This is a genomic window from Streptomyces sp. ST2-7A, assembly GCF_021390475.1.
Classification (GTDB): domain Bacteria; phylum Actinomycetota; class Actinomycetes; order Streptomycetales; family Streptomycetaceae; genus Streptomyces.
In genome coordinates this window covers 115,344-163,368 of record NZ_JAJUWS010000008.1, presented here as the reverse complement: position 1 = coordinate 163,368, position 48,025 = coordinate 115,344, and the positions used below count along the sequence as shown (strand labels likewise).

35 protein-coding genes and 1 pseudogene (1 of these 36 running past the window's edge) are annotated in these 48,025 nt (G+C 73.2%); 10 read left to right on the top strand and 26 right to left on the bottom strand.

The genetic code is table 11. The annotated features are described in order from the left end of the window. Positions 1-49 precede the first annotated feature (49 nt). The 5 genes from LZF96_RS07565 to rpsO all read right to left on the bottom strand — a co-directional run bounded on the left by LZF96_RS07565 (position 50) and on the right by rpsO (position 5,781). Entirely contained in the window at positions 50-538 is a 489-nt protein-coding gene (locus tag LZF96_RS07565; RefSeq protein ID WP_233867550.1) for a hypothetical protein, read from the bottom strand. Between the two features lie 5 nt (positions 539-543). Continuing rightward, positions 544-1,299, bottom strand: a complete 756-nt coding sequence (gene dapB / locus LZF96_RS07560) for a 4-hydroxy-tetrahydrodipicolinate reductase (RefSeq protein WP_233867547.1) — start codon at positions 1,297-1,299, stop codon at positions 544-546. Positions 1,300-1,389: 90 nt separating this feature from the next. Beyond that, a complete protein-coding gene (locus LZF96_RS07555; protein WP_374203149.1) occupies positions 1,390-2,694 on the bottom strand; it encodes a M16 family metallopeptidase in 1,305 nt (434 codons plus the stop codon). Positions 2,695-2,837: 143 nt separating this feature from the next. After that, positions 2,838-5,051, bottom strand: a complete 2,214-nt coding sequence (locus tag LZF96_RS07550; RefSeq protein ID WP_233867541.1) for a polyribonucleotide nucleotidyltransferase — start codon at positions 5,049-5,051, stop codon at positions 2,838-2,840. Positions 5,052-5,469: 418 nt separating this feature from the next. Then, positions 5,470-5,781, bottom strand: a complete 312-nt coding sequence (gene rpsO / locus LZF96_RS07545; protein ID WP_233867538.1) for a 30S ribosomal protein S15 — start codon at positions 5,779-5,781, stop codon at positions 5,470-5,472. A gap of 206 nt (positions 5,782-5,987) precedes the next feature. On the opposite strand from rpsO, the gene LZF96_RS07540 reads away from it, so the two are divergent. From LZF96_RS07540 to LZF96_RS26920, 4 genes are all read left to right on the top strand, one after another. After that, positions 5,988-6,743: a hypothetical protein gene (locus LZF96_RS07540; protein ID WP_233867536.1), complete on the top strand. Its 756-nt coding sequence runs from the start codon at positions 5,988-5,990 to the stop codon at positions 6,741-6,743. A 184-nt stretch (positions 6,744-6,927) separates the two neighbouring features. Next, positions 6,928-7,185 carry a DUF397 domain-containing protein gene (locus LZF96_RS07535; RefSeq protein ID WP_233867534.1) on the top strand — a complete coding sequence of 86 codons (258 nt, stop codon included), beginning with the start codon at positions 6,928-6,930 and terminating at the stop codon, positions 7,183-7,185. 7 nt (positions 7,186-7,192) lie between these two features. Beyond that, positions 7,193-8,044 carry a hypothetical protein gene (locus LZF96_RS07530; RefSeq protein ID WP_233867532.1) on the top strand — a complete coding sequence of 284 codons (852 nt, stop codon included), beginning with the start codon at positions 7,193-7,195 and terminating at the stop codon, positions 8,042-8,044. Positions 8,045-10,010: 1,966 nt separating this feature from the next. Further along, positions 10,011-11,831, top strand: a complete 1,821-nt coding sequence (locus LZF96_RS26920) for an AAA family ATPase (protein WP_308294164.1) — start codon at positions 10,011-10,013, stop codon at positions 11,829-11,831. 16 nt (positions 11,832-11,847) lie between these two features. Here the strand turns inward: LZF96_RS26920 and LZF96_RS07520 are convergent, their stop codons facing one another. From LZF96_RS07520 to rimP, 8 genes are all read right to left on the bottom strand, one after another. Next, positions 11,848-12,792, bottom strand: coding sequence for a bifunctional riboflavin kinase/FAD synthetase (locus tag LZF96_RS07520; RefSeq protein ID WP_233867530.1), 945 nt, complete (start codon positions 12,790-12,792; stop codon positions 11,848-11,850). Positions 12,793-12,955: 163 nt separating this feature from the next. Next, entirely contained in the window at positions 12,956-13,960 is a 1,005-nt protein-coding gene (gene truB, locus LZF96_RS07515; protein ID WP_233867528.1) for a tRNA pseudouridine(55) synthase TruB, read from the bottom strand. Then, positions 13,957-14,457, bottom strand: a complete 501-nt coding sequence (gene rbfA, locus LZF96_RS07510) for a 30S ribosome-binding factor RbfA (protein ID WP_233867526.1) — start codon at positions 14,455-14,457, stop codon at positions 13,957-13,959. The genes truB and rbfA overlap by 4 nt, the downstream gene beginning before the upstream one ends. A gap of 52 nt (positions 14,458-14,509) precedes the next feature. Further along, on the bottom strand, positions 14,510-14,803 hold the full coding sequence (locus tag LZF96_RS07505; RefSeq protein WP_233867524.1) for a DUF503 domain-containing protein: 294 nt from the start codon (positions 14,801-14,803) through the stop codon (positions 14,510-14,512). A gap of 93 nt (positions 14,804-14,896) precedes the next feature. Continuing rightward, positions 14,897-18,013, bottom strand: a complete 3,117-nt coding sequence (gene infB / locus LZF96_RS07500; protein WP_233867522.1) for a translation initiation factor IF-2 — start codon at positions 18,011-18,013, stop codon at positions 14,897-14,899. 165 nt (positions 18,014-18,178) lie between these two features. After that, on the bottom strand, positions 18,179-18,481 hold the full coding sequence (locus LZF96_RS07495; RefSeq protein ID WP_233867519.1) for a YlxR family protein: 303 nt from the start codon (positions 18,479-18,481) through the stop codon (positions 18,179-18,181). 207 nt (positions 18,482-18,688) lie between these two features. After that, positions 18,689-19,903 carry a transcription termination factor NusA gene (gene nusA, locus LZF96_RS07490; protein ID WP_233867517.1) on the bottom strand — a complete coding sequence of 405 codons (1,215 nt, stop codon included), beginning with the start codon at positions 19,901-19,903 and terminating at the stop codon, positions 18,689-18,691. 2 nt (positions 19,904-19,905) lie between these two features. Continuing rightward, positions 19,906-20,403 carry a ribosome maturation factor RimP gene (gene rimP, locus LZF96_RS07485; protein WP_233867515.1) on the bottom strand — a complete coding sequence of 166 codons (498 nt, stop codon included), beginning with the start codon at positions 20,401-20,403 and terminating at the stop codon, positions 19,906-19,908. A 446-nt stretch (positions 20,404-20,849) separates the two neighbouring features. Between rimP and LZF96_RS07480 the strand changes: the two genes are divergently transcribed. From LZF96_RS07480 to LZF96_RS07470, 3 genes are all read left to right on the top strand, one after another. Next, the gene (locus tag LZF96_RS07480; protein ID WP_233867513.1) at positions 20,850-21,476 is read left to right on the top strand and encodes a hypothetical protein; all 627 of its coding nucleotides are present in this window, start codon (positions 20,850-20,852) and stop codon (positions 21,474-21,476) included. Positions 21,477-21,657: 181 nt separating this feature from the next. Then, on the top strand, positions 21,658-22,197 hold the full coding sequence (locus LZF96_RS07475) for a ferritin-like domain-containing protein (protein WP_233867511.1): 540 nt from the start codon (positions 21,658-21,660) through the stop codon (positions 22,195-22,197). Between the two features lie 4 nt (positions 22,198-22,201). Further along, entirely contained in the window at positions 22,202-23,245 is a 1,044-nt protein-coding gene (locus LZF96_RS07470; protein ID WP_233867509.1) for an aminoglycoside phosphotransferase family protein, read from the top strand. A gap of 225 nt (positions 23,246-23,470) precedes the next feature. On the opposite strand, the gene LZF96_RS07465 is transcribed toward LZF96_RS07470, so the two are convergent. The 6 genes from LZF96_RS07465 to dxr all read right to left on the bottom strand — a co-directional run bounded on the left by LZF96_RS07465 (position 23,471) and on the right by dxr (position 31,258). Beyond that, positions 23,471-25,219, bottom strand: coding sequence for a proline--tRNA ligase (locus tag LZF96_RS07465; protein ID WP_233867507.1), 1,749 nt, complete (start codon positions 25,217-25,219; stop codon positions 23,471-23,473). Positions 25,220-25,387: 168 nt separating this feature from the next. Then, on the bottom strand, positions 25,388-25,921 hold the full coding sequence (locus LZF96_RS07460) for a GNAT family N-acetyltransferase (protein WP_233867504.1): 534 nt from the start codon (positions 25,919-25,921) through the stop codon (positions 25,388-25,390). 272 nt (positions 25,922-26,193) lie between these two features. Further along, positions 26,194-27,042 (bottom strand): GNAT family N-acetyltransferase, encoded by an 849-nt coding sequence (locus LZF96_RS07455; protein WP_233867501.1) that lies wholly within the window; start codon positions 27,040-27,042, stop codon positions 26,194-26,196. Positions 27,043-27,299: 257 nt separating this feature from the next. After that, positions 27,300-28,457 (bottom strand): flavodoxin-dependent (E)-4-hydroxy-3-methylbut-2-enyl-diphosphate synthase, encoded by a 1,158-nt coding sequence (ispG, locus tag LZF96_RS07450; protein ID WP_233867498.1) that lies wholly within the window; start codon positions 28,455-28,457, stop codon positions 27,300-27,302. Between the two features lie 189 nt (positions 28,458-28,646). Continuing rightward, positions 28,647-29,951: an RIP metalloprotease gene (locus LZF96_RS07445; RefSeq protein WP_233867495.1), complete on the bottom strand. Its 1,305-nt coding sequence runs from the start codon at positions 29,949-29,951 to the stop codon at positions 28,647-28,649. Then, on the bottom strand, positions 29,948-31,258 hold the full coding sequence (gene dxr, locus LZF96_RS07440; protein ID WP_233867493.1) for a 1-deoxy-D-xylulose-5-phosphate reductoisomerase: 1,311 nt from the start codon (positions 31,256-31,258) through the stop codon (positions 29,948-29,950). Before dxr ends, LZF96_RS07445 begins: the two co-directional genes overlap by 4 nt. 738 nt (positions 31,259-31,996) lie before the next feature. On the opposite strand from dxr, the gene LZF96_RS07435 reads away from it, so the two are divergent. Together LZF96_RS07435 and LZF96_RS07430 are read left to right on the top strand one after the other, a co-directional pair. Further along, positions 31,997-33,040 (top strand): LacI family DNA-binding transcriptional regulator, encoded by a 1,044-nt coding sequence (locus tag LZF96_RS07435; protein ID WP_233867491.1) that lies wholly within the window; start codon positions 31,997-31,999, stop codon positions 33,038-33,040. Positions 33,041-33,313: 273 nt separating this feature from the next. Then, a complete protein-coding gene (locus tag LZF96_RS07430; protein ID WP_233867489.1) occupies positions 33,314-35,350 on the top strand; it encodes a TIM-barrel domain-containing protein in 2,037 nt (678 codons plus the stop codon). A gap of 218 nt (positions 35,351-35,568) precedes the next feature. Here the strand turns inward: LZF96_RS07430 and LZF96_RS07425 are convergent. The 5 genes and pseudogenes from LZF96_RS07425 to LZF96_RS07405 form a co-directional block, all read right to left on the bottom strand. Further along, positions 35,569-36,425 (bottom strand): annotated as a pseudogene (locus LZF96_RS07425) (class I SAM-dependent methyltransferase). A gap of 107 nt (positions 36,426-36,532) precedes the next feature. Further along, on the bottom strand, positions 36,533-38,608 hold the full coding sequence (locus tag LZF96_RS07420; protein ID WP_233867487.1) for a beta-galactosidase: 2,076 nt from the start codon (positions 38,606-38,608) through the stop codon (positions 36,533-36,535). A gap of 136 nt (positions 38,609-38,744) precedes the next feature. Further along, positions 38,745-39,668, bottom strand: coding sequence for a carbohydrate ABC transporter permease (locus LZF96_RS07415; RefSeq protein WP_233867485.1), 924 nt, complete (start codon positions 39,666-39,668; stop codon positions 38,745-38,747). Continuing rightward, positions 39,665-40,762 (bottom strand): sugar ABC transporter permease, encoded by a 1,098-nt coding sequence (locus LZF96_RS07410; RefSeq protein ID WP_233867483.1) that lies wholly within the window; start codon positions 40,760-40,762, stop codon positions 39,665-39,667. The genes LZF96_RS07415 and LZF96_RS07410 overlap by 4 nt, the downstream gene beginning before the upstream one ends. 163 nt (positions 40,763-40,925) lie before the next feature. Beyond that, complete coding sequence (locus tag LZF96_RS07405; protein WP_233867482.1) at positions 40,926-42,602, bottom strand: extracellular solute-binding protein; 1,677 nt, start codon at positions 42,600-42,602, stop codon at positions 40,926-40,928. 343 nt (positions 42,603-42,945) lie between these two features. On the opposite strand from LZF96_RS07405, the gene LZF96_RS07400 reads away from it, so the two are divergent. Next, a complete protein-coding gene (locus LZF96_RS07400; protein ID WP_233867480.1) occupies positions 42,946-46,026 on the top strand; it encodes a glycoside hydrolase family 3 C-terminal domain-containing protein in 3,081 nt (1,026 codons plus the stop codon). Positions 46,027-46,311: 285 nt separating this feature from the next. Here the strand turns inward: LZF96_RS07400 and rpmF are convergent, their stop codons facing one another. Beyond that, a complete protein-coding gene (gene rpmF, locus LZF96_RS07395) occupies positions 46,312-46,482 on the bottom strand; it encodes a 50S ribosomal protein L32 (protein ID WP_233867478.1) in 171 nt (56 codons plus the stop codon). Between the two features lie 115 nt (positions 46,483-46,597). Then, positions 46,598-48,025 carry the 3' portion of an aldehyde dehydrogenase family protein gene (locus tag LZF96_RS07390; protein ID WP_233867475.1) on the bottom strand. It continues 27 nt past the right edge of the window, so 1,428 of the gene's 1,455 nt are visible here — the last part of the coding sequence; the start codon falls outside the window, past its right edge — the gene reads right to left on this strand; it ends in the stop codon at positions 46,598-46,600.

The following is a 48,025-nucleotide window of genomic DNA, read 5'->3' as shown; positions in this document are numbered from 1 at the left end:
CCCCACCCCGCGCCCCGGTCCTCGTCCCCCGCCGGCCGGACGCCACCCGTCATCCGTCGGCCGACGCCGCCCCGGCGGGTCCGGAGGCCGTTCCGGCCCTCTCCCCGGCGTGCAGGGCGATCGCGTGCTGCATCGCCCGTCGGGCCCGGGGGGTGTCGCGGGCGTCGTGGTAGGCCACCGCCAGACGGAACCAGGTCCGCCACTCCCCCGGGTTCGCCTCCGTCTCCGCGCGGTACCGCTCGAAGGACGCGTCGGCCGCCGCCTTCTCGATCCGACCCGACGGGGTGCGCGGCAGATCGTCCACCGGCAGACCGCCCTCCGCCTCCAACTGTCGGGCCAGCAGCCCGGCCCGCCGCGCGAAGCGGGTGCTGTGCCACAGGAACCACAGCGCCAGCCCCGGCAGGACCAGCACCGCGGCCCCCAGGCCGACGGTGACCGGCGTGCCCTGTTGGAGGAGGAAGATCCCCCGGTGGCCGAGGAAGGCCGTGTAGACGACCAGCAGGATCGCCATCACCGCGTAGCCCAGGCGCGCGCCCATCCCGATCAGCCGTCCAGGTCCATGAAGTGCTCCAACCCCTGCGTCAGACCCGGCCGCTCCGCGATCCGCCGGATGCCCAGCAACACGCCGGGCATGAAGGAGGCCCGGTTCATCGCGTCGTGCCGGATGGTGAAGATCTCCCCCTCCTCGCCGAAGAGGATCTCCTGGTGGGCGACCAGGCCGCGCAGCCGCACGGCGTGCACCGGGATCCCGTCCACGGTCGCGCCCCGGGCGCCCTCCAGCGCGGTGGTGGTGGCGTCGGGCTGGGGCGGGCAACCGGCGGCCCGGCGGGCCCCGGCGATCACCTCGGCGGTCCGCACGGCGGTGCCACTGGGGGCGTCGGCCTTGTTCGGATGGTGCAGTTCGACGATCTCCACCGACTCGAAGAACCGGGCCGCCTGCCGGGCGAAGTGCATCGACAGGATGGCGCCGATGCCGAAGTTCGGGGCGAGGAGGACGCCGGTGCCGGGCGAGTCGGCCAGCCGGGTCCGGAGCTCCGCCAGCCGCTCCTCGGTCCAGCCGGTGGTGCCGACCACGACGTGGATGCCCCGCTCGACGCAGAACGCCAGGTTCCCCATCACCGCGTCGGGGTGCGTCAACTCGACCGCGACCCGGGCCCCCGCCTCCGTCAGGACGTCGAGGGAGTCGCCGCGGCCCACCGCCGCGACCAGTTCCATGTCATCGGCGGCCTCCACGGCCCGGACCGCCTCCGAGCCCATTCGGCCCCGGGCCCCGATGACGGCCACACGCAGCTTGCTCATGCCCACTCTCGTTCCGTTCTCCGCGGCACCGCCGCGTCCCGCTCCCGCGCGGGTCCTGTCGGGGATGGTCTCACGGTCCGGGTCGCCGGTTCAGCAGACGGCCTCGTCCAACCTGCCCGCCAGACGGTCCCCGAGGGGGCCGATCACCGCCAGCGAGGGCCGTTGGTCGAGCACCTCGGCCGCCACCCGGGCGACCTCCTCCCGGTCGACCGCCGCGATGCGCGCCAGCATGTCGTCGACCGACAGTTGCTCGCCCCAGCAGATCTCGCTCTTGCCGAGACGGTGCATGAGCGAGCCGGTGTCCTCCAGGGCCAGCACTGTGGCACCGGACAACTGCCCGATGGCCCGCCGCAGTTCCTCCTCGCCCAGACCGTTTTCGGCGATGTCCGCGAGCTGCGCGCGACAGATCTTCAACACCTCCGGCAACCGGTCCGGACGACAGCCCGCGTAGACGCCGAACAGGCCGCAGTCGGCGTAGGCCGAGGTGTAGGAGTACACCGAATAGGCCAGGCCGCGCTTCTCGCGGACCTCCTGGAAGAGCCGGGAGCTCATTCCGCCGCCCAGCGCGGCGTTGAGCACGCCCAGGGCCCAGCGCCGCTCGTCGGTGCGGGAGAGACCCGGCAGGCCGAGCACCGCGTGCGCCTGCTCGGTGGGACGGTCCAGCACCTCCACCCGGCCCCCGCCCCGCAGGGTCCGCCGACCGGTGCGCGGTCCCATCGGGACGGCGTCCTCGCGGCCGAGCGCGCCGGACCGTTCGAACGCCGCGCGGACACGGCGAACCACGGCGGTGTGGTCGAGGTTGCCCGCCGCGGTGACCACCAGACGGTCCGGCGTGTAGTGCCGGCGGTAGAAGCGCGCCACGCGGTCCCGGTCCAGGGCGGTGACGGTCTCCACGGTGCCCAGCACCGGGCGACCCAGCGGGCTGTCACCCAGCCGGGTGTGCGCGAAGAGGTCGTGCACGCAATCGTCCGGGTCGTCCTCCGTCATCGCGATCTCCTCGAGGATGACGCCGCGCTCGGCGTCCACCTCCTCGGGGGTGATGACCGAGTCGGTCAGCATGTCGCACAGCACGTCCACGGCGAGAGGCAGGTCCCGGTCGAGCACCCGGGCGTAGTAGCAGGTGTACTCCTTGGCCGTGAAGGCGTTCATCTCACCGCCCACCGCGTCCAGGGCCGCGGAGATGTCCAGCGCCGTACGGGTACGGGTGCCCTTGAAGAGCAGGTGCTCGAGGTAGTGGGTGGCGCCGTTCAGGGAGGGGGTCTCGTCCCGCGAGCCCACCCGGGCCCAGATGCCGAAGGAGACCGAGCGCACCCCCGGCACGGTCTCGGTGATCACCCGCAGGCCGCCCGGCAGGACGGTGCGTCGTACCGTGCCCGCTCCGTTCGTGCCGGGCACCTCGGTGGTGGTGACCGTCCGGCGGGCCGCGGATCGACCGGCGGCCCCGAAGCGGTCGGGGGAGACACCGCCGCCGCGCGGCGGACGGGGGACGGCCCGCCCCGCCGGGAAGGCGGAGCGGGCCGTCACGGGAAGCCGTCGTGTCACTGCTCGGTGTCGCCCTTGGCCTCGTCGCCCTCGTCCTCCATGACGGGGATCAGCGAGAGCTTGCCGCGCTGGTCGATCTCGGCGATCTCCACCTGGACCTTCTGGCCGATGCCGAGGACGTCCTCGACGTTCTCCACGCGCTTGCCACCGGCGAGCTTGCGGATCTGGGAGATGTGCAGCAGACCGTCCTTCCCCGGCAGCAGGGAGACGAAGGCACCGAAGGTGGTCGTCTTGACGACCGTGCCCAGGTAGCGCTCGCCGACCTCCGGCATCGTCGGGTTGGCGATGCCGTTGATCGTGGTGCGGGCGGCCTCGGCCGAGACACCGTCGGAGGCACCGATGTAGATGGTGCCGTCGTCCTCGATGGTGATGTCGGCGCCGGTGTCCTCCTGGATCTGGTTGATCATCTTGCCCTTCGGGCCGATGACCTCACCGATCTTGTCCACCGGGATCTTGACGGTGATGATCCGCGGGGCGTGCGGGGACATCTCGTCGGGCTGGTCGATGGCCTCCATCATCACGTCGAGGATGTGCAGGCGGGCGTCGCGGGCCTGCTTGAGGGCCGCGGCCAGCACGGAGGCGGGGATGCCGTCCAGCTTGGTGTCCAGCTGCAGGGCGGTGACGAACTCCCGGGTGCCGGCGACCTTGAAGTCCATGTCGCCGAACGCGTCCTCGGCACCCAGGATGTCGGTCAGCGTGACGTAGTGGGTCTTCCCCTCGATCTCCTGGGAGATCAACCCCATCGCGATGCCGGCGACCGGGGCCTTGAGCGGCACACCGGCGTTGAGCAGCGACATGGTGGAGGCGCAGACCGACCCCATGGAGGTGGAGCCGTTGGAGCCCAGCGCCTCGGAGACCTGCCGGATGGCGTAGGGGAACTCCTCGCGGGAGGGCAGCACCGGCACCATGGCGCGCTCGGCGAGGGCGCCGTGGCCGATCTCGCGACGCTTGGGCGATCCCACCCGACCGGTCTCACCGGTGGAGAACGGCGGGAAGATGTAGTTGTGCATGTAGCGCTTGCGGGACACCGGGGAGAGGGTGTCCAGCATCTGCTCCATGCGCAGCATGTTCAGCGTGGTGACACCCAGGATCTGGGTCTCGCCGCGCTCGAACAGCGCCGAGCCGTGGACCCGCGGGATGGCCTCGACCTCGGCGGCCAGGGTGCGGATGTCCGTGACCCCGCGGCCGTCGATGCGGATCTTGTCCGTGATGACCCGCTCGCGGATGAGCTGCTTGGTGAGCGTCCGGTAGGCGGCGGAGATCTCCTTCTCGCGCCCTTCGAACTGCGGCAGCAGCTTCTCGGCGGCGAGCCCCTTGATCCGGTCCAGCTCGGTCTCGCGCTCCTGCTTGCCGGTGATGGTCAGGGCACGGGCCAGCTCGTCGCGGACCGCGGTCTCCAGCGCCTCCAGGACGTCGTCCTGGTGGTCGAGGAAGAGCGGGAACTCGGCGATCGGCTTGGCCGCCTTGGCCGCGAGGTCCGACTGGGCCCGGCACAGCACCTTGATGAAGGGCTTGGCCGCCTCCAGACCGGCGGCGACGACCTCCTCGGTGGGGGCCTGGGCGCCACCCGCGACCAGTTCGACGGTCTTGTTGGTCGCCTCGGCCTCGACCATCATGATCGCGACGTCACCGTCGGGCAGGACCCGGCCGGCCACGACCATGTCGAAGACGGCCCGCTCCAGCTCGCTGTGGGTCGGGAAGGCGACCCAGGTGCCCTCGATCAGGGCGACCCGGGTGCCGCCGATCGGCCCGGAGAAGGGCAGGCCGGAGAGCTGGGTGGAGCAGGAGGCGGCGTTGATGGCGACCACGTCGTACAGGTGGTCGGGGTTGAGCGCCATGACCGTCTCGACGATCTGGATCTCGTTGCGCAGACCCTTCTTCAGGGAGGGGCGCAACGGACGGTCGATCAGGCGGCAGGTGAGGATGGCGTCCTCGGAGGGCCGGCCCTCCCGGCGGAAGAAGGAGCCGGGGATCTTGCCCGCGGCGTACATCCGCTCCTCGACGTCCACGGTCAACGGGAGGAAGTCCAGCTGATCCTTGGGGCGCTTGGAGACCGTGGTGGCCGACAGGATCATCGTGTCGTCGTCCAGGTAGGCGACGGCGGAGCCGGCGGCCAGCCGGGCGAGTCGGCCGGTCTCGAAGCGGATGGTGCGGGTGCCGAAGGAACCGTTGTCGATGACGGCCTCGGCGTAGTGGGTTTCGTTCTCCACCTTCGGTGTTCTCCTCGTCCGCGCCCGTCCCGGGGGACGGGCGGTGTGTGCGGCGGTGGAGCGTCCCGCTGCGGGCCGGCCATCGATCGAAGCACCCGGGGTGAGCCCCGGGGGCCACTACCGAGGACCGGCGGCGGTGGAGACGCCCCGCCTCGTTTCGGTTGTTCCCGTGCGATGGGATCACACGGCGGTGTGCGCTGTCACGCGATGTTCGCGCGGCACCCGGGGTTTCCCGGGCCGGTAACGACACCAGCGTACAAAGGCATCGACGCTTCGGCGCGTCTTCCGTGGACGGGCCGGGGCGTCGGGGCGGTTCGGTCCTCCCCGGGCGACGGTTCGTCGGACCCGGCGGGGAACCGGGATGCGTCGAGGGGAGCGATCCGACACCCTCGTGTCCGATCGCTCCCCTCGCGGCGTGTCACCTGGCGCCGGCGGCACCACGGCGGATGCCGAGGCGGTCCACCAGCGTACGGAAGCGCTGGATGTCCTTCTTGGCCAGGTACTGCAGCAGGCGACGGCGCTGACCGACGAGCAGCAGCAGACCGCGGCGCGAGTGGTGGTCGTGCTTGTGGGTCTTCAGGTGCTCGGTCAGGTCACTGATCCGTCGGGTGAGCATCGCGACCTGGACCTCGGGGGAGCCGGTGTCGCCCTCTTTGGTGGCGAACTCGGCCATGATCTTCTGCTTCGTGGCGGCGTCGAGAGAGGACACGTATGACTCCTTGGGGTTCATGCGCCCGCGAGCTCCCCCGGTCTTCGTCACGGGGGAGGTGGAACGGCCACTCGGCGGGCACGAATAGTCACCACCACCCTAGCAGTCCACCGAGAGGTCTCCGACCGGGCGGGTTCGAGGGGCTCGGGGGCCACCCGGCGGGGCGGTCCCGACGGCTTTCCCCGGCAGCCGGTGCCGCCCGGGGCACACCCCCTATGCTGCTTGCCGTGACGACGACCGGAGAGACCGTCGGGAAGACGGTCGGGGGGACCGCGGGGGACGCCGCCGACGGGACCTCCGCAAAGGGCGCGAAGCCCGTCGGCGAGGGGCCGGAGCGCCCCCCCGGGGCGGGGAGCGACGGCGGGATACCGACCGGGACGGGAGCGGGGGCGGCCGAGGACGGACCCGTTTCCGATTCCGGTTCCGACGGGGCGACCGGGCAGGGCGCCGCTACCGATTCCGACGGGGCGACCGGGACCGCGGGGAACGCGGCGGGAACCGGACCGGCGACCCGCCGACCGGCTGACGGGCCGGCCGGACGACCGGCCGCGAACGATCCCCCCGGGAACGGCGGGGCCGCGGCGCGGGCCGGGAACCACACGATCGACGCGGTCGACACCCCGGCCGCCGACGGCACCCCCGGTGTCATCGACGCCCCCGATTCCCCCGGCTTCCCCGGGGACCGGGCCCCGGACACGAAGACGACCGCGGACGAGTCCCGCCGAGGGTTGACGCCCCGCCAGGCCCGCCGGGTGCGCATGGCCATGGGCGCGGTGGCGATGGTGGCGATGGCCGTCATCCTCGTCGTGCGGCTGGGCAACGGGTCCTCGCTGCTGTCGGTGGGCCTGTACGGTGCCGCCTTCATCCTGAGCGGTGCCGTCATCGAGATGAGCCGCCGCGGGCGCACCCGCCTGGGTATGGCCGTCCTCGTCACCGGTTTCGTCGGCGTGCTCGGCGCCGACTGGTGGCTGCGCGGCATCTGACCGATCCCGACCGTCGCACCGATCCGGGGTGATCCATACCCGCCGATGGGGTGTGGGGGCGGCCTTCGCCCCGGTACCCTGCCGGCGACGGAGTGCGACGATCTTCGGATGCCGGGGCCGTCCACCGCACGAGGCGGTGCGATGTTCCCCGATCGAACGCGAGCGCGGAAAAGGTGACGAGGCGATGACGGAGACCGAGGCCGAGATCGCGGCCCGCAAAGAGCGGGAGAAGGACGAGCTCTACGCGATGGACATCTCCGGCGCGGAGTGGGTGGGCTCGCCGGAGGGCCCGCAGGACGAGCGGGTGGAGATCGCCCATCTGGAGGGCGGAGCGATCGCCATGCGCAATTCCGCCGACCCGGAGACGGTGTTGCGGTTCACGCCGGCCGAGTGGGAGGCCTTCGTACTGGGCGCCCGTGACGGTGAGTTCGACATCGAATGAGAAGCGCATGAGAGTTGTGGGACGTGCCCCCCGCCCGATCGCCGCGACCCGCCGGCCCGGCGCGGCGGGGGATCCGTCGCCCCGATGGCCGGCAGGCCCGCGCGGCGTCGGCCTGCCGGCCATCGGCCTGCTGGCCCTCGCCGTGCTGACCGTCTCCTGCGGTGGTCCGGACGAGGAGGGTCGAGCCGTCGAGGAGGACGTGTCCGACGGGTGGCCGCTCGTCACCGCGCCCGAGCCGCCCCCCGTTCCCGGACCGGCGGACGCCCTGGTGTCCGCCGCCAACGAGGCGATGGCCGCGGCCGGGTTCCGGGCTCGCGGTGCGGCTGTCGGTTTCGAGGGCGGCGAGCAGGAGATGCGGGTGGCGGCCGAGGGCACGGTGCACATCACCGTCACCGCACCCGAACTGCCCGAACCCGGCGAGATGTTCTGTCGGGACGGGGTGATGTACACCTCCGTCCCCCTGCACACCGCCCGGCTGCGGCAGGCGGGGGACGCCGTGACGGTGCCGGGCGACCTGGCGAACCACTTCGTCAGCTCACCGGTGGGCGGCGACTGCCGTGTGCTGTGGGAGATCCCGGCGCGGGCGGTTCCCGCCCCCGAGCGGGATCTGGCGGACGCGTCCCCGCCCACCAGGGCGTTCGTCGTGCCCGACGAGACGGGTGAGCCCCTGGAGATCCACCACATGGCGGCGGAGGGTGAACCACTGCTGCTCCGGGTGGAACGGCCGGCGGACACGGACTCCGGCGTCGCCGGTGACACCGAGTTCCTCGACCACGGGAAAGGCGGTTCACCACGCGTGCCGGACGACTCCACCGTGGTATCGGCGGAGGAGTTCCGCAACCTCCTCGAAGCCGGCTGAGCCACCAGCGCACACCGCATACCGCATACCGCGCGCCCCCGCCACATCCCGCCGGTGGGGGCGCGCGGGCCGTCTCCGAGAGGGGTGTGTCGGCCTCCCACCGTGCGCACGGTGGGAGGCCGCCTCCTCTAGGGTGAAGGGGGCGGGTGGCACGGCTGCCGCCGGCGGACACCGCAGCGGTCCGGGGCGATCCCGGGGAGGCGCGGAAACCACCGGCCGGACGTGTCCCGTCGGGGCGATCCGCCGACACGCGGGGATCGGGTGGCACACAGCAGTGGGAGGCGTCGTGAACAGCGATCGGGACGGCATGCGCACCGAGGACGGGGTCTCCGGTGACGCCCGGCCCGACGCCGCCCCGGAGTCCGGGGCGGCGGACGCGGGCGGGGGGCCGGCCCCCGGGCCGGCCTGGTACGTCGGTGCCTCCCCCACCCCGCCGGTCCCCGCCCCCCGGCAGGACGGGGGGACCGCGGACGACCGGGAGGAGCGGACCCCCGGGCAGCGGACGAACGCGCCCCGGCCGGAACCGGCTTCCGACGACTCCGGGAACTCCGGAGCGGGGACGGGACCGGGCACAGCAGCCGGCACATCGGCCGACGACGCCGCTCCCCCCACCATCGACGGCGACAGTGACGACGGGGAGGACCGGAACGGCGCGGACGACGACGCCCCCCGCACGGTCCCGCCGGCGGCACCGGTGGGCGGGGAGACCATGCAGTTCTCCCCCGCCGCGCTGCGCCGTTCCCCCGAGGAGACCTCCCGGGAGAGTGCTCCGGCTCCCCGACGGAGCTCCCTCCCGCCCCCGTCCGGTGGCGGAGCCCTGCCACCGCTGCCCCCCGACTTCCAGTTGCGTCCCCCGGGGTTTCCGTCGGTGCCCGGTCCGCCCCGCGGCGGCTTCAACCCCGCCGTGCCGCCGACTCCGCCCGGTTTCCTCACCGTCCCCACCGGGCCGTCGGGCGACGAGCCGACGGCGGACGAATCCGTCGACGCGGAGCGGCCGGCCTCCCCGGCGTCCGATCGGGAACGCCCCGACACCCCCGTGACGGAGAAGGGCCCAGCCGCGCGGTCGGAGCGGGCTCCGGATCCCTCCGGGGACCGACCCGCCGTCACCGGCGAGGAGGACGGGGAAGACGTTTCCGCCGGCGATCGGAAGCCGGAGAAGATGTCTCCCCCCGCCCTCGGGCCCGGGGTCGGGATGTCCCCCACGGATTCCGGGGAGGAGGGGCGAGCCCTCCCGTCGACCGGCGCTCCGGCGCCGGCGAGCAGCGCGGGGAACCCCTCCGCCGCCCCGACGTTCCCCCCGCCCATCGCGCCCCCGATGGAGGCGAGGCCGAGCCCGGCCCCGCCCCTCGGTTCCCCTCCCGCGCTTCCCGGACCGGGCACCGGCGCGGAGGACTCCCCGGAGGACCAGCCCCTGGCTCCGCCCGCCGGGGTACCCATGGCGCCCTCCGCCGAAGCGGCCCACCCGGCTCGCCCCGCGCCGGACACCGGTGACGGATACCCGGCCGGACCCATCCCCACGGGCCCCGGCACCGGGGCCCGCCCGCACGCACCGACGCCGAGCGGTCCGCGGACTCCCGACCACACCACCGCCGATGTGCCGGACGGGCCCGGGGTGGGCGAGGACCCGACCACGGACGGTCCGGGCCCGGGGACGTCCGGGGGCCCGGGTGGCCGCGGACTGCCCGCCCCGACACCTCCCGCCCCGCCGATGACGCCCGGGACGGGACCCACGCCGCCGGGGAGTCCCGGGGCCCGGGGTCGGTCCGCGCCCGGTGCCCCGGGGCCCACGGCCGGACCCGGCGGGCCCGGCGGACCCGGGGCACCCCCGCCCCCGCACGCCTCCTCCCCCACCGGACAGCCGTACGTCCAGGGGCGGCCGGAGATCGCCCCGACGCCGGGGTTCCCGGGCACGCCCGGACCGGGTGTTCCCGGCGGTCACGGCCATCCCGTACCCCCCGGCGCCCACGTGCCGCCGCCCGGGACACCCGGCGGCTACGGCTACGGCTACGGCTACGGCTACCCGGTGGCACCCACCGGCCCCACCGCACAAACCCCGGACGGACCCCCACCCACCGGCTACGGCTACCCCGGCACACAGGCCCCGACGCCCGCCGCACCGGGAGTCGCCCCACCCGGGACACCCGGCGGCTACGGCTACGGCTACCCGGTGGCACCCACCGGCCCCACCGCACAAACCCCGGACGGACCCCCACCCACCGGCTACGGCTACCCCGGCACACAGGCCCCGACGCCCGCCGCCCACGTGCCGCCGCCCGAGGGGTGGCCACCGCATCCCACCGTTGATCCGCGGTTGGGCGGGTCCCCCGACGGATCCACCGGGCACGAGGCAGCACCCCCCGCCCCCGGGGCCCCGCCTCGAGACCCGCGGACCGGAGCCGCGTGGCCGGAGCCGCAGCAGTACGCCCCCCGTCCCCAGCCGGGAGCTCTGGGCTACACCGCCTCGGTGGAACTCTCCTCCGACCGGCTGCTGAACGAGAAGCGGCGCAACCGTCCGCGCTCGCAGGCGCCGAGCCGCGCCCCCTCCCGCTTCCGGTTGGGGAGCAAGTCGGCGGAGGCGGAGCGGCAGCGGAAGCTGGGAGTGATCCGCACCCCGGTGCTCTCCTGCTACCGGATCGCCGTGATCAGTCTCAAGGGCGGTGTGGGGAAGACGACGACCACCACGGCGCTGGGCGCCACCCTGGCCTCGGAACGCCAGGACAAGGTGATCGCGATCGACGCCAACCCCGACGCGGGCACCCTGGGACGCCGGGTACGGCGCGAGACGGGGGCGACGATCCGGGACCTGGTGGGGGCCATTCCCCACCTGAACAGCTACATGGACATCCGGCGCTTCACCTCGCAGGCACCCTCCGGCCTGGAGATCCTCGCCAATGACGTGGATCCGGCGATCTCCACCACCTTCGACGACGAGGATTACCGCCGCGTCATCGATGTACTGGGCAAGCAGTACCCGATCATCCTCACCGACTCGGGAACGGGCCTGCTCTACAGCGCGATGCGCGGAGTGCTGGATTTGGCGGACCAGCTGATCATCGTCTCGACTCCCTCGGTGGACGGGGCCAGCAGCGCCAGCACCACCCTCGACTGGCTCTCCGCCAACGGCTACGACGAGTTGGTGCGACGCAGCGTCACGGTGATCTCGGGAGTGCGGGAGACCGGTCGGATGGTGAAGGTGGACGACATCGTCGCCCACTTCCGCACCCGTTGCCGCGGCGTGGTGGTCGCCCCCTTCGACGAGCACCTGGCGGCGGGCGCCGAACTCGATCTGGACCTGATGCGGCCCCGGACCCGACAGGCGTACTTCGACCTCGCGGCACTGATCGCGGAGGACTTCGCCCGCGCCCAGCAGGAACAGGGTCTGTGGACGCAGGACGGGGGCATGCCACCGCACATGGCTCCCCCGCTGCCGGGACACCAGCAGCCCGGACACCCCCGGCAGGGACATCGGGAACAGGGGTATCAACAGCCGGGGTATCCGCAGCAACCGGGGTATCCACAGTCATATCCCACCGCACCGCCGCCCGGCCGGCCCGGGCCCGACCCACAGGGGCGGCCCGGTCCGCCCCCCGGTCAGTGGCAGCAGGGATGGCAGGGGGCGCCGGCCCCGCACCCCGGCCCGCCGCCGGCTCCGTACCCCGGTTCGCCCGGTGACCCCGGTTCCGCCCCGCCGGGTCCCGGGTACCCCGGTACGCCGAACCCCGGGGAGGATCCCCATCCGGAACAGCCCCCCGTACAGGGATGGCCGCAGCACCCCCCGCAGGGCTGAGACACGCGAACGGCGCTCAGTCGCCCCCGGACACCAGTTCGCGGGTCCGGTCCACGTCGCGGTGCATCTGGGCGATGAACGCCTCCAGGCCGTCGAAGGTCTCCTGACCCCGCAGCCGGACGTGGAACTCCACGGCGACGTGATCGCCGTACAGGTCGAGGTCGGTACGGTCCAGGGCGTACGCCTCGACCGTGCGCTCGGTCCCGTTGAACTGGGGGTTGGTGCCGACCGAGATCGCGGCGGGCATGGCCTCCCCGGCGATGAGACGCCCCGCGTAGACACCATCCGCCGGGATCGCCGAGTGGGGCACGGTGTCCAGGTTCGCGGTGGGGAAGCCCAACTCCCGTCCGCGCCGGGCACCGGACACCACGGTGCCCTCGACCCGGTGGGGACGTCCCAGGATCTCGGCGGCCCCGTCGACGTCACCCTCGGCGATCAGCCGACGGACGAGGGTTGAGGAGAAGGGTTCGCCGTCGCCCGCCGCGCCGCGCACGAAGAGATCCACCACCAGGACATCGAAGCCGCGCTCCCGACCCATCTCGATCAGCGTGTCCACGGTGCCGGCGGCCCGGTGACCGAAGCGGAAGTTGGGTCCCTCCACGACGGTGCGGGCTCGCAGCTTCTCCACCAGGACCTTGACCACGAACTCCTCGGGGGAGAGCCGCGAGAACTCCCGGGTGAAGGGCAGAACCAGGACCGCGTCCACCCCCAGTTCGGCCATGAGTTCGGCGCGGTAGGGGTGTGGGGCCAGCAGCGGCGGGTGGCTGCCGGGGCGGATGACCTCCATCGGATGGGGGGCGAAGGTGACCACCACGGCGGGCAGACCCAGCTCCCGGGCCCGCTCCACCGCCTTCCCGATGATCAACTGGTGTCCGCGGTGCACCCCGTCGAAGGAGCCGATGGTGACGACGGCGTCCTCCCGGTCGACCGGGACGTCAGCCAGTCCGTTCCAGCGCTCCACCGTTGTCTCTCCTCGCCGTGGAAGGGGCCTTCCGGTCCAACATACCGGCCGGTCACCGGGGTCCGGCAGCGGGCCGCCCCGGTGCGGCCGGTCCCTCTGCCGGCCCGGTCTCCCGGCCCCACCCGTTCGGGTGGGGCCGGGAGACCGGGGTGTCGTCGTCGGGTCAGGAGAACCCGACGTGAATCCGAATGTGTCGCTTCTCCGCCTCGACCAGCGCCACCAGTCGTCCGTCGGTGCCGAAGGCCGCCACCGGTCCGGCGGAGCGCAGCGGCTCGGGCAGCTCCTCCGCGTCCAGCCGCACGCCGTTGGCGATCAGGCGGGTGCGGCGGGTGTCCAGATCCCAGCGGGGAAAGGCCGTGGCGGCGGCTTCCCCCAGCGGAATGGGGGCGAAGGCCGCGGGGCCGTCGTCCTTCTTGCCGGTGTCACCGGCACCATCACCCGTGTCATCGGGGACGGGGTTCGCGGCGCCGGCGCGGGCCCGCCCGGCGAGCCGTTCCAGATCGGCGGCGTCCTCGATCCGGTAGGGACCCACCCGGGTGCGGCGCAGCGCGGTGAGGTGTCCGCCGGTGCCCAGGGCCGCCCCCAGGTCGCGAGCGAGCGCCCGGATGTAGGTGCCGGAGGAGCAGACGACCGTCACCGTCACGTCGAGCACCGGCGTGCCGTCCGGGGCGGCTCCCGGAACGACGTCGTGGACGGTGAACCCGGAGACGGTCACCGGACGGGCCGGCAGTTCCACGTCCTCGCCCTCCCGCACCCGGTGATAGGCCCGCTTGCCGTCGACCTTCACCGCGCTCACCCGGGCGGGGACCTGCATGATGTCCCCGGTCAGCGGGATCACGGCGACCTCGACCGCCGCGCGGTCGACCGTCCCGGCGCCCCGGGCGGCGGTGACCTCGCCCTCCGCGTCGTCGGTGACGGTGTCCTGGCCGAGCCGGATGGTGCCCAGGTACTCCTTCTCGGTCAACGCGAGGTGACCGAGCAACCGGGTGGCCCGGCCCAGGCCGATGACCAGGACGCCGGTCGCCATCGGGTCCAGCGTGCCGGCGTGGCCGACCCGGCGGGTGCGGGCGATGCCGCGCAGCCGGGCGACCACGTCGTGGGAGGTGTGTCCGGCGGGCTTGTCGACGACGACGAGTCCGTCGGGACCCTTGGCTGAACGGCGGCTCATGCGCGGGAGTCGCCCCCGGTACCGGGGGTGTCGCCCGACCCGTCGGAGCCATCGGACCCGTCGGTCTCCTCCTCGGTCGGCCGGCGGTAGGGATCCGGGTCACCCGCGTAGCCGGCGCCCTCCGCCTCGCGGCGCACTCGGTCGTCCCGCTCCCGGGCGGCGGAGAACAGTTCCTCCATCGCGCGGGCGTTCTCCGGCAGGGCGTCGGGGATGAAGGTCAGGCTGGGAGTGTGCTTGATGCCGGCGGCCTTCCCGACCTCCGTGCGGAGCATCCCCTTCGCGCTCTCCAATCCGGCGGCGACCGCCGCGCGGTCCGCCTCGTCGCCGTAGACGGTGTAGAAGACGGTCCCCTCCCGCAGGTCACCGGTGACCCGGGTGTCCGTGACGGTCACCTGGTTGTTCTGGATGCGGGGGTCCTTGATGCCCCGTTGCAACTTTCCGGCGACCACCTCGCGGATGAGTTTCGCCAGGTTGTCGGCGCGCGCGTTGTTGGCCACTGCTCCGTCTCCTCTGTGTTGGTGCCTGGTCGTGGGCGGGAACGGCCGCTGCTCAGTCGTCCTCGCCGTGGATGCGCCGCCGCACGGACAGCAACTCCACTTCCGGGCGGGCGGCGACCAACCGCTCGCACCGGTCGAGGATGTCGGTCAGGTGACCGGCCTCCCCGGAGACCACCGCGACCCCGATCCGGGCGCGGCGGTGCAGGTCCTGATCGCCGACCTCCGCGGCGCAGACCGCGAGGGATCGGCGCAGTTCCGCCACGATCGGACGGACCAGCGAACGCTTCTGCTTGAGCGAGTGAACATCGCCGAGCAACAGGTCGAACGAGAGGGTCCCGGTGTACATGCCCATGATCGTAGGCGGAACGGCCGGGGCCGGGCGACGGAGTTGTGCTCCGCCGCCCGGCCCCGGTGTGTTCCGCCGAGCGTTCCGGCGGGATCAGCCGCGGGGCTTCTCCCGCAGTTCGTACGTGGCGATGACGTCGTCCACCTTGATGTCGTTGAAGTTGCCGAGGTTGATACCGCCCTCGTAACCCTCGCGGATCTCGGTGACATCGTCCTTGAAGCGGCGCAGACCCTCGATGTTGAGGCTCTCCGCGATGACCTTGCCGTCGCGCAGCAGGCGGGCCTTGGTGTTCCGCTTGACCTCGCCCGACCGGATGAGGACACCGGCGATGTTGCCGAGCTTGGAGGACCGGAAGACCTCGCGGATCTCCGCGGTGCCGAGCTCGACCTCCTCGTACTCCGGCTTCAGCATGCCCTTCAGGGCCGCCTCGATCTCCTCGATCGCCTGGTAGATGACCGAGTAGTACCGGACGTCCACGCCCTCGCGGTCGGCCATCTGGGTGGCACGGCCGGCCGCGCGCACGTTGAAGCCGATGACGATGGCGTCGGAGCCGGTGGCCAGGTCGATGTCGGTCTCGGTGACCGCGCCGACGCCCCGGTGGAGCACCCGCAGCTCGACATCCTCGCCGACGTCCAGCTGCAGCAGCGAGGACTCCAGCGCCTCGACCGAACCGGAGGCGTCACCCTTGATGATGAGGTTGAGCTGCTCCATCTCGCCGGCCTTGAGCGCCTTGTCCAGGTCCTCCAGGGAGACCCGGCGGACACGCTTGGCGAAGGCGGCGTTCCGCTCGCGGGCGGCACGCTTCTCGGCGATCTGACGGGCGGTGCGGTCCTCGCCGACGACGAGGAAGTTGTCGCCCGCGCCCGGCACGTTGGTCAGACCCTGCACCAACACCGGGGTGGACGGACCGGCCTCCTCGATGTTGCGACCGGAGTCGTCGAGCATGGCCCGCACACGGCCGTGGGCGTCGCCCGCGACCATGACGTCGCCGACCCGCAGGGTGCCTCGCTGCACCAGGACGGTGGCCACGGCGCCGCGGCCCTTGTCCAGGTGCGCCTCGATCGCGATGCCCTGCGCGTCCTGCTTCGGGTTGGCCCGCAGGTCCAGCGCGGCGTCGGCGGTGAGGACCACGGCCTCCAGGACACCCTGGATGTTGATGCCCTGCTTGGCGGAGATGTCGACGAACATGGTCTCGCCGCCGTACTCCTCGGCCACCAGGCCGTACTCGGTCAGCTGACCGCGCACCTTGGTCGGGTCCGCGCCCTCGACGTCGATCTTGTTGACCGCGACGACGATCGGCACCTCGGCCGCCTTGGCGTGGTTGAGCGCCTCGATCGTCTGCGGCATCACGCCGTCGTTGGCCGCGACGACCAGGACGGCGATGTCCGTCGACTTCGCACCACGGGCACGCATGGCGGTGAACGCCTCGTGACCCGGGGTGTCGATGAAGGTGATCGCCCGCTCCTCGCCGTTGACCTCCGTGGAGACCTGGTACGCGCCGATGTGCTGGGTGATGCCGCCGGCCTCACCCTCGATGACGTTGGTCTTCCGGATGGCGTCCAGCAGGCGCGTCTTTCCGTGGTCGACGTGACCCATCACGGTGACCACCGGCGGACGGGCCACCAGGAGGTCCTCGCCGCCCTCGTCCTCACCGAAGTCGATGTCGAAGGACTCGAGCAGCTCGCGGTCCTCCTCCTCCGGGCTGACGATGCGAACGGTGTAGTTCATCTCGTCGCCGAGCAACTGCAGCGTCTCGTCGGAGACCGACTGGGTCGCGGTGACCATCTCACCGAGGTTGAACATCACCTGCACCAGCGAGGCCGGGTTGGCGTTGATCTTCTCGGCGAAGTCGGTGAGGGAGGCACCGCGGGACAGGCGAACGGGCTCGCCGTTGCCGCGAGGCAGCATCACGCCACCGATCGACGGCGCCTGCATGGCCTCGTACTCCTGGCGGCGCTGCCGCTTGGACTTGCGTCCACGACGGGCGGGCCCACCCGGACGACCGAAGGCACCCTGCGTGCCGCCACGACCACCCGGGCCACCGGGACGACCGCCGAAGCCGGGACGACCGCCGAAACCGCCGCCCGGACCGCCGGGACGACCCGCGCCGCCGCCACCGGGGCCGGCGGGACGACCGGCGAAACCACCGCCCGGACGACCCGCGCCGCCGCCACCGGGGCCGGCGGGACGACCGGCGAAACCACCGCCCGGACGACCCGCGCCGCCGCCCTGACCGCGACCGCCGGGACCACCGGGGCCGCCCGGACCGGGACGACCGCCCGCGGCGGGCCGCTGCGGCATCATGCCCGGGTTGGGACGGTTGCCGCCGCCCGGACGCGGGCCACCGGGCCCGGCCTGCGGACGCGGCATGTTGCCCGGCGTGGCACGACCGCCACCCGGCGCCTGGGGACGGGGGCCGCCGCCCTGGCCGGGGGCCTGGGGACGGGCACCGGCCGGACCGGCACCGGGGCGGCCGCCGCCGGGACGGGCCTGCGGGCGGGCCATGCCGGTGGAACCACCGGAGGTGAAGGGATTGTTACCCGGACGCGGGCCGGAGGGACGGGCCCCCGGCTTCGCGCCACCGGGACGGGGCGCGCCGCCACCCGGACGGGGACCGCCCGGCTTGGCCGCGCCCTGACCGCCGGCGGCGGGACGCTCGTTCGGCTTCGCACCACCGGGACGGGGCGCGCCCCCACCCGGACGCGGGCCGGAACGGCCGGTCTCGGGCGCGGAGGGCGGCGCGGTGAACTCGGGGCCGGTCGGAGCCGCCGGGGCGGCCGGACGCTGCTGGGCCGGCGCGGGCGCCGGGGCCGGTGCCGGGGCCGGTGCAGGCGGCTTCGGGCCGGGCTTGGGGGCGGAACCACCCGGGCGGGGGGTCGCCGGACCGCCGGGGCGCTCGGCCGCCGGCTTCGGGGCGCCGGGACGCGGCGCGGCGGCACCCGGACGGGGGCCGGGGCCGGGGACGCCCGGCTTCGGGGCACCCGGACGCGGCGCCGCGGCGCCGGGCTTGCGGGGTGCGGACGGTTTGGCGGACTTGCGGGCGCCGGAGGCGCCGCCGTCGAATGCGTTCGTCAACTTGCGAACCACGGGCGCCTCGATTGTCGAGGACGCCGAACGGACGAACTCACCCAATTCCTGGAGTTTGGCCATGACGACCTTGCTCTCGACTCCAAGCTCCTTGGCGAGCTCGTATACCCGGACCTTAGCCACTTCGCTCCTTAGTCGGTCCGGGGTGGGTCGTCCGCCGGACCTTCGCTACTGCATGGGCGTACTCATCGCGTACTCATCGAGTGCTCATCGCAATCTCGACCTACTTCCAACTCGCGAGGTACCTCGGCCACGCGGGGAACCGCGTGCCGAGTCGTGCATGGGGCTCTACCACTGTTGGTGCGGTGTTTCCCGTCCCGCCGGAGGGCGGACCGCCCGCTCCAGGGGCGCCGTGTCCAGGAGCCCCCCGCGGCGGAATGCCCTGGGGAACGCCCTGCGGCGCAACGCTGCCTCCAGACAGGCGGGCGCGGGATGCAGGTAGGCACCCCGCCCGGGCAGCGTACCGCGCGGATCGGGAACACAGGTGTTCCCTTCCAGCGCCACACGCAGCAGCCGGTCCCTGGAGGAGCGTTCCCGACAGCCCACACAGGTGCGCTCCGGGCAGGCTCGGACGTGCGTCCGGCCGGACATCGTCGATTCTACCTCCCCGCGCGCCCCTTTTCGTGATCGGGGGCACGCCGTTGATCCGTCCGGGCGGCGATCACCCGGATCCGCCCCGTCCTGCCAACACCCTCACCGGCGCGGGTATTCCACGCCGGGACGGGTTCGGGGGGGCATAACGGCCGGTGGGGGCCCGTCCCCGGGCCCCCACCGGCCGTTCGTGTGCGACGCCGGGCCTCAGCGGCGGCTGTCGGGGCCGGTGGCCGCGTTCCGGTCGCCGCGCCCCGGCCCGTCGTGGTCCCGTCGGTCGTGCCGGTCGTGCCGGTCGTCCGAGCGCCCCCGGGGGCGCTCCTCCCCGATCCCGGCGTCCCCGCCCCCCTCGACTCCCTCGGTGTCGGGACGGATGTCGATGCGCCAACCGGTGAGTCGGGCGGCGAGCCGGGCGTTCTGTCCCTCCTTGCCGATGGCCAGGGAGAGCTGGTAGTCGGGCACGATCACCCGGGCGGACCGGGCCCGGGCGTCCACCACGTCCACGCGGTTGACCCGGGCCGGGGAGAGCGCGTTGGCCACCATCTCGGCCGGGTCCTCGGCCCAGTCCACGATGTCGATCTTCTCGCCGTTGAGCTCGGCCATGACGTTGCGCACCCGGCCCCCCATGGGTCCGATGCAGGCCCCCTTGGCGTTGAGCCCCGAGCGCAGCGAGCGGACCGCGATCTTGGTGCGGTGCCCGGCCTCCCGGGCGATCGCCGCGATCTCCACCGAGCCGTCGGCGATCTCCGGGACCTCCAGCTCGAAGAGCTTCCTGACCAGATTGGGGTGGGTCCGCGAGAGGGTCACCGAGGGGCCGCGCATGCCCTTGGCCACCCGGACCACGTAACTGCGCAGACGGGTGCCGTGCGGGTAACGCTCGCCGGGCACCTGCTCCTGCGGGGGCAGGATCGCCTCCAGCCGACCGATGTCCACCAACACGCTGCGCGGGTCCCGGCCCTGCTGGACCACACCGGTGACGATGTCACCCTCGCGCCCGGCGTACTCGCCGAAGGTGGCGTCCTCCTCGGCGTCCCGCAGGCGCTGCAGAATGACCTGCTTGGCGGTGGTCGCGGCGATCCGGCCGAAACCGTCCGGGGTGTCGTCGAACTCACGGGGTTCGGGGCGCGGGGCCCCGAAGTCGGACCCGGTGTTCCCGGCGACCGCCCCGTCGGCCTCGTCCCGCCCGGCGAGACCCTCGGCGTCGGCGTCGGCGTCGGCGTCGGGCAGGTCGGCGGGCTCCTCACGGGCCCAGACGGTGACATGTCCGGTGGTCCGGTCCAGCTCGACCCGGGCCCGCCGCCGGCTGCCCTCGGTGCGGTGGTAGGCGATGAGCAGCGCCGACTCGATCGCCTCCACCAGGACGTCGAAGGAGATCTCCTTCTCCCTGACCAGTCCCCGCAGTGCGCTCATGTCGATATCCACGACTACGCCTCCTCTTCCGGCATGTCCTTGCGGCTGAAGTCGACCTCGCCGCGCACCTGCTCGACCTCGGCGAAGACGATCCGCCGGGGCTTGGGCCTGCGGCCCTTCTCCCCCGGGATCTCCAGATCAAGCCCTTCGTCGTCCAGCCCCAGCAGGCGGGCGGTGAAGTCCTCTCCCGAGGTCGGCCGGATCCGCACCATTCGGCCCACCGCGCGGCGGAAATGGCGCGGCTGGGTCAGGGGACGGTCCACACCGGGGGAGGTGACCTCCAGGACATACGGATCGGCACCCATCGCGTCCTCCGCGTCCAACAACTCGGACGCGGCACGGCTCAGCTCCGCGCACTCGTCCAGCTGAATGCCCTCGTCGGTGTCGACGACCAACTGCAGGACCTGACGGCGACCGGCGCGGGTCAGGGTGAGGTCCTCCAGCTCCATGCCCTGCCGGGCGGCAAGCGGTTCCAACAACTCCCGCAGCCTGTCGATCTGGGTGGTGCTCATCCGGGTGACTCCTCGGCCGCGTCTGCTGTTGTCCGGGTGCTCGTGGGATCCCGTGTCGTCCCGGTGCCGGTGGGACATTTCGGGCCCGACGGCGGGGTCGTGCCACACCGCCGGAAAACACCCTATCGCCTGCGGGACGCCCGGCCGACCGCTTCGGGAAGGGTGTCCGCGCGGGTGATGGGGGCCGAGGGGCCGGTCGAGTGGCTCCGTACCCGGGTACCGGGGTGGCGCGGGGGAACAGGGGTGCGCAGGGGTACCCTCACGGAACCGCGGATCACCCGCCGGGCCGCGCACGCCGTCCCGGTGGCCCGGGGCGCCCGCCGACACCCGGCGCCACCCCGGCGCGGTGCGGCCCGCGGCCCGGACCCTACGGATCCTCCGATCCGTGCGGCCCACCGGGACGCACACGACTGACGCGAATCGGACCACGGGGAGTACGGCGCATCGTGCCCATCGAGTTGCCCAGACGCGCGCTGCTCGGCAGCGCCGGGGCGATTGTCCTGGGGATCACCCTGCCCGGCTGTTCGGCCGGCGAATCACCCGTACCGCCGCCGGCGGCGTCCGGACGGGCCGAAAACGGCCTTCCGGCCGCCGTCACCCGGCAGAGCGCCGGATTGGTGGAACGGTACAACGCAACCCTGCTGGCGCACCCCTCGCTGGCCGGTCTGCTGGGCCCGCTGCGCACCGCCGCCGCGGCCGACCTGGAGGGCCCGGGCGTTCCCGCCGAGCCCGACCCGGCGATCGACCGCACACGGCGGGAGACGCTCCCCGGGGAAACGGAGGACACCGGCTCCCCGGAGGGCGTCGGCGCCGGCATGGGGACCGGCAAGGACTCCGGGAGGACCGACGGGCGGGCCGACCCGCGCCCGTCCCCCGGGGAGGACGTGCCGGAGCACCGGGTGCCCGGGGATCCGGACGCCGCGCTGGCGGCCCTGGCGACCGAGGAACGGCGGGTCTCCGAGGAGCGACTCCACGCGCTCGGGAACGCACCGGCCGAGTCGGCACGACTGCTCGCCTCGCTCTCCGCCGCCGGTGCCGCCCGGACGTATCTGCTCACCGGAGCCCGCGGATGACCCCCAGCGGGCCTCGGGACGGAGAGCCGACCACCGGCACGGACCGGGCGGGGACGGGTGACACGACGGAGGGCACCCCGCACGGCGCCCGACCGACAGGGGGAGGCACCGGATGGCACGGCTGACGGGGACACACGGCGTGAAGGCGAACACGGAACCGCACGCGGAGCCGGATCCGGACATGGATCCGGACACGGAACTGGGCGCGACCCGGGCGGCGCTCGCCGCCGAGCACGCCGCCGTCTACGGATACGGCGTGGCCGGGGCGGCGGCCGGGAGTGATCTGGATCCCGACCTGCGACAGGCGTGGAGCGGCCACCGCTCGCGCCGGGACGCGCTGACCCGGCGCATCCGTGATCTGGGCGGCGAGCCACCGGCGGCCGCCGCCGGGTACGCCCTGCCCTTCGAGGTCACCGACGGTCCCTCCGCGCTGGCGCTCGCCGCCGAACTGGAGACCCGGCTGGCGGCCGTCTACGCGGACCTGGTCCGGTTCTCCGCGGGCGACGCGCGGAGGGAGGCCGCGATCGCCCTGCGCGAGGCCGCCGTGCTGGCCGCGCGCTGGCACGGGCGGGCCGTCGCCTTCCCGGGCGTCTCCGAGTACGCCACGCCGACCGATCCCTCCGAGCAGCCCGACGACGACCGGGGTACCGGGAAAATGACCGGGGCCCATCCACCGGCGGGCCCCGGGACGGTACCGGGAGCCGGTTTCGGGCAGGACTGATCCCATGCCCGCCCCCGTCTTCCCACCCGACCGCCCCGCCACGCGGATGGAGCCGCCCGCCCATCTGGCGCGCTCTCCCCGGGCCGCGATCCGACATCGCGCCACCGGTTTCCCCGCGCTGGTGGACGCCCTGTCCGATCGATGGGGGCTGACCCCGGAGCGGGTGGTGGTCCCCGGCGGCCGGGCCTCCATGGTGATCCTGGTGCGCACCGCCGACGGCACGCCGGGGGCGCTGAAGCTCCACGGTCGGCCGGAACGGGCCGGCCCCGAGCACGCCGCGCTGCGGGCCTGGGACGGGCGGGGCGCGGTGCGTTCGTGGCGCTGCGACCCGCGAGCGGGGGCACTGCTGTTGGAACGGTTGCGGCCGGCCGTGAGCCTGCGTTCGCTGCCCGAGGCGAAGGCGGTCCTGGAGACCGTGTCGGTGGGGCGCCGGCTGTGGGTGGAGCCCGAACCGGGGCACCCCTTCCCCGATGTGACGGCCCGCTCCGCGGCGGGCGCCCGGTTCCTGCGCTGGATGGTGTCGTCGGACGCCGAGGGCGCCGGGGAGGCCGACCCGTTCGGCGACGGGCCGGGGAACGGACGGTTCCCCGCGCCGGGCCCACCGGGAGCGGACCCGATCGCGTGCCTCCCCGACCCGGCCGCCCTGCGGCCGATGATCCGGGAGGCCCTGGAGACGCGCGCCGAACTCCTCGCCACCGCCCCCGCCGAACGGCTGCTGCTGCACGGTCGGCTGTGCCAGGGAACGGTGCTGGCCTCCGGCACGGACCGGGCCCCGTGGTTGGCCGTGGGGCCCGAACCGGTGGTCGGGGAGCGCGCCTGGGAGGTGGCCCGGGTGGCGCGGGACCGACCGGAGGATCTGATGGCGACCTCCGCCGGCCCGGTACGGATCCGGCGGGCCCTCGCCCGGCTGGCCGAGACGGTGGAGGTGGACCGCGAACGGCTGCGGGGCTGGACGGTGTTCCGCGCCGTGGAGTCAGGGGTGCTCAGGCTGACGACGGGGGATCGGATCGGCGGGGAGACACTGCTGGAGTTCGCCGCCCGATTGTGAGCGCCCCGTACCGGGCCGGGTCGTCGGGACGGCTCCCCCGGCCGCCCGCTCCCCCGGCCGCCCGCTCCCCCGGTGCCACGAACGACGGTGCCACGAACGACGGTGCCACGAACGACGGTGCCACGAACGACGGTGCCACGAACGACGGTGCCACGAACGACGGTGCCACGAACGACGGTGCCGGCCGACCCCGTTCGGGGTCGGCCGGCACCGTCGGGAACCGCGTCAGCGGTCGCTGTCGTCCGCGTCCCCGCCGCGCACGGAGGCGACGAGCAGGGACAGCGCCTCCTGCACCGGGTGCTCCACGCGCTCCCCGGTACGGCGGTCCTTCAACTCGACCCGCCCGTCGGCCGCGCCGCGTCCCACCACCAGGATGGTCGGCACCCCGATCAGTTCGGCGTCGGTGAACTTCACACCCGGCGAGACACCGGCCCGGTCGTCCACCAGGACCCGCACGCCGGCGGCGCCGAGACGGTCGGCGAGCCGCAGCGCCAGCTCGGTCTGCACCGCCTTGCCGGCGGCGACCACGTGCACGTCGGCCGGGGCGATCTCGCGCGGCCAGCACAGGCCCTGCTCATCGGCGGTCTGCTCGGCGAGCGCGGCGACGGCCCGGGAGACCCCGATGCCGTAGGAGCCCATGGTCACCCGGGCGGGCTTGCCGTCGGGACCCAGCACGTCCAGCTTCAGCGCGTCCGCGTACTTGCGGCCCAGCTGGAAGATGTGACCGATCTCGATGGCCCGGTCCAGGGTCAGTTCCCCGCCGCACCTCGGGCAGGGGTCCCCGGCCCGGACCACGACCACGTCCAGGTACTCGTCCACCGTGAAGTCCCGGCCGCAGACCACGTTGCGGGCGTGGGCACCGTCCTTGTTCGCCCCGGTGATCCAGGAGGTGCCGGGGGCCACCCGGGGGTCGGCGAGGTAGCGGAAGGACTTGCCCGCCATCCCCTGCGGCCCCACATAGCCGCGCACCAGTTCGGGGTGCGCGGCGAAGTCCTCGACGGTGACCAGTTCGACCCGGGCGGGGGCCAGGTGTTCGGTGAGTTTGCCGAGGTCCACCTCGCGGTCGCCGGGGACACCGACCGCGGTGATCTCGCCGTCCACCGTGATCAGCAGGTTCTTCAGGGTGGCGGAGGCCGGGACGCCCAGGTGCTCGGCGAGCGTCTCGATGGTGGGGGTGTCGGGGGTGTCCAGCTCCTCGACGGGGGGAATCGCCGCGACCGTCTCCGGGTCCACCGGCGGAACGGTGGTGGTGACCGCCTCGGTGTTGGCGGCCCAACCGCAGGCGGCGCACTGGGCGAAGGTGTCCTCACCGGCCGCGGCGGGAGCCAGGAACTCCTCGGAGGCGGAGCCGCCCATGGCCCCGGAGGTCGCCGAGACCACCCGGAAGTCCATCCCCAATCGCTCGAAGATCCGCAGGTAGGCGGCACGGTGCAGGTCGTAGGAGGCGGCCAGTCCCTCGTCGGTCACGTCGAAGGAGTAGGAGTCCTTCATCAGGAACTCGCGGCCGCGCAGGATGCCCGAACGGGGGCGGGCCTCGTCCCGGTACTTGGTCTGGATCTGGTAGAGGAGCACGGGGAGGTCCTTGTAGCTGGTGCACTGGTCGCGCACCAGGAGGGTGAAGATCTCCTCGTGGGTGGGGCCGAGCAGGAAGTCGGCGCCCTTGCGGTCGGTCAGCCGGAAGAGCTCGTCGCCGTACTCATCCCAGCGCCCGGTGGCCTCGTAGGGCTCCTTGGGCAGCAGGGCGGGCAGCAGGACCTCCTGGGCGCCGATGGCGTCCATCTCCTCGCGGACCACGCGGGTGACGTTCTCCAGGACCCGGTGGCCCAGCGGCAGCCAGCTCCACACTCCGGCGGCGGTGCGGCGGACGTAGCCGGCGCGGACCAACAGGCTGTGGCTGATGGTCTCGGCGTCGGCCGGCGCGTCCCGCAGGGTCTTGAGCATCAGACGGGACATGCGCTGGACGGGGGCGGGCATGGGGGCACTCCTGCGATGGGCGGCGAGGGCGGCGGCCCGTGGATCGGGCCGGGCACAGGAGCCTATCCGGCCGGGACGCCGGACGCGTCCGCCGTCTCCTTTCCGGGGCCGCCCCGCGGGCCCCGTGCGGTCGGTGAACCGACGACGGGCCGTCCGTTTCCGCCGTCCTCAACGGACCAGCGGCAGGTACGCCCCCATCACGGCGTAGGGGCGCGGCGCGGAGGGGAAGGCCACCCGGCGGGCCAGGTCCCGGTAGCCGAGCTTGCGGTACAGGGCGCGGGCGGGGGTGTCCGCGTCGATGGCGGAGAGCAGCGACCGGGGCCTGCCGCAGTGGTCGGTCAGGGCCGTGATCAGCGCACGTCCGATGCCCAGGCCCTGATGGGTGGGGAGCACGTGCAGCTCGGTGATGGTGAAGGAGTCGTCGAGCCAGTCGTCGGCGCCGTTGGCGCGCAGGTGCGGTTCCACCACCGAGGCCCACCACTGGGTGCGGTCGCAGGGCAGGCCGTAGACGAAGCCGACGAGGGTGCCATCGGGCAGGGTGGCGCCCAACGCCCGCGAACCGGGGGTGGCCACGTGGCGCAGCACGATGTGGTGTCGAACACGGGTTTCGTCCTCGGAGAGCCCGAAAGCCCGCGCCTGTACGGCGAGCGCCTCCTCCACCCGGACGGTCAGGTCGAGCGGACCGATGACGGCTTCGTCCATGCCGCGAGGTTAACCCCCGGTGGGACGGAAGTCCCGGCCGGGTGGGGCCTCCCGGGGCCGCTCCCGGAAAGCCGTGCCGACGGCGCCCTCCGGGGCGCGGAGGGGGCGAAGGGACCGGAAACGGGCACCGACGTGCGGCTTCGGAATTGAGTGGGCGATCGGTGAAGGAGCACGGCGGGCCTCCCCACCGGTCGGAAGGCGGACCGGGACGCGGCGGGGCACGGCGCATTCCGGCCGGCCGGGATCGCGTGGTTCGTCCCCGCAGACCCGGCTCAGAACAGCACGCTCATGAGAGCCCCGACCTCACGGAAGCCGAGCCGCCGGTAGACCCTCAGGGCAGGGGTGTTGAAGTCGTTGACGTAGAGGCTGACCACCGGGGCGGTGTGGACCAGGGCATGCCGGATGACGGCCGCCAGACCCGCCGTGGCCAGCCCTCGGCCGCGGCGATCGGGAGCGGTCCACACGCCCTGGAGTTGACACACCCCGGGGGTGACGGCCCCGATCTCGGCCTTGAAGACCACCCGACCGTCCTCGACCCGGACGAAGCAGTGGCCGCGCCCGATGGTGTCGGCCAGCCGGGCCTGGTAGGCGAGACCGCCGTCGGCCGCGGCGAGGGGGGAGACACCGACCTCCTCGGTGAACATGGCGACGGCGGCCGGCAGCACCAGTTCCATCTCGTTGCGCAGTACCGGGCGGACGAGGGGGTCGGGGACGACAACGGCGGAGGGTTCCCCGGTGGCCATGAGGGGCTGACGGGGGCGCAGCTCCCTGGCGGGGCCCCAGCAGGGACGGAGTTGGGACCAGAGCGCGGCGGTGGCCTCGGCGGGGCCGACGATGGAGGAGCAGCGCCGACCGCGCAGCAGGGCCCGCTCGGCGAAGGCCCGCACGGCGATCGGGCCGGCGCACACCGGGACCAGGTTGGCACCGGCGTAGCACAGGGCCCCGAGGCGACCGCGTCGGTACCAGCCCCACATCTCGCCGCCGAGCCGGGCGGGGTCGAGCCCGGCGTCCAGGACCCGGGCGGTGACGAAGGCGTTGGCCACGGGTTCGCGGCCGAGCACCTCGAGTGCGGCGTCCAGGTCCGTGGGTTCCAGGACCCGGGTGGTGGGTGAGGTCAGCACGTGTGGCCTTGCCGAGGGGAAACGACGGGGCGGGGTGGTGGGGCCGGCGGCTCGGGTCGGGCCGGTCCGGGCGGACGCGCCCCTGTTCCCGCACTGTACTCCTCGGCCGCCCCGACGGCCCCTCGTCCACCGGGCCCGGCACCCGTTCTCCCTCGGGCTCCGGAGCCCGATCCGGAGCCGCCCGCGTACCGGTGCCCCGGGAGACCCGGGCGGGAGGGCCGGGGTCGACCGCCCGGACCGGCCCCACCCGATCCGACTCAGCCGGCGATGCTCACCGACGGTTCGCCGGAGCCGACGCCGTCCCGCTCCATCTGCTCGGCGATCTTCATCGCCTCCTCGATCAGGGTCTCCACGATCTTGGACTCCGGCACGGTCTTGATGACCTCGCCCTTGACGAAGATCTGTCCCTTGCCGTTGCCCGAGGCCACGCCGAGGTCGGCCTCCCGGGCCTCGCCCGGGCCGTTGACGACACAGCCCATGACCGCGACCCGCAGCGGCACCTCCATGCCCTCCAGGCCGGCCGTGACCTCCTCGGCCAGCTTGTAGACATCAACCTGCGCCCGTCCGCAGGAGGGACAGGAGACGATCTCCAGACCGCGCTCGCGCAACCCCAGGGACTCGAGGATCTGGGTGCCGACCTTGACCTCCTCCACCGGCGGGGCGGAGAGCGAGACCCGGATGGTGTCGCCGATGCCCTCGCTCAGCAGCGCGCCGAAGGCCACGGCCGACTTGATGGTGCCCTGGAAGGCCGGTCCCGCCTCGGTGACGCCCAGGTGCAGGGGGTAGTCACAGCGCTCGGCCAGCAGCCGGTAGGCGTTGACCATCACGACGGGGTCGTTGTGCTTGACCGAGATCTTGATGTCGCGGAAGTCGTGCTCCTCGAACAGCGAGCACTCCCACAGCGCCGACTCCACCAGCGCCTCGGGCGTGGCCTTGCCGTACTTGGCGAGCAGGCGCCGGTCCAGGGAGCCGGCGTTGACGCCGATGCGGATCGGGGTGCCGTTCGCGGAGGCGGCCCTGGCGATCTCACCCACCTTGTCGTCGAACTGCTTGATGTTGCCGGGGTTGACCCGCACCGCCGCACAGCCCGCGTCGATCGCCGCGAAGACGTACTGGGGCTGGAAGTGGATGTCCGCGATGACCGGGATCTGGGACTTGCGGGCGATCACCGGCAGCGCGTCGGCGTCGTCCCGGGTCGGGCAGGCGACCCGCACGATCTGGCAGCCGGAGGCCGTCAGCTCGGCGATCTGCTGGAGCGTCGCCCCGATGTCGGAGGTACGGGTCGTGGTCATCGACTGCACGGAGACGGGCGCGTCGCCGCCCACCTCGACCGAGCCGACCCGGAGTTTCCGGCTCCTGCGGCGTTCGGCCAGCTTCAGCGGTATGGAAGGCATTCCCAGCGAGATGGCTGTCATCGGTCTGTGCAACCCCACGGTGTGGTTCGAGGTCCCGGCGGAAACGGGCGGGCTCCGGTCATCGAGCCTAGCGGCAGCGGCGGGCCCGGGCCGCCGGCCCGGCGGCTCCGGCGATGTGGTCGGCGGTCCGGGGCCGAACCACCGACGCGTCGGCGTCGGCTCCCCCGGGGCCCCGGTCCGGGGCCGATGTCATCCGGCCAGCCGCACCGGGCTGACGATATCAGCGACGAGAACGAGCAGCGTGAAGCAGATGAACAGCCCCGCCACCACGTACGCCATCGGCATGAGCTTGGCCACGTCGAACGGTCCGGGGTCCGGTCGGCGCAGCACCTTCGCGGAGTTGCGGCGGGCCGACTCCCAGGCCGCCCCGGCGATGTGCCCGCCGTCCAGCGGGAGCAGCGGCAGCATGTTGAACAGGAACAGCGACAGGTTGAAGCCCGCGAGCAGGAAGAGGAAGATCGCCACCTGCTGGCCCGCCGGGATGTCCAGGGTGAACACCTCGCCGCCCACCCGGGCCGCCCCGACCACGCCCATCGGGCCGTCCTGGTCGCGCTCGGCGGTGCCCCACGCGGCGTCCCAGAGGTTCGGCACCTTGGAGGGCAGGGCGATCAGGGCGTTGACGCCGGTCACCATGATGTCACCCATATAGGTGACAGCTTCCGGGAAGTCCTGCTTGACGATGCCGGGGGCGGGGGTGAAGCCCATGAAGCCGGCGGTGACGTACTCGCCCTCCACCGCGCCGCCGTTGCCGTCCAGCGCGGCCACCTGGTTGGGGATGAGGGTGGCCCGCAGGTCCAACACCTCGCCGTCCCGCTCCACGGTGATCGTGGCGGGCCCGACGGTGTCCCGGATGCGGGCCTGGAGGGCGCTCCAGCCCTCCACCGGTTCCCCGTCGAAGGCGGTGATGGTGTCGCCGGGCAACAGGCCCGCCTCGTTGGCCGGGGCGGGGCGGTCGCCGGCGCGGCACTCGTCGCGTTGTTCGTCCTGCGCCACCACGCATTCGGAGACCGTCGCCACGGTCGTGGTGGGCATGTTGATGCCGAAGGACATCAACACCCCGAGGAAGATCACCACGGCCAGGATCAGGTTCATCGCCGGCCCGGCGAACATGACGATGATCCGCTTCCACGGCTTGCGGGTGTAGAACAGCCGCTTCTCGTCGCCGGGCTGCAACTCCTCGTAGGCGGCGGCCCGGGCGTCCTCGATCATCCCGCGGAACGGCGAGGTGGAGCGTTGCCGCACCCGGCCGTCGTCGCCCGGCGGGAACATCCCGATCATCCGGATGTAGCCACCCAGCGGGATGGCCTTGATGCCGTACTCCGTCTCGCCCCGGCGCCGGGACCACAGGGTCGGGCCGAAGCCCACCATGTACTGCGGGACCCGGATGCCGAACATCTTGGCGGTGCTCAGGTGCCCCAACTCGTGCCAGGCGATCGAGAAGAGCAGACCGAAGACGAAGACGGCTATACCGAGGACGAACATCAGGGTGGTCATGCCGACGGCTCCTCGTCGCTCGTGTCCCGACCGGCGGCCGGTCCCCCGGCGGTCGCGCCGGTCAGTTCCCGGGCCCGCCGGCGGGCCCGGGTCTCCGCATCAAGGACGTCCGAGAGGGTCAGGGAGGTTCCGGACTCGGCGGCGGTCCGGTCACCGGCCAACTCCTCGACCACCTTGGCGACGGTGTCCACGATGCCGGTGAACGGCAGCGCGCCCGCCAGGAAGGCGTCCACGCACTCCTCGTTCGCCGCGTTGAACACCGCCGGGGCGATCCCACCGAGCTCCCCGACCCGGCAGGCCAGTGGTACCGCCGGGAAGGCCTCGGTGTCCAGGGGCAGGAACTCCCAGGTGTGCGCCCGGGTCCAGTCGCAGGTCGGGCCGGCGCCCGGCACCCGGTGCGGCCAGCCGATGCCCAGCGCGATGGGCACCCGCATGTCCGGCGGGCCGAGCTGGGCGAGGGTGGAGCCGTCGGTGAACTCCACCATCGAGTGGATGTAGGACTGCGGGTGCACCACGACCTCGATCCGTTCGAAGGGGATGTCGTAGAGGAGGTGCGCCTCGATCACCTCCAGCCCCTTGTTGACCAGGGTGGCGGAGTTGATCGTGATGACCGGGCCCATCGACCAGGTGGGGTGGTTCAGGGCGTCGGCCGGGGTCACCCGGTCCAGCTCGGCCCGGGTGCGCCCGCGGAACGGGCCGCCGCTGGCGGTGACCACCAGCCGGGAGACCTCCCGGCGCTCGCCGCCGAGCAGGGCCTGGAAGAGCGCGGAGTGCTCGGAGTCCACCGGCACGATCGAGCCGGGTCGGGCCCGCTCGGTGACCAGCGGGCCTCCGACGATCAACGACTCCTTGTTCGCCAGGGCCAGCACGCGACCCGCGTCGAGGGCGGCCAGGGTGGGTGCCAGGCCGATCGAGCCGGTGATGCCGTTCAGCACGGTGTGGCACTCCGCGGCGGCCAGTTCGGTCGCCGCGTCCGGGCCGACCAGGATCTCCGGCAGCGGTTCACCGGAGCCGTAGCGGGCGCGCAATTCCTCCCGCAGTTCCTCCCGCTTCTCCTCACGCGCCACGGCCACCGTCCGTACCCGCAGACGGTGCGCCTGCTCGGCGAGCAGGTCCGGTCGTCCACCGGCGGCGGAGAGGCCGACCACCCGGAAGCGGTCGGGGTTGCGCAGCACCACGTCCACGGCCTGGGTGCCGATCGAGCCGGTGGAGCCGAGGACGACGATCTCGCGGATCTCCCCCGGGCCGTCATCGGCCGGGGCGGGGCGCACTCGCGGATCCGCGAGACACGAAGAGCTGTCGGTCATTCCCCCATTCTGGCCCGTCCCGACGCCCCGTCGTGCCGGCCTCGGCCGACCGGCCTCCCGGCGGGCACCGGAGGACCACCTCACCCGCGGATCCCGGGCGGACGCCACCCCCGCACCGTGTCGGGAAGGGCGACGGGTCCCCTCCCGTGGTGATCGGCACCTCACCGGGCCAGGCGCTCCCACGCATCGGAGGTCCCCCGGTGGCGGAGGCCACCTCGGGGCGGTCCTCGGTGCCCGCGGTGCCGGAGAGGGTCGACTTCCGTCACTTCGGTCCGCTCACGGCGCCTCCGGGTCCCGGGCCCCCGGGTCGGGACCCGGAGGGGATTCCGTGTCCCCCGCCGTGTCGGAGTCGGTTCCGTCCCTTCGACCGGTACCCCCACGGTGACGGTCCCACCGGGTCCCGCGTCGGGCCCGGCGACCGTCGGCGGCGCGTCGACGGTCGCCGTGTCCGGCCGGGAAACCGACCCCGCCGGGTACGGCGCGGACCGCGGGACCGACTCCCGAGCTCCGGCCCGGAACCGGAATTGAAGCGCTTCGACAGATGTATGGACAGGTTTGCCGTCCCGGTTTAGTGTCTCCCGGAAGGACGGCGGGCCGTGGGTCGGAACGGACGCGCGGAGCCGTCGAAGCGCTTCACCGGCGTCTCTTCCCACCCGGCCCGCACGACCCGCACGGTTCACGGACGGGCGTCCGGAGCGCGAGCCGTCACCCGCACCCGGCCCCACACTGGAGAGCACCATGGTCACTCTCGCCGAGGTCGCCCGGCACGCCGGCGTATCGGCCAGCACGGTGAGCTACGTCCTCAGCGGCAAGCGGACCATCTCCCAGCCCACCCGGGAGCGCGTGGAGCGCAGCATCCACGAACTGGGGTACCTCCCCAACGCCGGGGCCCGTGCGCTGGCCAGCAGCCGTTCGAACATCATCGCCCTGATGATGCCCCTGCGCACCGACATGTACGTCCCCGTGATGATGGAGATCGCCCTCGCGGTGGCCACCACGGCCCGCGAACACGAGCGCGACGTACTGCTGCTGACCGGGCAGGAGGGGCCGGCGGCGGTGCGGCGGGTGGTGGGCAGCGGGCTGGCCGACGCCATGATCCTCATGGACGTGGAGTTGCACGACGCGCGGCTGCCGCTGCTGCACGAGTCGCCCCGCCCCTCCGTGTTGATCGGTCTACCGGCCGATACCGCCGGGCTGACCTGTGTCGATCTGGACTTCTCGGCCACGGGGCGGTTGTGCGTGGAGCACCTGGCCGAGCTGGGGCACCGCGAGGTGGTGCTGATCGGCGAGGCCGCCGCGGTCTACGAGCGCCACACCGGCTTCGCCGAGCGGACCATCGCCGGGGTCCGGGAACGCGCCGCCGAGTTGGGGATCCGGGTCCTGCACCGCCCCTGTGAGGGCTCCTACGAGGCGATGGCCGGCGCCCTGGCGCGAATCTTCCAGGAGCGTCCCGGCATCAGCGGGTTCATCGTGCAGAACGAGTCGGCGCTCGGCCCCATGCTGAGTCTGTTGCGGCAGCAGGGCCGGGCGGTGCCCGAGGACGTGTCGATCGTGGCGATCTGTCCGGACGAGGTGGCCACCCAGGGCTCGGTCGCCCTGACCTCGGTGGCGATCCCGGCCCGGGAGATGGGGCGGCGCGCCGTCGAACTGGTGATGCCGAAGGTGGAGGCCGCCGGACGCAACGGGCACGGCCGACCGGTCCCGGACCGGATCGAGCTGCTGCCGCCCCGCCTGACCGTGCGGGCCAGCACCGGCCCGGCACCGGTCGTCGGCCGGGTCTGACGACGGCGGGGAACCCGCGATCACGGGGCGCGGGGCGCGCTCGGTGATCGCGGGTTCCGGGGCCACCGGGTGATTCGGGGGCCCGGCCCCCTCGGCCTCCGGACGCGGGACGGCGTCCGGGTACCGACCCCTCTCCCGTTCCGGGTCCCCGCCCCTTCCGGGAGGGCTCCCGCAGGTCCCCACCCGTCCCCCGCGCCCGACCCGTGGTCGGGTGCTCCGCTGGTACACCGCCGCCACCTCGCCGTGGCGGCCCCTTCCCGACGGGAGTTTTCGTTGAACGACTCATCACCCGCCGTAACCCTGGCCCAGTCCTCCCCCACCGTGGGCGTGTTCCGCGAGCGTGACGGCGCCCTGGAGTGGAGCGGTCGGCAGGAGACCCTGCGGATCGAGCCGTGGGGTCCGGACGCGGTGCGGGTCCGCGCCCGACTCGGCGGCCCCGTGCTCGACGGCCTGCCGGGCGCTCTGGACACCGGGTGCCCTCCGGCCCCCGACGCCGCCGTGAAGATCGGGAACGGCGCCGCCGTGCTGGTGAACGGCGCGGTCACCGCCGAGGTGAGCGCCGAGGGAATGGTCCGCTTCCTGGACTCCACCACCGGTGAGGAGCTGCTCGCCGAGGAGCGCGCGCACTTCTGGTGGCCCGGCCCCCGCCTGTACACGGCGACCGGCAACGGCTACCACCGCCTGGAGCAGCGGTTCGCCGCCCACCCGGACGAGAAGCTGTACGGCCTGGGCCAGCACCAGCACGGCCTGCTGGACCAGAAGGGGATCGTGCTGGACCTGGTGCAGCGCAACGCCGAGGTCTCCATCCCGGTGCTGGTCTCCAGCCGGGGCTGGACGATGCTGTGGAACAACCCCGCCGTGGGCCGGGTGGAGCTGGCGACGAACGGCACCCGGTGGGTCGCCGACAGTGCCCGCCAGATCGACTACTGGATCACCGCGGGAACCCCCGCCGACGGGCAGCGCCGGTACTCGGCGGTCACCGGCCGCACCCCGATGCTCCCGGAGTGGGCGGCCGGGTTCTGGCAGTGCAAGCTGCGCTACCGCACCCAGGAGGAGCTGCTGGAGGTGGCGCGCGAGTACAAGCGGCGCGGGCTGCCGCTGGCCGCGATCGTCTGCGACTTCTTCCACTGGACGCACCTGGGCGAGTGGCGCTTCGACCCGGCCGAGTGGCCGGACCCGGCCGCGATGGTGCGGGAACTGTCGGAGATGGGCACCACGCTGGTGGTCTCGGTGTGGCCGTCGGTCTCCCCACTGAGCGAGAACCACCCGACGCTGGAGCAGCGCGGTTGGTTCATCGGCACCGAGTACGGTCCGATGGCGCACGCGGACTGGCCGGACAAGGAGGTCGCCGAGCCGGTGCAGGTCGCCTTCTACGACGCGACCAACCCGGAGGCGCGCGAGTTCGTCTGGTCCCGGATCCGGGAGAACTACCTGGACCCGTACGGGATCAAGGCGTTCTGGCTGGACGCCTGCGAGCCGGAGCTCAAGCCGGGGTTCGCGGGCAACCACCGCTACCACGCCGGCCCGGGCCTGGAGGTCGCCAACCTCTACCCGCGCGAGAACGCCCGCGCCTTCCACGAGGGCCTGACCGCCGCCGGGGAGGAGACCATCACGCTGAACCGCTCGGCGTGGGCGGGCAGCCAGCGGCACGGCGCCGCCCTGTGGTCGGGGGACATCGGCACCGACTTCGCCACCCTGCGGCGGCAGATCGCGGCGGGCCTGAACACCGCGCTGTCCGGCATCCCGTGGTGGAACACCGACATCGGCGGCTTCCACGGTGGCGACCCGGACGACCCGGCGTACCGCGAGGTGATGGTGCGCTGGTTCCAGTTCGGCGCGTTCTCGCCGCTGATGCGCCTGCACGGCTTCCGGGACCCGGCGATGCCGCTGGGTCCGGACATGACCGGTGGACCGAACGAGGTCTGGTCCTACGGCGAAGAGGCCGGGGCGATCCTGGAGGAGTACGTGCGGCTGCGCGAGCGGTTGCGTCCGTACGTCCTGGAGCAGATGCGGACGGCGCACACGGAAGGGCTGCCGGTGATGCGTCCGCTGTTCCTGGAGTTCCCGGACGACGCGCGGACCGGGGACATCGCCGACGCCTATCTCTTCGGCCCCGACGTGCTGGTGGCGCCGGTGCTGGAGGCGGGGGCGCGCGAGCGCACGGTGTACCTGCCGGCGGGTGCGCGGTGGACCGACGCGTGGACCGGTGAGGAGTACCCGGGCGGTGCGGAGGTGACGGTTCCGGCGCCGCTGGAGCGGATCCCGCTGTTCCTGCGGGACGGCGCCGAACTGCCGCTGCGCGCCGGCTGAGGGACCGGGCGGCCGTCCCGGAACAGGGGTTCGGGACGGCACCACCGCGGGGCGGGCCCCGGGAGCCTTGGGTTCCAACGGTCCTCGCAACACCTGTGATGTGTGGGGGTTGCGAGGCCCCCCGGAACCCGAGAGCGACCCCCCGGGGCCCGCCCCGTCGTGGGTCCCGTCGCCTGTCCGGCTCCCGGCCACCCTCTCCCCGCGGTCGGGGCCAGGGCTCAGGCCGGTTCGCGGGGCTTCTCCCACACCGCGAGGACCCGGCGGCTGCGGGAGTGAAGGGGGCACGGGTCCAGTCCTCCCATCGGGCGTACGGGCGCATCCCGGCGAGGCGTGCCATGAGGTCCATCTCGGCGGGCCACACGTACCGGAAGGGGATGGACCGGAAGGTTCCCTGCCCGTCGACGATCTCCACGAAGTTCGAACTCATCGCCTGCGTGGCGGTGTCGTAGACGTCGAAGCCCCATACCGGCGGGCCGGCGCGGAAGAGCACGGTGCTCCCCGGGTCCACGGGTGGGAAGGGGTTGGCGGGCTCCCGGGATCCGGCGTCCTCGGTGTTCCCCGCCTCCCCGACATCGCCCGCGACGGTGAGCCGGTCGAGTTCGGGGAGCATGACCTCGACCAGGAACCGACCGCCGGGCGCCAGGTGATCGGCGACGTTACGGAAGCAGTCCACCTGCGCGTCCTGCGTGGTGAGGTTCATGACCGTGTTGAAGATCAGGTAGGCCAGGGAGAAGGTGCCCCCGACCCGGGTCGTCGCGAAGTTGCCGATCTCGACGGGGATCGCCTCGCCGCAGGGCTTGGCCCGCAGCCGGGCGACCATCTGCGGGGAGAGGTCGATGCCGTGGACGGGGACACCCCGGGCGGCCAGGGGCAGCGCCACCCGGCCGGTGCCGATGCCGAGTTCCAGGGCCGCTCCCCCGGCGGCGAGTTCGGTCAGGAGGTCAAGGGTGGGGTCGAGGACGGCCGGCTCGGCCATCCCGGCCGTGGAGTCGTCGTAACCGGCGGCCACTTCCTCGTCGAAGTGGTTGGGTGGTGGGCTGTCGGGTTCATCGGGCGTTTTCCCCGGTTCATCCATGTATCCGACGGTAGGGGCGCGGGACGCGTCACCACACCCGGTTTTCCGCCGGTCCGCCGCCCCGTGCCGGGACACGGGGCGGCGGACCGGCGGACCGTGAACGGGGGTCAGGGACGCAGTGCGAGGACCCCGTACCGCTCCAGGGTCACCTCTCCCTCGCACCGCCGCCCGGTGAGCAGGTCGGTACCGGCTTCCGGGAGGGTGACGGTGGCCGACTCGGGGCGGTGGTTGAGGAGGAAGAGCACCTCACCCCGGCGGACCGCCTCCACCCCGTCGGGGGCGTCGGCGAGCACCGGCTCCACCCCGGCCCCGGCCACGGCGCGGGCCAGCAGCCCTTCCAGCGCCGCCGGGTCGGGCTGGGTGGAGAGGTACCACGTGACGCCCGGGTCCACCGCGGCGTCGGCGGCACCCGCGGTGTCGGTGCCCCCGGGCGACTTCGCGGCACCGGCGAACGGGGTGTGCCGCAGGACGGCGGGCCGTCCGTCCAAGTCGCCACCGGCCCAGCGGGCGATCACCTCCGGTCCGCCGTCCCGCCCTCCGACGGGCTCCAGGTCCTCGCTCCACAGGGTGGCGGTGGTGCCGTCGTCCAGCTTCCCGCTCTCCCCCGCCTCCATGGGCCACCACTCGTGAACGAGGTCGATGCCCAGCAGTTCGCGCAGACGGGCGTCCATCCCGCCCTCGCGGATGCGGTCGTCGGGGTCGGCGACGCCGGTGGACCAGCCGCAGACGAGCGTGGTGCCCGCCCGGACCCGCTCCACCAGGTTGTCCAGCGCGGCGTCGCTCATCAGGTACAGGTGTGGGACGACGATCACGCGGTAGTCGGAGAGGTCGGTCTCCGGGTGGGCGAGGTCGCAGGCGATGTTGCGGCTCCACAGCGCCCGGTGCCACTCGCGCAGCACCTCGGCGTGGTCCACCTCGGCGGAGGGGCGGCCGGGCTGGCCGTCCGCCCACCAGGAGTCCCAGTCGTGCAGCACCACGACGTCGGCGACGTTGCGGGCGCCCACCACCTCCCCCGAGTCGGAGAGTCGTGCCAGGTCGGCGCCCAGCTCGGCGACCCGGCGGAAGCCCCGGGAGCGCTCGCCCGCGTGCGGAAGCATCGCGGAGTGGAACTTCTCGCTGCCCTGGCGGGATTGGCGCCACTGGAAGAAGCAGATGGCGTCGGCGCCCCGGGCGACCGCCTGGAGCGACCACAGCCGCATCACCCCCTCCGCCTTGGGCGGGTTGACGCCGCGCCAGTTGACGGCGGCGGCGGCCTGCTCCATGAGCATCCACGGCCCCTTGGCCTGGGAGCGGGTGAGGTCCTGGACGAGGGCGCCGAAGGGGGCGCCGCCGACCGAGCGGTGGTCGGCGCGCGGGTCCGGGTAGATGTCGACGGAGACCACGTCCTCCTCCGCCGACCAGCGCCAACCGTCCTGGCCGGGGAAGAGCGGCATGAAGTTGGTGGTCACCGGCACGTCCGGACGCCGGGCCAGGAGTACCTCGCGTTCGGCGACGTGGCATTCCAGCAGGGCGTCGGAGGTGAAGCGGTGGAAGTCGAGCTTCTGGGTCGGGTTGACCAGGTAGGGGGTACGACGCGGCGGGATCACCTCCGACCAGTCGTCGTAGCGCTGGCTCCAGAAGGCGGTTCCCCAGGCCGCGTTGAGGGCGTCGAGGTCGCCGTAGCGCTCGCGCAGCCAGCGGCGGAAGTGTTCGGCGGTCACGTCGCACCAGCAGTGCGTGCAGTACTCGTTGTTGACGTGCCACATGCGCAGCGCCGGATGGTGGGCGTAGCGGTCGGCGATGTCGCCCGCCAGGCGTGCGGCGTACTCGCGGTAGATCGGCGAGGAGGGGCAGTACTGCTGGCGCGAGCCGTACCACTGGATCGTGCCGTTCTCGTCGCGCGGCAGGGTCTCGGGGTACCGGGCGCCCATCCACGGGGGCGGGGAGGCGGTGGCGGTGGCCAGGCAGACGCCGATGCCCGCGTGGTGGAGCAGGTCCATGACGCGGTCGAGCCAGTCGAAGTCGCGGACGCCGGGACGTGGTTCGATGCGGGCCCAGGAGAAGACGCCGACGGTGGCGAGGTTGACGCCGGCCTCGCGCATGAGGCGCACGTCCTCGGCCCACACCTCCTCGGGCCACTGTTCGGGGTTGTAGTCGCCGCCGTGGAGCAGGCGTCCGCGGGTCGCGTCGGAGAGGGAGGCCATGGGCGGGATTCCTCGTTCCGTGCTCGGAGGGGTGGTGCGGGTGATGCGGGTGGGGACCGGACGTGCCGGGACACGGCTCGGGCGCCGGACGTGCCGGGGCCCCGGGCGGACGCGCCGCGCCGGGGCCCGGTGGGGGTCAGCCCTTGATCGCGCCGATGAGCATGCCCTTCTTGAAGTGTTTCTGCACGAACGGCGAGAGGATCGCCACCGGCAGCAGCGCCATGACCATCACCGCGGTCTGCACGGAGATGGACGGGATCTGCCCGGTTCCGATCGCCTGTCCCATGCCCTGCGGGCGGTTGCCGGCGATGACGATCTGCTCCATGACGTTCTGCAACGGCAGCCGGTCCTGGCTCTGGATGTAGATGAAGGCCGCGAAATAGTTGCCCCAGTAGCCCACGGCGTAGAAGAGCGAGATGACCGCGAGGACCGCCCGGGAGAGCGGCAGGACGATCTGCCACAGGATGCGGAACTCCCCGGCGCCGTCGATGCGGGCGCTGTCCATCAGCTCCTGGCCGACGTTCATGAAGAACGCCCTCAGCACCAGGATGTTGAAGACGTTGACCGCCATCGGCAGGATCAGCGCCCCGTAGGTGTCCATCAGGCCCAGGGTCTGGATCAGCAGGTAGCTGGGGATCAGACCCGCGCCGCCGAAGAACATCGTGACGAGCAGGGTCATCAGGATGGAGCGGTGGCCCAGCGAGCCCATCCGGCTCAGTCCGTAGGCCACCAGCACCGAGATCACCATCGAGAAGACGGTACCGACGAGGGTGATGCAGATGGAGATGAAGGTGGCCCGGGCCACCTGTCCGCCGCTGAGCAGTTCGCGGTAGGCGGCCAGGCTGAAGCCCTCCGGCCAGACCACCAGGCCGCCGGTCTTGTTGATCGTGGCGACGTCGGAGACCGAGGTCATGATCACGATCCACAGCGGGAAGAGGATCGCCAGCAGGGCGATGACCAGGATGACGCCCTTGGCCGCCAGACCGACCGGGTGGGGCCGCTCCTCCCAGGGGGGACGCCTGCGGTTGGTCTCGGTGACGTCGTCGGTGAGGACGCTCATGACTTCTTGTACACCCCCGCCTCGCCCATGGCGTGGGCGACCTTGTTCGCGGCCAGGATCAACAGCAGGCTGAAGATCCCCTTGACGATGCCGACCGCCGCCGCGTAACTGAACTGGCCGTTCCTGATACCGGCGAACCAGACGTAGGTGTCGAGCACCTCCGACGCGCCGGGGCCCACCGCCGTTCGCTGGATGATGTACTGCTCCAGGCCGACGGTCAGCATGCCGCCGATCTGCAGTACCAGCAGCAGGGCGATGACCGGGCGCAGCGCGGGCAGCGTGACGTGCCACATGCGGCGCCAGCGCCCGGCGCCGTCCACCGCGGCCGACTCGTACAACTCGTGGTTGACGGCGGCCAGGGCGGCGAGGAAGACGATGATGCCCCAGCCCGCGTCCTTCCAGATCAGCTGGGCGGTGATCAGGAACTTGAAGAAGCCCGGATCGGTCATCAGGTCGAAGCCGTCGGCGAAACCGTGGTTGCGGGCGGTCTGGGCGACGAGGCCGGCGCCGCCGAAGATCTGCTGGAAGACGGTGACGACCAGCACCCAGGAGAAGAAGTGCGGCAGGTAGAGCACCGCCTGCGCCCACGCCCGCACCTTGCTGTGCAGGAAGCTGTTGATCAGGATCGCCAGGGCGATGGGGATGGGGAAGAACAGCACCAACTGGAGGAAGGAGAAGACCAGGGTGTTCTCCAGCGCGTTCCAGAAGTAGCTGTCGTTGATCATCCGCTGGAACTGCTCCAGCCCCACCCAGGTGCTGTTGGCGAGGCTGTCGAAGAACCCGTCACCGGCGTAGGGACTGAAGAACTGGAACGCGATGACGTTGCCGGCGATGGGGATGTAGGCGAAGACGAACAGCAGCAGGACCGCCGGCGTCGTCATGAGGATCAGCGCGCGGTCACGACGGAATCGGTCGCGCCACCTCACCCCGCCGTCGGGAACGTGGACGGCGGGCTTCCCTCGTCGACGACCCCGGCCGCCCCGCCCCCGGGAACGGGGGCCGGACGGTCGGCCGTCGGCGGGCTCGCCGGCGCCGGGCGTCGGGGGGCCGTCCCCGGACGCCGCCGCGGGGCGCGGAACCGTGCTCTGGGACACGGGCGGACCTCTTCTCCTGCGTGTCGTGTTCGGTGGTGCTCCCGCCCACCGGGCGGTGACGCGCCGGTCTCCGCCGGACGCCGCCCCGGGGAAGTTCCGGGGCGGCGTCCGGCGGGGCGCGCCGGGGGACGTCCGGCGGCGCCGGCCGACGGGCCGGGCTCGGTCAGGCTTCCTCCTCCAGCAGTTCCAGGTACCACTCGCGCAGTTCGTCACCGCCATTGCGGCGCCATTCGGCGACGGCGTTCTGCATGTCGCTGATGGAGGCGCGACCGCGCGTCACGTCGTCCTCCAGGTCCTCGAAGGCGTCGTTGAGGTTGGCGAACCGGTCGGGCTCCTGGATCTGCCGGCCGTAGAACAGCGGCTCGCGCACGTGGGGCATCTGTCGCTGGTGCCAGCCGCACTTCTGTTCCACGACCCCCGGCTGGTCGGGGTGGGCGACGGCGGCCTCGGGGGAGGCGATGAAGACGTAGGTCTCGGGCTGGACCTCGACGGTGCCCTGCTCGGTGCGGACCGGCACCCCGTCCTCGACGGTGTAGTGGGTCCGCTCGATGCCGTAGTTGCGCAGGCGGTTCTCGTAGGTGCCGTAGGGCGCGGCACAGAGGTTGGCCAGTTCCAGGGCGTCGCGGATCCGGTCCTCGGAGAGGTTGCGGTTGACGAAGGTCCAGATGCCGGCGCCGTTGCCCGCCCAGATGACGGGGTCGCCACCGTCGTGGGAGAAGAAGTCCATGGCGTTCATCCGGAAGTCCGGGTTGCCGCCGGTGACCTGCTCGCTGACCAGGCCGTGCCAGATGCCCTCGCCCTGGGCGAGCATCAGGGACTCGCCGGCGGCGAAGCGGCTGTTGGAGTCACCCTGGTTGGCCACGGAGTCGGGGTGGACGACGCCGGCGTCGAAGAGCTTGCGGCTCCACTCCAGGGCCTCGAGGTAGGCGTCCTCCTCGTAGCGGTGCACGAGGGTGTCGCCCTCGCGGCGCCAGTACTGGGGGCGCTCGGGGAGCACGCCGAAGTAGACGAAGGCGGCCCACTTGAAGTCGTCGCAGGCCCACACCCGGTTCCGGGCGGAGGTGATCTCCTTGGCGAAGTCGAGGAACTCGTCGAGGGAGCCGGGCGGGGTCCAGCCGTTGGCCTCGAAGACGTCCTCGCGGTAGAAGGGCACCACGCCGCCGATCACCGGCTGCGGCATGGGCAGGCCGCGCAGGGCGCCACCGAAGATGGACGCCTGCCAGGCGGGAGTGGGGATGGCCGCGAGGTTGGGGTAGTCCAGGACGGCGTCACCGGACAGGTACGGGCCCAGGTCGGCGAAGCGCTGCTCGATGGCCCGGGGTATCTGGCCGCGCAGTTCCCAGCCGGGGACGCAGACCAGGTCGGGGATGTCGCTGCCGGCGAGCACCGTCCCCAGCTTCTCACCGTAGGTGTTGCCGTCCTGGGTCTGCCACTTGACGGTCAGGCCGACCCGCTCGTCCATGGTCGTCCAGTACTCGTTGCCGGCGCGCGGCGGCGTGCCCCACAGCGGGGTCATCGCGGTCAGCTCGCCGCCGCTGCCCTTGGCCTCGGAGACGGTGACGCCCAGGTCGTCGACCTCGATGTAGCGGTGGTAGCCGGGGACGGAGCCGTCGACGGACGGAACGTCCGGGTCCACCGCCACTTCCGACGCCCGGTAGGTGGGGAGGATGTCGGCCGCCTGGTCCTCACTGACACGGCCCTCGCCGCCCCCGCCTCCCCCGCCGTTGCCGCCCGATCCACAGGCGGTCAGCAGGGGGACGCCGCCCGCCGTGGCCGCTGCGGCGACGGCGGTGGAGGCGAGGAACGATCTCCGGCTGGGCGCGGAGGAGGTCTTGGGCATGGCGTCAACCCTTCAGAGCGTCATTGCTGGTACCGCGCAGGACCCTGGCCGGCACGGTGGTCGAAGCGCTTCGATGTTGCGCAGAGGTTAAGACGGGACCGCGGGCAGCACAAGAGATGTCCCCGAGAAATCTCATGACCGCACGGAATCCCACAGCCCTCCCGAGTCACTCCACCACCGGGCCGGCGCCTCGAAGATGCCGTTCGGTGTCTTGACATTCGCGCCGGGAGCGGTTGAGCATCGAAGCGCTTCAATGATCCGGTCCGGCAGGTCCGCCCGGCTCCGTGCCTCGCGCCGGGTCGCCGCCCGCGAGCCCGCCGCCGCGGCGAGAGGAACCTTCCCCGTGACATCCGAGCAGCTGCCGTTCCGTGATCCGCACCGGGGGGACGAGGAGCGGACCGCCGATCTGCTGGGACGTCTGACGCCCGACGAGCGAATGGCCATGTTGCACCAGTTCGCCCCCGCGGTGGAACGGTTGGGCGTGCCCGCCTTCCGCACCGGTCAGGAGGCGCTGCACGGCGTCGCCTGGATGGGGCCCGCCACCGTCTTCCCCCAGGCCGTCGGCCTGGGGGCGACCTGGGACGAGGAGTTGCTGCGGGAGATCGGCGAGGCCGTGGGCCGGGAGGTGCTGGCCATGCGGTCCCGCGACCCGCGGGTGGGATTGAACGTCTGGTCCCCGACCGTCAACCTGCTGCGTCATCCCCTGTGGGGCCGCAACGAGGAGGGGTACGCCGAGGACCCCCGACTGACCGCCGCCCTGGCGACCGGCTACACCCGGGGTCTGCGCGGGGACCATCCGGACCGGTGGCGGACCGCGCCGATCCTCAAGCACTGGCTGGCCCACAACCACGAGACCGACCGCGACACCGCCTCCACCTCGGTGCCCCCGCGAGTGCTGCACGAGTACGAGCTACCGGCCTTCCGGGGTCCGGTGCGCGCCGGCGCCGTGGCGGGCGTCATGCCCGCGTACAACCTGGTCAACGGCCGTCCCAATCACCTCTCCCCGCTGTTGGAGTCGCGGTTGCGGGCCTGGACGGAGCTGCCCCTGGTGGTCTGCTCCGACGCCGGCGCCCCCACCAACATCGCCGGCTCGGAGGCCTATTACCCGGACCACGCCTCGGGACTGGCCGCCGCGCTGCGGGCGGGCGTGGACAGCTTCACCGATCACGGCGAGGACGGCGGGCCGACCCTGGAGCGGCTGCGCGAGGCCCTGGAACGCGGACTGATCTCGCAGGAACACATCGACGCGGCCGTGCTGCGGTTGTTGGGGATGCGGCTGCGGCTCGGCGAGTTCGACCCGGACGGCGGGCCGTTCGCCGATCCGGGGGAGCGGGCCTTCGACACCCCCGAACACCGGGCGCTGGCGCTGCGGGCGGCGGAGGCGGCGATCGTACTGCTGCGCAACGCCCCGCCGGTCGGCGGGGAGCGGCCGGCCGGGGAGGACGCCGGGGACGCCCCGTTGCTGCCGCTGCCCGCCGGGAGCCGGGTCGCGGTGGTCGGGCTCCTGGCGGACGAGTGCAAACTCGACTGGTACAGCGGCGCCCTGCTGCACCGCTCCACCCCCCTGGACGGATTGCGGGAACACCCGGGCATCGCCTCCGTGACGTACGCCGAGGGCACCGACCGGGTGCGGTTGCGCTGTGCGGACGGCTGGATCGGCGTCCCCGGGATGCCCGACGCGGAGGGCACGGGAGGCGCGGAGGGCGTCGGGGAAACGGATGCCGCCGACGCGGGGGCGCTGGACCCGGCGCTGCTGCGCGGTCGCACCGACCTGCCGCCACTGACGGTCGGCCCGGAGTGGGACGCGGCCGACCTGCACCTGGTCGACTGGGGCGGGGGCGCGTTGACCCTGCGGGCCGGCTCCGGGACCGCGGGCCGGTACCTGTCGGTGGCCGAGGACGGTCTGGTGCGGGCCTCGGCCCGGCAGCCGGGCGGCTGGGTGGTGCAGGAGGTCTTCACCGCCGAGCCGGTCCCCGACACGACCCCCACGGGTGCGGAGCGGGCCACGCCGACGGACGCCGCCGGGATCGGGGACATCGGACCGGTACTGCTGCGCCACCGGGGCACCGGCCGCCCGCTGGTCGCGGCCCCGGGGGGACTGCGGGTGGTCGGTGACGGGGAGGAGCCCACCGCCTTCACCGCCGAGGTCGTCTCCCGGGGAACCGAGGAGGTGGCCGCCGCGGCGGCCGGCGCGGACGTCGTCGTCGTGGTGGCCGGCAACGACCCGCACATCAACGGCCGGGAGACCGAGGACCGCGTCACCCTGGCCCTCCCCGACCAGCAGGACCGGCTGTGGCGGACGGCGCGCGACGCCAATCCGCGCACCGTGCTGGTGCTTTCCTCCTCCTACCCCTACGCGGTGACGGAGGCCGCCGCCGAACTGCCCGCCCTGCTGTGGACGGCACACGGGGGGCAGGCCGCCGGCACGGCGCTGGCCCGGGTGCTGTGCGGGGACCTCTCCCCCGCCGGCCGGCTGCCGCAGACCTGGTACGCCTCCGACGCGGACCTTCCGGACCTGCTCGACTACGACGTGATCGGCTCCCGCCTCACCTACCTGTACCACCCGGGCGAGCCGCTGTTCCCCTTCGGCCACGGCCTGTCCTACACCTCCTTCGGGTACCGCGACCCGTCGGTCCCACCGGTCACGGATGGGACTCTGCGGGTCGAGGTCACGGTGGTCAACACCGGTGATCGGGCCGGCGAGGAGGTCGTGCAGCTGTACACCCGGGCCCTGCCGGCGACCGACGACGGGGGCGCCCCGGGACCGGTCCGTCCGCTGCGCGCCCTGGCGGCCCATCGGCGGTTGCGGCTGGAGGCGGGTGAGTCCCGGCGGATCGCGCTGGAGGCCCCGGCCGAGGAGGTACTCGGCCTGTGGGACCCGGCCGCGGGCCGGTGGAGGGTGCCGGGCGGCCGGTACGCGGTGGAGATCGGGGCCTCGTCCCGGGACATCCGCGCCACGGTCGAGGTGGAGGTCGCCGGGGAGCCGGCCCGGCCCCGTCCGGTCGCGACGGTCGGCCTGGCGGCGGCCGACGCCGATGTCCTGGAGGGCGTCGAGCTGGTGGACCGCGACCGGGAGAGCGGCGACGCGGCCACGCCCCGGGACCCGGCCTCGCCGGCCCGGCTGCTGTACCGGGGCTGTGATCTCGGCGCGGCGGGCGCCCCGGCGGTGACGGTCACGGTGACGGCGGCGGCCGACGGGGAGTCGGGCCGGGTGGAGTTGCGGGTCCCCGGCGCGGAGCCGGTGGGAATCACCGTGCCGGCCGGCGCGGATCGCTACGACCACCGCCGGTTCACCGTGGAACTGCCGTTGCCCGACGGTGTCGGCGACGGACCGGTGGACCTGGGGATCACCCTGCGCGGACCGGTGCGGTTCGCCGAACTGGGGTGCGGGGACCGTCCGGGGGATGGCCTCCCCGTGGTGTGAGATCACCCCGGGCGGGGCCGCGCCCCCCGGGGGACGCGTCTTCCGGGGCGCGGCCCCGGGGCGCGGTGTCCCCCTCGTCGCCACGTTCCCGCGAGCCGGGAGGCGGCCCGGGCGCATGCGGACGGGGCCCCTCCCCGGGGCACCTGGGCGAGGGCACCGGGGTTCCGGGCACATGACGGGGCCGGGCCCGAACGGTGTGATTCGTTCGGGCCCGGCCCCGTCCCCCGGTCGCGGTCGCCGGGCCGGTCCCGCCCCCCGGCGGGCGCCCGGCCACCGCTTTCCCGCTCAGTCCTCCGGCGTCAGCAGACCCCGTCGGTAGGCGGGGACGAGGTTGCGCGGCACCAGGTACTCGCGCCCCTCGATGGTCAGCGGCACCAGGTCGGGCGTGATCGCCTTCCACTGCGCCCGGCGGTGACGGGTGTTGCTGCGGGACATCTTGCGCTTCGGAACGGCCATGCCGCGCAGCCTACACGAAAACGATTGTCGAAAGCCTCCGCGGTCGGGGCCGGACTCGCGGGGCGGGGCGTACGGTCGTTCACCGTCGGGGCCCCGCCCCGCATCCCCTCACGGCTCACAACTCCAGGCCGGTCAGCACCATCACCCGCTCGTAGGTGTAGTCCTCCATCGCGAACCGCACCCCCTCACGGCCCACACCCGACTGCTTGACCCCGCCGTAGGGCATCTGGTCGGCGCGGTAGGAGGGCACGTCGCCGATGACCACACCCCCCACCTCCAGCGCCCGGTGGGCCCGGAAGGCCGCCTGCACGTCGTGGGTGAACACGCCCGCCTGGAGGCCGTACTGGGAGTCGTTGGCGACGGCGAAGGCCTCCTCCTCGTCCCGCACCCGGGTCACCGACATCACCGGACCGAAGACCTCCTCGCAGCCGAGCCGGGAGTCCGCCGGGACGTTCTCCAGCACCGCCGGGGCCACCGTCGCGCCGTCGCGGGTCCCGCCGGTGAGCAGCTTCGCACCGCCGGCGACCGCCTCCCCGATCCAGGATTCCACCCGCCGGGCCGCGTTCTCGTCGATCAGCGGGCCCACCTGCGTGGTGGGGTCCGTCGGGTCACCGGTGGGCAACTCCTCCACCGCCGCGACCAGCCGCGGCAGCAGCCGGTCGTACACCGACTCGTGCACGATCGCGCGCTGCACCGAGATGCAGGACTGGCCGCCCTGGTAGTTGGAGAAGGTGGCGATCCGGCCGGCGGCCCACTCCAGGTCCTCCTCCGTGGACCAGTCGGCGAGCACGATGGCCGCGCCGTTGCCGCCCAGTTCCAGGGTGACCCGCTTGCGCGGCACCGAGTCCAGGATCGACCAGCCCACCGCCGCCGAACCCGTGAACGAGATGATCGGCAGCCGCTCGTCGCGCACCAGCTCCGGCATCGCCTCGTTGGGCACCGGCAGCACGCTCCACGAGCCCTCCGGCAGCTCGGTCTCCGCCAGCAGTTCGCCCAGCAGGAGCGCGGAGAGCGGCGTGGCGGGGGCCGGCTTGAGGAGGATGGGGGTACCGACCGCGATCGCCGGGGCCACCTTGTGCGCGCACAGGTTCAACGGGAAGTTGAACGGCGCGATGCCCAGCACCGGGCCGTACGGCACCCGACGGGTCAGGGCCAGCCGTCCGGTGCCGCCCGGGTCGCTGTCCAACCGCTGGGCGGTCCCGCCGTTGAAACGGCGCGCCTCGTCCGAGGCCCAGCGGAAGACCGACCGGCACCGGCCCACCTCGCCGCGCGCCCAGGTGATCGGTTTGCCGTTCTCCGCCGAGATGAGCCGGGCGATCTCCTCGGCGCGCTCCTCGAGCCGGGCTCCCACGTGGTCCAGGGCCGCGGCGCGGACGTGGGCGGGGGTGGCGGCGAAGGCGGGGGCGATCCGCACCGCCGCCGCGATCGCCGCCTCGACCTGCTCGGCGGTGGGCACGCTCACCTCCCCGACGGTGGAGCCGTCGCGGGGGGAGGTCACGACGAGGGTCTCCCCGCCGGTGGCGGGGCTGCCGGCGAGCCAGAA

Excerpts from the sequence above, each read along its gene's own strand:
- LZF96_RS07445 (WP_233867495.1), bottom strand. The coding sequence starts at position 29,951 with ATGACCACCCTGATGTTCGTCCTCGGTATAGCCGTCTTCGTCTTCGGT.
- ispG (WP_233867498.1), bottom strand. The coding sequence starts at position 28,457 with ATGACAGCCATCTCGCTGGGAATGCCTTCCATACCGCTGAAGCTGGCC.
- dxr (WP_233867493.1), bottom strand. The coding sequence starts at position 31,258 with ATGACCGACAGCTCTTCGTGTCTCGCGGATCCGCGAGTGCGCCCCGCC.
- LZF96_RS07505 (WP_233867524.1), bottom strand. The coding sequence starts at position 14,803 with ATGTACACCGGGACCCTCTCGTTCGACCTGTTGCTCGGCGATGTTCAC.
- rpmF (WP_233867478.1), bottom strand. The coding sequence starts at position 46,482 with ATGGCCGTTCCGAAGCGCAAGATGTCCCGCAGCAACACCCGTCACCGC.
- rimP (WP_233867515.1), bottom strand. The coding sequence starts at position 20,403 with ATGAGCACCACCCAGATCGACAGGCTGCGGGAGTTGTTGGAACCGCTT.
- LZF96_RS07475 (WP_233867511.1), top strand. The coding sequence starts at position 21,658 with ATGGATCCGGACACGGAACTGGGCGCGACCCGGGCGGCGCTCGCCGCC.
- LZF96_RS07470 (WP_233867509.1), top strand. The coding sequence starts at position 22,202 with ATGCCCGCCCCCGTCTTCCCACCCGACCGCCCCGCCACGCGGATGGAG.
- LZF96_RS07405 (WP_233867482.1), bottom strand. The coding sequence starts at position 42,602 with ATGCCCAAGACCTCCTCCGCGCCCAGCCGGAGATCGTTCCTCGCCTCC.
- LZF96_RS07495 (WP_233867519.1), bottom strand. The coding sequence starts at position 18,481 with ATGTCCGGCCGGACGCACGTCCGAGCCTGCCCGGAGCGCACCTGTGTG.
- LZF96_RS07530 (WP_233867532.1), top strand. The coding sequence starts at position 7,193 with ATGAGAGTTGTGGGACGTGCCCCCCGCCCGATCGCCGCGACCCGCCGG.
- truB (WP_233867528.1), bottom strand. The coding sequence starts at position 13,960 with ATGAGCCGCCGTTCAGCCAAGGGTCCCGACGGACTCGTCGTCGTCGAC.
- LZF96_RS07415 (WP_233867485.1), bottom strand. The coding sequence starts at position 39,668 with ATGAGCGTCCTCACCGACGACGTCACCGAGACCAACCGCAGGCGTCCC.
- LZF96_RS07535 (WP_233867534.1), top strand. The coding sequence starts at position 6,928 with ATGACGGAGACCGAGGCCGAGATCGCGGCCCGCAAAGAGCGGGAGAAG.
- LZF96_RS07460 (WP_233867504.1), bottom strand. The coding sequence starts at position 25,921 with ATGGACGAAGCCGTCATCGGTCCGCTCGACCTGACCGTCCGGGTGGAG.
- LZF96_RS07435 (WP_233867491.1), top strand. The coding sequence starts at position 31,997 with ATGGTCACTCTCGCCGAGGTCGCCCGGCACGCCGGCGTATCGGCCAGC.
- rpsO (WP_233867538.1), bottom strand. The coding sequence starts at position 5,781 with ATGAACCCCAAGGAGTCATACGTGTCCTCTCTCGACGCCGCCACGAAG.
- LZF96_RS07420 (WP_233867487.1), bottom strand. The coding sequence starts at position 38,608 with ATGGCCTCCCTCTCCGACGCGACCCGCGGACGCCTGCTCCACGGCGGC.
- dapB (WP_233867547.1), bottom strand. The coding sequence starts at position 1,299 with ATGAGCAAGCTGCGTGTGGCCGTCATCGGGGCCCGGGGCCGAATGGGC.
- LZF96_RS07465 (WP_233867507.1), bottom strand. The coding sequence starts at position 25,219 with ATGCCCGCCCCCGTCCAGCGCATGTCCCGTCTGATGCTCAAGACCCTG.
- LZF96_RS07565 (WP_233867550.1), bottom strand. The coding sequence starts at position 538 with ATGGGCGCGCGCCTGGGCTACGCGGTGATGGCGATCCTGCTGGTCGTC.